Consider the following 45,360-nt stretch of genomic DNA (forward strand, 5'->3'; position numbering starts at 1 on the left):
GACAACGACCCTCACCAAGAAAACGACATCCCCACAAACCCACCCACCCCAACTACCAGCAAAAACGCCTCACACACCCAGTGCAAACAACTGACGCCACCCACTGAAAACCACACGACGCCCATCAGTCACATCGATGGCCAAATGTCAGCCAGGCCGACAGTTCTAGGCGCGAAACGTCAGCCACGCCGACATTCGCGACGGTGTCCCGTTGAGCAGCCCGCAGGAGCACCCAGGGGGAGATCTGTCCCCCCTGGGGGGACACAACACGCCGGAATGTCAGCCACGCCGACATATCTGTCGGCGTGGCTGACATACTTCCCCCGTCGAAGATCAGCGAAGTGGAGAGCAGCCTCGTGCCTTCCGAGCCACAGCGCCGCCGTCCCTCACCGAAGCGCGCGCCGCGCCGGCCGCCGGAGCTGCCCCTTGTTGATGACGAGATCCAGGCATGGTCCAAGCCGGTCCGGTCGGTTGGGGACGACCTAGACGCCGTCGCCAACCGCTACCCCGACCGGCATCTGTCGCTCAGCAGCAAGCGCAAGCCAATGGAGTTCTACGACACTCCGGAGCGGCCCAAGGCGTTCTCCATGGACTCCCTGGAGTTCTTCTTCCTGATCGCGCAGTACTTCCGTGAGCCCCTGCCGCTGCGGCTCATCCTGCTGATGATCGCCTGCCAGAAGGCCGGCGGACAGATCCGTCTGACCCAGGACGAGATGGCGACGGTCCTGGACGTGCACCGCAGCAAGATCAACGACGCCCTCGGGGAAGTCATGTCGCACGGCATCGTTTTCAAGGTGCGCCGGGGCGTCTACCAGTTCAACCCGCCCTACTCGTACCGTGTAGCTGAGTTCATCCCGGGCACCGAGCTGGTCGAAGCCGAGTACATCCAGGTCGACCAGGACAAGACGATCGCGAAGATCCGTAAGGATGAGAGCCTGCCGAAGCTGGTGCGGTTCCCGTCGCTGGAGCACATGCGCGAGGCGATCGAGGAACTGCGCAAGCAGCGGGCCGAAGAACGCGCTGCACGCCGGTTGGCCCGTGCCCAGCGCCAGGAGGAGGGAACAGCCCAGTGAGCACCTTGAAGTGGGCGGCGACGAACGCCGACAGCCTTCTCGCCGACCTGGACCTGCCGCCCGCTGCCTACCGTGCGCTGCTGAAGCTCCGGGCACGCAGCGAGCCCGGGGGCCGTATCGCGATGGACCAGGCCACCCTCGGTGAACTGATCGGTCTCAGCCGCCCCAGCGTGAACGCCGCGCTGAGGGAGCTGGAGCTGGCGAGGCTTGTCAAGAAGGTCCGCAACGGCGTCTACCAGATCAATCCGATGCTGGCTGGCTACACCTCCCCCGAGGACGCCCTGTCCGCCGTCAAGGCGATGCCCAAGGCCGACCGGCTGGACAGCAAGAGCTACGTGGCGAACTACCACAAGGCCGTGGCCGCCTACCAGGACCAGCTTGCCGAGCAGCGCAAAAAGCGAGCAGCGGCCGCGGCCGCCAAGAAGGTCGCGGCCGCCAAGAGGCGCGGCTCGCTGCACGCCGTCGGCTGACCCGGCCGCCCGCCCGGCCGGGTGACACGACACCACGGCGCTGCACCTGCGGGTGTAGTGCCGTTCGCGTGCCTGGTGTCGACGTCGAGACACTAGAGATCCCTTTCAGCGTATGTTTACCGTCGCCGAACTGATGCCGCACCTGACCGAACGCGGCATCACGCTGTCCTCCTCCCAGGTCCACCGCCTGGTCTCTGGCACGCCGGAACGGCTGTCCCTGCCGGTGCTGGCCACCCTCTGCGACATCCTCGACTGCACGCCCACCGACCTGATCACGACCTCGGCCCAGAACCTCCCGGCCATCCGGGCGGCCGGAGAGGAAGCGCCGATCAACCTGGCCGCCCGGCGACCCACGCGGGTCCGGCTGACGCCGGAGGGGTGAGCCGTGACACCGGACGAGTACGAGCCGTGGATGATCCGCCACTGCTCGTCCTCCAAGCCCCGGCTCCCGTCATCGCGAAGGCGCTGGGTTACCACGACAAGACAACCACCGGCCTGGTCACCGAAGCTGGAGGAACCTGGAGTCGATACCCTCCCGGCGACCACACACAGTGATTGCGCCTGAGTTCGGTTCGCCGCTCCATACGCTCGCGAGCTTAGTCGTCTGGCGGAAACTCCCGGTCCAGAAGCTGTAGTACCTCCTGCTGCCGCCGATGAAATCCTGGCAGCAGGGGCTGCACGAAGGCGAGATGCTCCGTAATCGACAAGCCCCGGTGAGCGGGCGGCTGCGCCGGGTGATTCCGATCAAGGGCCTTATTCATCGAAGCACAGAACAGGTACGCCGTTCCCATAGCCTCCGAGTCGAAAACGATCTGCCCGGCCGCCACCGTCCGGGTCCCACCGAGCATGTCTGAGCGCAGCGCGCATGCCCTCAGCCAACTCCGAAGCTGACGGCTCCGCCAGATCGCTCGCCATACCCGCATCGTCCCAGCCTGGCTCGCGGAAAACCACCCTAAAACAGCTACTCGCCGTGACCGAAGTCGTGGATGCCCAGCGAATACACGACACCTCAACATGCGATCCCACCAGTCCCGAGGCCGTGATCGTGGTCGAGGTGCCGCTGTACCTGGTGTGGCTAGTGCGGGTCGGCTACCTCATCGGACAGCGCCTGGACTTCCCCCAGCTTCGCCCGGGGAGACATATAACACCACGTAGCGAAGCACTACTAGGCGGGCCGAGATTGGCCGAAGTGACATGTGTTGTCAGGGCATTAGCTGTCTTGCGGGTCCGGGCTTGCGGGCGCATGTCCGCCTCGCCGTCGACCTTGAACCCGCGTACAGCACGCAGGTGGGTCGGACGCAAGGGTGCGCACCCGACCCACCTGTGGCAACCCCAGGGAGGGTCGGGCACAGAGACCGGCTGGCTGCTACCGGCTCCAGGAGCTCACCAGGTGGCGACGACACCGACCGCCGCGATCAATACGGGCAGCTCAGGGGGTGTGTGAATTCAGCAGGACATGGGGTTGGTGAACTGCCGACTCTCGGCCCCCCTGCTGGTGCAGGTCGACTGCCGACCGCTGGTGAGGTCTCCGATCGAGGTCTGGTCGCGGAAGCCTATGACCCAGGCCTCGCCGAGTGGCGCCCCCTGTACAACGTGGGGGTAGCGGAGGAACTCCCACGCGGGGAACTTGTCGGCGGATAGGGACGCAGTGACGGTGTCCTTGTCCGGTGACAGGGTCAGCCTGGCGTTGATCCGTCCCAGACCGGGGCCCGCGCACACCGTGCCGACACAGATGTGGTCCCAGGAGTTCATGGCGGAGACGCCCACGGTCAGGCCGCCGGAAGCGGTGCGCGAGACGCTGATCAGATTGCGCGGGTCCTTGGACTTGTCGCCCACGGAGGCGGCATCGCCGCTGGAAGTACGGTTGCCCGAAGGTGCGGCCCTAGCAAGAGTCCCCATCACCGGATTGTCGCGCGGGAAGGCAGGGCGCCGCCGTGACGTGGACGCTGCCAGACCCGACCGCCGCGGTGGGTCGCGCAAGCCTGGAGCGTCAGGCGTACGCAGGCGCAGCGCTGCCACAAGGTCCAGCGTGCACGACCGTGGTACGCATCGCCGACCACCAGCACAATCAGATTCGCCCCAGGTTCTCCCCACCCGTTCCAGCACGCTGCCACACAGCAACCGGACCCACACGGAAGCAGGCACACATGCGCAAGACACGCGGCGCCCTCGCCGTCCTCGCCCTCTCGGCCGCTGCGCTGACAGGCACGACCACCAGCGCCGCCGCCACCGGCAGCTTCTCAAGCAGCCGTGCGGCCGCGGCTCCATGCAGCGTGCCCGACGCGTTCTGCGCCACCAACGGCAGCGGCGACCAACTCGTCCTGCACTGCGGCGAATCCGCACGGGCGCCTTGGAGCGGTGTCGGATACTGGGACAACCGCCTTCCCGGAGGCGGCATAGTCAAGATGTTCGACTACTACGGCTCCGTGAACCACGTCGCGCCCGCCGACTCCGGTCCCACCGAGATCAACTGGAGTCCCGTCTGGAGCCTGCGCGCCTACTGCTGACACCGCTCGACGCGCAGCAAGGGCGGTCTCCCACAGCTCCACCTGGTTGCCGAGCATCACCAGGCTCCTGTCCACCGCCGCGAGGCCGTGGGAGACGGGCAGCGCCGCCCGCACTCAACCCAGGTTGACGACGCTCGCGTGGTACTGCGCCGCGATCCGCTCACAGGTCGCCACCATCAAGGGCGGCCGGGCCTGGACGTACCGGCCGGAGCCGATCGGACGGTGGCACTCCTTCTGCAGATCCTGCAGGAAGATCGCGTCCACCTGCGTCTTGGGGCTGTGCGGGCCGACTCCGGTCATCCCCGCGACCCCGTTGCGGAAGCCGTCCTCGCCCAGCAGGTCGCGGTAGTTTCGGTAGCCGAAGTCATGCCGGATGCACGCAGCCTTGAAGTCGAACCCGGCGGGCTCATCCGGGCTCGTGCTGCATCCATCGTGGTTCCAGCGCAGTTCGTACGGATCGGGCTGCTTGTCCACGAGGTGCGCACCCCTCGCTTTGGCCCACGCGTTGAACGACTCCTGCCCCGGCTGGAAGAAGCTGTTCAGGCGGGCGATCTTCTCCTCGGAGGGGACCGGAACGGCCGGCGCTCGCAGGTCGAGCCACTCGTCGGTCTTTCCGTTGCCGTTGTACTTCTGGACGGAGCGCCGGTCGAGGGCGAGCCGGTAGAGGTAGTGGCCGCCGGTGGCGAAGGCGGCGGCGGGTCCGCTGACGGAGTCCCACTGGTGGGGCTTGCCGGCGTACTTGTAGAGGCCGCGGGTGTCCCGGTTGACGGCGTAGAGGGCGTTGCTGCCGAAGATGTGCTCGGCCCGGTCGCCGACGGGATTCCACTCGCCCTTCTTCAGGTCGCGCTCCATGACGGAGCCGTCGGGGCTCAGCCCGTAGACGTTCTCGTCGGTCGCGGCGAACGTGACACCAGGGCCGCCGGCCTTGTCCCACTTCTCGGGCTCGCCGCTGTACTGGTAGAGGTCGCTGGCGTCCCCGTTGGTGGCGTACAGGGCGGTGCGGCCACGGACGTCGTAGAAGGACTTCCTGTCGGCGGCGGGGCCGACGTAGAGGTTCTTGGCGGGGCCGCCGATCTTGTTCCAGACGTCTCCCTTCCCGCTGTACTCCCAGACTCCGCTGCCGTCGGGGCTGATGCCGTACAGCTTGTCGTCGGCGGCGGCGAAGGTGAGGCCGGGGTTGCCGATGCGGTCCCATCCGTCGCCGTTGTACTTCCAGATGCTGCCGGTGGACGGATCGGTGCCGTAGACGTTGTCACCGCCCGCGTACAGCTTCGTGGCACCTCCCCACACCCTCTTCCAGCCGTCCTGGCGGGGGGACCATTCGTAGACGCCGCGGTGGTCGGCGGACAGGCCGTAGACGCCCTTGCCCGTGGCGACGATCTGTTCCAGCTCGACCGGCGCCGCCGGGTTGCCGTTTCCGTCCGGCTGGTTCGAGGGAGCAGCGTTCGCGGCGATGCCCAAGGCCAGGACTCCGACGGCCAGCAGGCACACCATGCGCAGCGCGCCGTGGAACCTACGCCACAGGCCGACGGACCGCTGGGGTTCCTGTGGGTCGTGCAGGGGCTCGATGGTGTTCATCTGTTTCCTTTCCAGGACGTTGTGCGGAAGGGCTGGAAGGCAACCGGATCAGGGCGCGAGCGGGCCGCCGACACGGAGCCAGACGTCGGGCGTGCCGGTGTAGGCGTAGACCCCGCTGTGGTCGGGACTGGCGCCGTAGAGCCGGTCGCGGGTGGCGGCGAAGTCGGCCCCTGGACCGCCGATGCGGGTCCACTTGCTGTGGGCGCGGTCGTACTGGTGGATGTCGCCGCCTCGGAGGTCCGTGGCGTAGAGGGTGCCGGCGCTGGTGTAGATGCGGCTGGTGCGGCCGCGGACCTTCACCCACCGGTCGCCCCTGCCCGTGTACTCGTAGACAGCGGAGTGGTCGGGGCTGATCCCGTACAGGCGCTTCGCCGTCGCGGCGAACTCCGCCCCTGGACCCCCGACGCGCTTCCACGTCCCGCGGGCGCGGTCGTACCGGTGGATGTCGCCGCCTCGGAGGTCCGTGGCGTAGAGGGTGCCGGCGCTGGTGTAGATGCGGCTGGTGCGGCCGCGGACCTTCACCCACCGGTCGCCCCTGCCCGTGTACTCGTAGACAGCGGAGTGGTCGGGGCTGATCCCGTACAGGCGCTTCGCCGTCGCGGCGAACTCCGCCCCCGGGCCCCCGACGCGCTTCCACGTCCCGCGGGCGCGGTCGTACCGGTGGATGTCGCCGCCGGGGCCGGTGGCGTACAACGTGCTCCCGCTCGTGTAGATCCGCTTGGTGCGGCCGCGGACCTTTACCCACCGGTCGCCCTTGCCCGTGTACTCGTAGACGCCGGAGTGGTCGGGGGAGATGGCGTACAGGCGGTGGGCGGTGGCGGCGAAGCTGGTTCCGGTGCCGTCGGCGAAGGATGTGGTGGCGGGAGCCGGCGGCGTGGCAGAAGCAGAGGTGGACGACCGGGCGGGGCGCTTGGTGGGTGTCGGTGTGGGTGCCTGCTTCGCAGGGGCCGGTGCGGCGGACGCGGAGGGGGATGTCCGGGCTGGGCGTTTGGTGGGCTGGGGTGCGGGCCTCGGCTTGGCTGATGGGGGCGTGGTGACGAGCTTCTTGTACCGCAGAGGGACGTACACCGTGCGGGGGTGGCCGGCGATGCGGCTGTCGTGGATGTTGGCGCTCTCCTTGCGGGCGGGCCGGCCGCTTCGGCTCTCGCTGTAGTAGACGAAGTCACCCTTGGCCCGGTCGGTCCAGCCGCCGAAGAGGAGGGCGTGGGCCGCCGGGTAGTTGAGAGCGTCACCCGCCTCCAGCTGGGAGAAGCCGGAAAGCCTGTTCGCGACGTCGGGCAGTGACCGGGTCGTGAGGCTGCTCTTGAGCTGCCAGGCCATGGAGACGAAGCCGGAGCAGTCCTGCCGGTAGTGCCCGCCGGTCACGTCGTCCTTCCAGGCGTGCGACTGGCTGTAGGGGACGTCCTGCTCGACCCAGTGCTGGGCTCGGGCGATGACCTGCTGCGGGGTGACCGGGCCGCCCGGGGCGGCGCCCCGGCCGAGTGTTCCTGTCGAGGACGGTCGGTGGGTGCTGGGCTTGCTGTCGGCTTGAGCAGGTACGACGGCCAGGCCGACAGCCAGGGCCAGCCCCGTTGCTGCTGCGAGGCGTTTGGGCCGGCGGATAAACGCTCGGTGCACGGTGGTCCCTTCGCTGTGGTGATCCCGCTGTGCCGGTTGGCGGAAGCGGTGGAACACCACGCTGGAACCTGATCTGATTATCCGTCGGAAGGTCGCGGTATCCGTCCAGGTCAGCGGGGTGGGGGACACCGGACAATCGCGAACCTGTGCGAAGTTTCGCGAACACGCACGCCAAGGACTGAAGGGGGAGTTATGGGCAGATCAGGGCGTCTTCCTGGACCTTTGAAGGGCCGCACCGCAGCAGCGAACGCCCTCGCGCAGTTCCTGCGGGACCTGACCGCGGAGTACACGGTGAGCCAGCTGGCGGAGCGCTACCAGCTGAGCAGGAGTGTGTGGAGCGAGTACCGATCCGGCTTGAAGATCATTCCGCTGCACCGCCTCAACCGGATCATCGAGGACCGCTTTTCCCGCGACGCCCGCACCAGAGGCGCCAAACTTCAGGAGGCACGTCGCCTCCACTCTGCCGCCATGGCAGCGGTCCCCGCCACCGCACCGGCACCAAGTGCCGCGCCGCCGTCGGGTTCCGCCCAAGTCAGCCCCGCTGCCGATCCTGACCAGACGCCAACGCCAACGCCAACGCCGGCTCCGGCTCCGGCTCCGGCTCCGGCTCCGGCTCCGGCTCCGGCTCCGGCTCCGGCGAACGGTAGCGGTGAAGAAGCAGGCTTGTTCGCGGACAACCGGCCGACCTCGAACGATTCCACTCCGGACAACGCGAGCGAATCCCCGCAGTCCGCTCCGGAGCAAGCACCGGCGATCCCGTCGAAAACGCGGTCTCACGACGACACCGGGAAAAGGACCCCGCCGGCCGGCCACGTCCCGCGGGCGGACCGGTGGAGGCGCTGGAGGGCGCCTGCGCAGTGGGCGGCACTCGCGGCCCTGGTCGCCGTCCTCGTCATCGCCAACCAGCTCCAGAACTCGGACGACCAGCCCGAGACTGCGACCCCGCTGGAGGTTCCCGAGCAGGTCGAGCAGAGCACCGCACCCGCGGGACCGAGTGCCTTGCCCACCGGTCCCATGGCTCCAGTGGAAGTCCGTCCCACGCCGGGGACATCTTCCGCCCCGGCCGCGTCCGCGCCGGCGTCCTCCAAGCCGGAGGAAGCACAGACTCGGAGCGGTGGAGCCGGCATCGTGGTCGCGACTTCCAGCCACCTCTACCGCATCACCGCCGACGGGCAGGCACAGGAGTACACCGGCAAGGCCGGTGTCTGGACCGTCCTGCGCAAAGGAACCGAGCGGATCTTCACCAGTCCCACGACGCTCTACGCCACCGACGGCAAAACCGGCAACATCGAACAGTACGACCGCTCCAAGAAGACCTGGACCGTCATCGGCGGCCCGGGCAGCCACTTCGCAGCCACCGGCACCCACCTCTACGGCGTCGGCACCCTGGGCACCATGGAGTACAGCGGCACACCAGGCGTCTGGCACCAGGTCCGCGGCACCACCGAGCGGATCTTCACCAGTCCCACGACGCTCTACGCCACCGACGGCAAGACCGGCAACATCGAACAGTACGACCGCTCCAAGAAGACCTGGACCGTCATCGGCGGCCCGGGCAGCCACTTCGCAGCCACCGGCACCCACCTCTACGGCGTCGGCCCCGACCACAAGGCCACCTTCGAGTACAGCGGCACACCAGGCGTCTGGCACCAGGTCCGCGGCACCACCGAGCGGATCTTCACCAGCCCCACCACCCTCTACGCCACCGACACCACGAGCGGGAGGCTCCAGGAATACAACCGGTCCAAAAGGACCTGGACCGACATCGGTGATTCCGTCGATTCCTTCGTCTCCACGAAGGAACGCCTCTACGCCGTCAACGCCGACCGCTCCGACGTCTACGAATACTCCGCCGCCTCGGGTGGCTGGTCCCCCATCGGCAATCCTGGGCACTGAACCCCTGAAGCGCCGTCGCACAGCTGCCGACCGAGTCCACGAGTCCAGCCGAAAGAACGCCAGTGATCCCGAGTACGGCGATGGGAAGCCGGAGCAGGCCGAGGAGGTCCTCGACGGCTCCTACACGGTGAGGGGCGGGTTGATCGACAACGGCGGGCAGGAAGAGGGCTAGGGCGGGAACCAGGAGTCCCCGCCCTAGCTGTGGGCCCTGTACCAGTGACAGCTTGGGTTGCTGTAAGGGCCGGAACTCCGTGTCTCCTGCCTAAAGGAAGGAGGCCCCGCTCGTTGTCTGTCATTCGAGCCGGGAGCGGCGCATTTCGATGAGGGACCGTGCCAGGGTGTCGAATCGGGCGGCGTCTCGGTCCAGTGCCTTCATGCTCAGGAGTCGGAGCAGGTCGAAGAAGTGGTCGTCGCTGGGCACCTTGTGGTCAAGGAGCATCGCGAGGGCGCCCGGCTGGTCGTAGGGCATCTTCCGGACTCGCTGGTCGCTGGACTCCTCATGAGTCGGCCCTTGCGAGGCCGCGTCGCCTCGCGGCTCGGGGATCACGTCTCCGGGTGCGGGCGTAGCTGTGCTGTTGGCTAGTGGCGCCGGGTTGGTGATTACGCCGTAATCATCGGCTCGACCGCCTTCTGAGCCCGTTGTAGGGGTCTCCGCCAGCTGGACCTTCCTGGGTGGTTGGTCTGCTCGTGCTTTTCTCAGTTCTTCCAGGGCAGCCACTTGCTGGTCAGCTGGCTTGTTCCCCACCGCGCGCAACAGGTCGATGGGTTCATCGCCGATTCGCGCCTGCAGTTCGGGGGTCAGGTTGAGCAGGGCCAGACGCTGAGAGACCCAGCCTTGTGAGCGGTGCAGGCGCTTGGCCAGCGCTCTCTGGCTCCCGTGAATGGCCAGAAGGCGTTGCAGAGCGCGGGCTTCGTCGAGTTCTTCGAGGTCCTGTCGGTGGATGTTGGCGACGAGGGCGGACTCGAGGAGCTCTTCTGAGGTGGTGCCTTGGTCGTCGCTGACCATGACCTTGATCGTGGTGAGGCCGGCGTCGCGGGCAGCGGCTAGGCGGCTGCTGCCGTCGATGACGACGTGCGTGGTGTCTCGCTCAAGGTCTGTTTCACGGTCGGGGTTGGCCTTGAGGTAGGCGTCGCGGTTCATGACCGTGATGGCCTGCTTCTGGCCGTGGGTCTTGAGGCTGCCTGCGAGGTCGGTGAGATCACCGAGTGTGGAGCGGGGGTTGTCGGGGTTGAGGCTGATGCGGGCCACCGGAAGTTCAGGTGGAGGGGCAATACCTTCGGTGGGTACTCCGGTGGCGGCAGCGACGGCTTGGCGGCGTGCGCTGATGGGCCGCGCTCCCCCGCCGAATCGGCCTGAGCCGAGCTGATCGGCCTTGCTCACAGCACCTCCCTTGCCAGAGCCCGCATGCCGACTGCTTGCTGTGACTTGGGAGCGTAGGCCAGGAGTGGCCGCTTCACCCGGACCGCTTCCTTCTGTTCTTTGAGGTCCCCGATGAGGCCTACGACTCGCGGGTCCTTTATGTCCACCCATCCCTGCAGGGAGGAGGTGGCGATGTAACCACGGCGGGAGTCGTACAGGTTCACGACGATGCCGAGGTAGTCGATGTCGACTTGGAGGTCGCTGCGGAGGTCTTCGATCTGTGTGCTGAGCAGTTCGAATGCGTCGGCGGAGCTGTCTTCTGCCTGGACGACGATGAGGGCACCGGATTGTCCGGGCTTCTCTCCGTCGCGTCGGCGGCCGTAGTAGGCGGCGGCGTCCATGCTGAGACCGAGGCTTGGAGGACAGTCGACGATGATTACGTCGTAATCAGCCTCGAGCGGGGCGAGGGCTCGCTCGAGCGCAGCTTCCCTGGCACGCACGGCGGACAGGCGCACGTCGAGCAGGAATGCGTCGTTGCAGGCCGGCAGCAGGTGGAGTCGACCGTCGAAGGCCTCGTCGTCGATGGAGACGATGAGGTCCCGGAGGTCTCCCTTCGGGTCGCCGGCCATGTGATTGGTGAGGCTGTCGCCGTTCATCGGCAAGGGCGCGGCGCCGAGCTGGTTGGTGAGGTGGCACTGCGGGTCGAAGTCGACGAGCAGGACGCGCTGTCCGGGGCCGGGCAGGTTCTCGATGTCGAGTGGGTCGTCGTCCGATGCGGTTGGCGTGGTCTGTGTCTCGCTCGCTCGAAGGGCCTTGGTGAGTGCCTTGGCAACTCGGACGGGATGGAGGGTGTTGGCGTCTTCGGCCAGTGCCTCGCCGAGCCCTGCGGTGATGGCGGTCTTGCCGACACCGCCTTTCTGGTTGCAGACGATGATCCGTCGAGTGATGGCCGGTCGGTGGACATCTGGGGCCGGGTTGGTGTCGAGCCAGAGTTGGACGGACTGGGCCAGGCCCTGGATGAGGGAGACGCGCCGGTCTGCAGTGGTCTGCCGGAACTCTTCCCACTGGCCCGGGGGCAGGAAGGTGGCGAAGGAGTCGGCACCGGCAGTGTCGATGGTGGCCGAGGCCGAAGCGGAGGCCAGGTTGCACCAGTCGTTGATGCCCTGTTCGACAGCGGCCTGGATCTCGACGCCGTGCTGGGCAGCTCTGACTTTGAGGTTCTGCCGGAGCCATCCCGGCAGTTTGGAGACGACCTTCTCGCGGTCGCTGGAAGTGGCTGGAGAACTCATGAGGACACCATACTAACGTTCATGATCCAGTACATCATCGACGCGTTAGTTAGACCAAGTTGGTGCATGCCCTGTGGTCCGCCGGGTGATTACGACGTAATCACCCGGCGGACCACAGGGGCGGGTCGGCCACAAGTGATTACGGCGTAATCACCCACCGGGCGACCTGAGGGGCGAAACCCCCGGCCGGGGTGCCGACGGTGGCGTGGTGTTCGCCCTTGCCGACGTCCAGGGCAAGGAAGGCGGCCGGCACGACACCCAGCGACTGGAGCGACCCAAGCGACCCGGAAGCGGAAAGGTGTTCACGCTCGAGGGATCCTCAATGCCTGCTGGGAAGAGAGTCGCTTCGGTCGCTCCGGCGCTCCCCTCAGGAAGCGACCGAAGCTCAGCGACCGGGGGATCCTTTGGTCGCTGTGGCCTAAGAACATAAAACCGCAGGTCAAAGCTGGTAGGGGAAGATTGGAGCGACTGAAGCGACTCAAGCTCGACATATATGAAGGCATTAGCGTGCGCGCGTGTGCGTCATATATAGACGCCTTCAGTCGCTTCAGTCGCTGTTGGTCTCCCGGTACCCCCTCTGACCTGCGCATTCAGGTCTGTCGGTGGGTCAGCGACCGAAGGACTTCCGGTCGCTGACCCACCGGATCGGTCGCTGCGCCGCCCTGCAGGCCGTCCTCTCATCGACACGGCCCCACGCTCAACACCAGCCCCGCCGTGTTCGCTAAGGTATTCCCATCGATGAGTCGCTTCAGTCGCTACTTGGGGGTGTACGTGCCTGCTGACCTGCAGTTTTCTCCTAGCGACTCACCGGCTCCGGCCCCTGGAACCTCAGTCGCTGCACCATCTCTGGCCACTGCCAGGTGGTGCGCCCGTAGAGGCTGGCCCGTTCTTCCCCTTGCCGTCGGGCGCAAGACCCCGGCCGCGAACTGTGCTGCTTGCCGTCGAGACAGGCACAGTCCTGCTCAGTGCGTCTGTATCCCGGAAGGTCGCTGGTGCCACGGCTTCCATGCCGCCACGATCGACCAGCGTCGGATCAACCAATGGTGGGGGAGCCACCCCGACTTCGGGGTCGGCGTCGCCTGCGGTCCCGCCGGCCTGGTCGTCATCGACATCGATGCGCACGACGCCCAGCCGCCCAGCCGCGGCAGGCTCCTCCCGGGGATCCCCATCGGCGACCACGTCGATCTGACAGGGCTGTCCACCGGCTTCCACTCCCTCGCGGTCCTGGCCGCTCTGCGCAACATGCCCAGCCCGGCCGAGGACACCGCGACGCTGCGTGTACGCACCCCTTCCGGTGGCCTCCACGTCTGGTACCGGGCAGGAGACAACCGCCGCTGGCAGTGTTCCTCCGGTTCCAGCCAGGGTCGTGCCCTGGCCTGGCAGGTCGACATCCGTGGTCACGGCGGCTACATCATCGCGCCCGGCACCACCACGGACGCCGGAACCTACACCCCCGTCGGTGAGGTCCGGCAGCCCGCGGTGCTGCCGCCCTGGCTGGCGCAGGAACTCGAGCGCACCGGTCACCTGCCCGAGCCCAACATTCCGGCTCCGCGTCCGGTCCCTCCCAGGGCTCAGCAAGCCGTGCTCGCCGCAGGAGGCGGCCACCACCGCACGGCCCGCCTGCTCGCCGCCGTACTGGCCCCAGTCGCCGCTTGCGGGCAAGTCACCGAGGGCGCAGGCTTCTCCGACACCCTCAACCGAGCTGCCTACACTCTCGGAGGACTCGTCGCCGCCGGCCGCCTCACCCAGGACACCGCAGAGCGCGCTCTTGCCGAAACCGCGGCCACCGCCCGCCCCGGGCAGGAACGCCGCGCCGAACAGATCATCCGCAGCGGCCTGGCCGCCGGCCTCAAGCGCCCCCTCGCGCACGGGAGCCGCGCATGACTTCCCCAGGCAACGACCGTACGCTGTTCGACTTCGATGCCCAGGCAGTCGCCGAACAGATCCGCAGCCAGCAGCCACTGCCCCTGCCCGCGCAGCAACAGGCCCCCGCTCCGGCCAGCTCACAGGCCACCTCGGACGGGCTGCTTCCGGACACCCTGACCGACCGCGGTAACGCCAAGCTGTTCGTCAAGCTCTACGCCCAGGACTTCCGGCACGTTCCAGGCATCGGCTGGTACCGCTGGGACACCACCCGTTGGCAGATTGACGAGGACGACACCATCTTGTGGGCGGCCGGCGATCTCGCCGAGAACATCGCCCACCAGGACCAGTACGGCCGCTTCACCGCGCAGGCCCTCAGCCGACACCGCCGCCGAGCCCTGTCCACCGCGGGTATCAACGCCATGCTCACCCAGGCCCGTTCAGCGCCGGGCATGGTCCTCAACGCCACGCGACTGGACGCCGACCCTTACGCCCTGTGCACCCCTGAAGGGATTGTCGACCTGCGCACCGGGCTGGTCAGGACCCCCGACCCGAACAAGGACTTCCACTCCCGCTCCACCACCGTCGGCCCCCACCCCTCCCCGACCCCGCGCTGGAACCGGTTCCTGACCGACACCTTCGGCACCGACGCCGAAGGCACCGAAATGATCGGCTACCTGCAGTTGCTGCTGGGGTACGCCGTCACCGGCGACGTCGGCGGACAGGTTCTGCCCTTCCTGTTCGGCGCCGGCAAGAACGGCAAGTCCGTCTTGCTGGACGTTCTGATGAAACTCCTGGGTGACTACGCCGACGCCGCCCCTCCGGGCTTCCTCATGGCCCGTCCCTACGAAGGACACCCCACCGACCTCGCCGAACTCCACGGTCGCCGGGTCATCGTGTGCAGCGAGGTCAACCCGGGCGACAAGTTCGACGAAGCCCGCGTCAAACTCCTCACAGGCGGCGACCGGATCAAAGCCCGCCGCATGCGGCAGGACTTCTTCAGTTTCACCCCCACCCACAAGCTGCTCCTGGTCGGCAATCACCGACCCGAAGTCGGCACCGGCGGCTTCGCGTTCTGGCGGCGCATGCGCCTGATCCCGTTCGAGAACACCGTCCCGGACCACCGCAAGATCGACAACCTTGCTGACATCCTCGTCACCGAGGAAGGTCCCGGCATCCTGGCCTGGCTCATCGACGGCGCCCGTAAATACCTCGCTGGCCACCGCGACCTCACCGGGCCCGAACGGGTTCGCATCGCCACAACGGCCTACGCCGAAACCGAGGACCACACCGGCCGCTTCTACGAAGAATGCTGTGCCCTCGGCCCAGGCCTCCGCGCCGAGCAAGCCGGCCTCTACAGCGCGTACAAAGCGTGGTGCCAGAATGAAGGGGCACCCGCCCTGTCCTCACGTGCGTTCGCAGCCCGAACGCGCGAGCTGGTAGGGCTGGCCTCACCGAAACAGATGATGACGTCCAACCAGCGCAAGTACTACCCGGGCATCGGACAGCTCGCCGACCAGGAGAGGGAGGCCACCGCATGAGCTCCCTGATCACCGAGGACGAGATCGTGCACGAGACCGATCTGGTCTGGTTGGAGGACCCCGCCGACCTGGACTACGTCCGCCAGAGCCTGGACCGGCTCCCCAACCGCAAGGGCAAGCCCGCCTACCACCGCGACGGACGCATGGTCGGCTACGCCGTCCTGGGCACCACGGCCAAGCCCTCTCGGGCATCGGGTACCTTCCGCCGTCGCGTGTTCTGGCTGCTACCGCACGACCGGGACAGCGAACCCGACGGCCTGTACACCACGGGCGCCCCGGCTGAAGCCGTGGACCCACGCACCCTTGAACCCCGCGTCAAGGGCTACAAGACGGAACGGTCCGAAGGCGGTCCGCCCTCAGACGCCATGCAGGAACTCGGCATAACGCTGCCGTTGTAAGACGCCGGACCGAAGTCGCCGAGCGGGTAACGCAGTTGTGTGAACCTGCGGTCACCGTCAGTCATATGATCGGCCCATGATTTGGTTCGACTTCGGTGGGGTGCTCTCACCGCCGCTGGCGGAGTTGTACGCCTCCTACGAGCTCAAGACCGGTATCACGCCGGAGCAGCTCGCCGGAGCGATGAAGACGGTGTCGGATGAGATGGGGATGCCCCCCCTGGCGCCCGTCGAATTGGCGAGTATCAGCGAAGCCGAGTGGGGCCGCGGGCTCGCCCGGGCGCTGGTGACCGACCATCCGGGGATCGACCTCTCCAGGGCGAGGCTGGAGACCTTCGGTGAGCAGTGGTTCGAGGGCATCAAGGCGAACCCGGTGATGATGGACGCGGTTCGGTGCCTGCGGGAGAGCGGGATCACGGTGGGGATCCTGTCGAACAACGTCGTCGAGTGGGAGGCGTACTGGCGCCTCATGGTGGAACCTGCCGGAGAGATCGACTTCCTGATCGATTCCTGCAAGGTCGGGTTCCGCAAGCCCGATCCGCAGATCTTCCGACTGGCAGCGAGGACCGCGGACATCGCCCCGGGGCAGTGCGTGCTCGTCGACGACCTCGCCGTCAACTGCGAGGCGGCCGAGGCCGAGGGCTGGCGCGCCGTGCACTTCCGTGACGACCGGCAGGCGCTGCGCGATCTCGGTCGGCTCACCGGCCTTTCGGCGGCCTTCGAAAACCTTCCGTCGCTCTCACGTGCCTGAGATCACAAGTACCTTCAGCCCTCGTGGTACACAGCGTGCGTTGAGCGTCGCCTACCGGTGAACCGGCTGGGATGCGCTGTGGTGGACCACAGTGACGGCAGACGACGAACGAGGGAGCTCATGGACACCAGCATCACCTCCGCCATCAGCGTCAAGGACATTCCACGCCTCGACCCGCCGCCTGCCTGCACGCCGTTGGCGGGGCTCTCCGACGGTGGGTTGCCGAGAGTCGTCCTGCCCAGTGGTCACACCGCCGTGCACCTCACCCGTTACGGCGATGTCCACCGGGTGCTCAAGGACCCCACGTTCAGCCGGGCCCGGGCCAACACCGACGACGGCCCCAGTTTCCTGCCGACGGCGATGCCGCCCGAACTTCTCATCAATCTCGACGCGGCGCACCACGCGCGGATGCGGCGCGTCGTCGCCAACGAGTACGGGGCGGCTGCCGTCGAACGCCTCAGACCGGCTCTCGAAGAGATCATCGAGGTGTGTTTCGCCGATCTGAGGTCGGAAGAGCACCCGGACGTGTTCCGCACGGTCCTGGACCGGATCCCCGCCGAGGTCAACGCCCGCTTTCTCGGCTTACCGGCTCAGGACTTCGAACGCGTGCGTCTCCACGGCCGTACCGCGCAGATGGCGCCTGCCGACGACTTCGACACCCTGGTCGAGCACTTCACCGCAGTGTGCGCGTACGTCACCGATCTGGTGACCGGGGTGCGTCCCAGTGCCCGGGGCGGCCTCGTGGAGCGGCTCGTCGCCGGCCGTGACCGGGCGGAACCTCCGCTCACGGACGCGGAGCTGACCGGGCTGCTGCTCCCGGCGGTGGTGGCCGGTGACCACAACTCCCTGTCGGTGCTCGCCAAGGCCGTGTACGCCTTGCTGTGCTCTCCAGGGCTTTGGCAACGGCTCGTGGCCGATCCGGCGGTCGCCCCGCGCCTCACGGAGGAGTTGATACGGCTCATACCGCTCGGGGGTCCGTCCGCCTTTCCCCGTATTGCCACGCGGGACGTGGAGACGGCCGAGGCCGTGATCCACGAGGGGGACGTCGTGTATGCCGACGTCTTCGCCGCCAACCGCGACCCCGAGGTCTTTCCGGCCCCGGAGACCATCGACCCCGACCGTGAGGGTGCCAAGCACCTGCAGTTCGGCTACGGGATGCACCACTGCATGGGTGCGGCTCTCGCCCGCCTGGAGATCACGACGGTGCTGGTCCGACTGGCCCAGGAGTTCCCGCGACTTGCCCTGGACGCGGACCCGGAGACCCTGCCGTGGGACCACGGGGTGCTGCTCCGGCGGCCGACGGCGCTTCCGGTGCGCTGGTAGTAGCTGTAGTAGCTGAGAGGACGCCGGTGTGTCCCGGATGGGGGAGTGGGGGGCCGGGACACACCGGCGGGTCGGGTTGTCAGTCCGTCACGAGACCGGCGGTCGCACGAGAGCGGTCACCACGCTGGAGAAGGTGACTTCTCCGTTCTGCGTCGCGAGCACCTGCGTGCATTGACCGGTCCCTCCGATCGTGGGGAACTCCTCGACCGAGATGCGGCACGGCGCGTCGAACTCGTTGAACTGGAAGAACGTCGACTCGACCTTGACGGGGTACGCGTGCTCGGCGTGCGCGTAGGCATGTGCGGCTTGGCGTGACGCTTCCAGGAACAGCATTCCCGGCGAGTGGTCCACGGGGTGGTCGAAGAGGACGGGGTGGGACGTGTTGTTGCGGAGGAGCCAGGTGCGCCGATGCCCGGTCGGCGAGAGCACGACGTCATCGTCCCGGTCCCTCGCCACCAGGTGTGCGGCCTCCGCCGGCGGCAACGTACCCGGTGCGCCGGTCACTCCGGCGTACCGGCCGCGCAACCGGCGGTAGACGGACGGCGCGTGGCAGGAGAAGCGAGCCTGCGCCCTGCCCAGGTGCTTGCCGTCGCGCAATGCGGTGACGTGCAGGGTCACTGCCGCCAGTTCGCCGTTGTGGCGGCGTCGGATGCCCGAGCAGGTGATGTGGAGGTCGAGGTCGGTGGGGCCCGTTCCTATGCGCATGGCCGAGGGCGTGACCTCGTAGCTCAGGTACTGCCAGATCAAGTGGTGCCCGAACGGCAGGTCGTAGCCCGCGTGCGACAGAAGAGGGAAGCACTGACGCACGCTCTCGACGAAGAGCAGGGGATCGTGCAGGCCGTTCTGCGACAGGTAGAAGCGGTGGCGGGACGGCCATCGAGCGGAGACGACGAACGAGTCAGGGCGGTAGTTGTCCCAGGATGTCAGGAAGACCTCTGAGATGTTCCTCTTGTGTACGTAATGGGGCGGAACGGTTGGACCTGTGACCCTGGACGGAAGCGTATGGACAAGCATGAGTCCCCCGGGTAACGCGGACGCGGATAAACACTTCGCCGTGCTCAGTCGGCGCTGTCGCGCTGCTCGTGTAACATAACGAGTGTTCTTTTTGTTGTCGAGGGCTGGCTCGAACTCAATGGTCGCTAGAGGGCTCGTCCAGGAGGGCCTCAGGCGGGGTGCGGCGTTTCTCCGGGCTCGCTGAGGGGCGCCGAGCGCCTGCGCGGGGCGGCGAGTGGCCTGCTCCCCCCGTGTTCCGTTCACCCCCTCCTTGACTCGAATCGTGCAGGCACTGACAGTGGCAGACCTGCCCTTGGGCACGATCCTTTGGTGTTTCTTGAATCCCGCGAATGTGATGTGGTCCGGCTGGGCGCCGTAAAATAACGGCCGTTCGTTTTGATGTCCGGGGAAGGCGAGACGCTCCATGGCAGCGCAACCCAAGCAGGCACGTGCTCTGAAGACCCGCGACGACATCCTGCGTGCCGCTGCCACCACCTTCGACGAGCTCGGCTACAAGGGCGCCAGCATGCGGGAGATCATGAGACGGGCGGGCGTGACGCTCGGGGCGCTGTACTTCCACTTCGAGAACAAGGAGGCTCTGGCCCAGGCCGTCATGCTGGCCCAGACGGGGGAGCTGACCGCGAACCTGGACTCCGAAGGAGTGCAGCGGATCGTGGACTTCTCGATGACGTGGGCCCATCAGCTGAACGTCAGTCCGCTGATCCGGGCCGCGGTGCGACTCGCTGTGGAACAGCAGTCGCTCGGGATCGGGGACGACATTTCCTACGGAGACTTCGAGGCGATCTTCGTGGGATGGCTGGAGACGGCCAAGGAGAACGGGGAGCTGGCTCCGGGAGTTGTCCCTGGCCACGTGGCGCAGTTCCTGGTGGGAGCGTTCACGGGGATCCAGCACTATGCGCAGCTGGCCGGCAGTCTGCCCGATCTGCCCACTCGGGTGGAGCGCATGTGGCAACTGCTGTTGCCCGGGATCGCCACGAGTGAAGTCGTCGAACGGATCGTCGTGGATCCGAGTCGGGGGTGCGCCAACAACCATCCCGGCAGGGGCACGACCTCCACCGAGCCGCGAGCGTGATGCGTTACAGATCGAACCCGGCAAGGGGGATCACCCCGTCGTGACCGGTCGGGGTGCGTGGCTGCGGTCTGGCCGGCAGCAGAAGGGATGTGCGGCGCATGCGAGGTCCGGGCGGCGGTACTGGCCTGCTGGACGGAGCGACGATCATGGTCACCGGAGCGTCGAGCGGCATCGGTGCGGCAGCCGCCCGGCTGTTCGCCGCCGAGGGCGCCGCGGTCGTGCTGATGGCTCGGCGGGAGGACCGGCTGCGGGAGCTGGCGGAGGAGATCACGGCATCCGGAGGCAAGGCGCTGGCGTCGCCGGGTGACGTCACCGACCCGGACCACGTGAACCGTGTGGTCACGGAGACGGTCCGCACGTACGGAGCCCTCGACGGCGCGTTCAACAACGCGGGGTGGGCCACGGCGGGGAAGCCGCTGCACGAGACGGACGACTCGGTGTTCACCCAGGCCCTCGACGTCAATCTGCGCGGAGTGTGGAACTGCCTCAAGGCTCAGATATCCGCCATGCTCGAGTCCGGTACGGGCGGCTCGATCGTCAACACCGCCAGCATCGCGGGCGTTCTCGCCACGGGGGCGACCGCGCCCTACATCGCGGCCAAGCACGCGGTGATCGGCCTGACCAGGGCCGCCGCCGAGGAGTACGGCCAACGGGGCATCCGGGTCAACGCGTTGGTCGTGGGCAGCACGCGTACCGAACTCATCGAGGACGTACTGAAGTCCGCACCGCATCTGGAAGAGGCCTACACCACGCGGTCCGTGCAGCGGCGCATGGCGGAACCCGTCGAGGTGGCGCAGGCGGCGGCGTGGTTGTGCAGCAGCCGGGCCTCGTTCGTCACGGGTGCCGCCGTTCCGGTCGACGGGGGCTGGACCGCGGCCTGAGCGCACCCGTGCCCCGCGGCACTCACCGCCAGTGGCGCGCGGTCGACACCGCCCACCCGGTGAGCAGCGCGCACAGCACCGCGCCCGCGGCGAACACCGGGGCGTGGTGACCGCTCTGGAGCGCGGAGGTGCTCGCCGCCACCACGACGGAGTTCGCCAGCATCGCCGCGGCCGCGAACGACGAGGCCGCGCGTGCCCGCTCGGCGGCGGGGACCAGGTGGGGCAGCCAGGTCTGCAGGGTGGTGTGCAGATAGCCCCAGGCGACGCCGAGTACGGCCGCGCAGAGCAGGACGACGGCCACGCTCGGCGTCACCGCGACGAGTACGGCGCCCGCGCACCCCAGCGAACCACCCGCCGTGAGGAGCTTCACGGGGCCCCACCGGCGCGCGTGCCGACGCAGGACGAGCGTGCTGCCGAGCACGCCGGCCGCGTAGACGACCAGAGCCGCCGAAGCCGCCTGCTGCGCACCGGCGGCGGCGAGGACGGGCGCCAGCAGCGCGGGCAGGGCCAGCATGACCGCGCCCTCGGCGACGCCCATCCCGATGACCGTGAGGTACGCGGTGCCCGTCCGCCCGGATCGCCCGGCGGGGCGGTGAGTGGGTTCGGGGGCGGAGCGGGTTCCTCTGCCGTACACGGTCGTCGGTACTTCCACACGGACCCGCGCCGCGGTCGCGGCGGTGCAGAGCGCCAGCACGGCGAACACGGAGCGCCAGGTCCCCAGGTGTGCGGCCACCCCCGTCACGACGGGTGCGGCGATGGCGCTCGCCGCGGTGACGGTGGTGAGCCCGGCAAAGGCGCGTTGACGGTCCCGGGACGTCGGCAAGCGGTCGTAGGACAGGGCCACGGAGGGGGCGACGGCGGCGAATCCCACGCCGGCGGCGGCACGCAGCGCCACCCAGGACTCGACACCGGAGCAGAGCGCGCACGCCGCGTTCGCGGCTGCCGCCAGCAACAGCCCGGCGCGCAGGCTGCGCGCCGGGCCGAACCGGTCGGCGCTCCACCCCCACAGGGGCAGTGCGAGGCCCTGTCCGAGGGAGTGGGCCGCGACGCCCGTCGCGATGGACGCGATGTCGGTGTGCCAGGTGGCTGCGAGCGCGGCAAGCAGCGGGGCGGCGATGTGCCAGTCGGCGTTGCACAGGGCCGCGGCCGGATGCAGTCCGGACGAACGGCGGCGGGCCGGGGGACGCCGCCGGGGGAGGGGGTCGGGCGGTTGCCCGGGCTGGATGGGCCGCGTCGGCTGGAGCGAGGGGAGCAACGCTACGGCCTCGTGGGTGGGGTGACGCCGTGGGTGCCCAGCCGGCCGGACAGGTGCGCCACGGCCCCCCTGGGCACCCGTCCCCGGCGATCGTCGAAGCGGACGGGTACGCGTGAGCCGTCATCAGAGGCCATCGAACGGCATCCCCTCAGCAGGAGTGTCATGCGGGTGTTCCGGTCCGGCCGGCCGGCTGCCCACCCGCGGTGAACGTCGCGGTCCTGCAGAGCGCTGGGCGTGAGGTGATCCGCTGACGCCACTGCGCGGCCCGGGCCGCCGCCACGGTGGGTACTTCGACACGGCCGGCGGCGTACGTGCCATGGCCCAGAGCCGGGGGAACTCCACCCAGGACAGGTGGAGTCCGGGCGCGATGCCGGTCAGAACGTCCGGATCACCGATGTCCTGGTCCTCGTGGAGGAAGCGCCCGCAGAACGCGCGGCGCCGGATCCGGATACGGGCGCGGCTCGCAGGGCATCCACTCGCTCTCCGCGTCCACATCCAGGGTCCGCGCCGTCGGTCGCGTGGGCTGTCCGCCGGGGCCGTTCAGACGGAGATGCCCGAAGCCGCGGGCTCCTTGTCCGCCGTGCCGCACGCGGGCTGCGAGGACGCGCTCTGCTTCTGCAACGCCGCGCAGCTGTCCGCAGGTCCGCAGGCCGGAGCGGGGAGCTGTGCGGGCAGTTCCTCGCCCTGCTGCGGTGCGTCCTTCTTCAGGGCCAGGGCGAGGAAGCCGCCCAGGATGAGGAGGCCCGCGCCGATGACCCCGGCCAGCCGCAGCCCGGAGACGATGTCGGACTTCGCGGCGTCGGCGTAGGTGCCGGTGAACGTGGAGTTGGCGACGGCCACCAGGACGGCGAGACCGACGGCACCACCGACCTGCTGGGCGGTGGAGGCCATGGCGCTGGCCACACCCTGCTCCTCGTCGCTCACACCCGAGCCCGCGGAGGCGAAGACCGACACGAAGACGAGTCCGCCGCCGATGCCCCAGATCACGGACCCGGGCAGGAGGGCGTAGAAGGATCCGCCCGTGGTCATGACGATGGCGGTGAGGGCGATGCCGACGCCGTTGACGATCATGCCCGAGGACAGGGTGACGCGCATGCCGAAGCGTTCCATGAACTTCGGTGCCAGCTTTCCGGAGCCGATCATCGAAGCGAGGGTCAGGGGCAGGAACGCGAGTCCGGCCTCGATGGCGCTGTAGCCGAGGACGGGCTGTACGTAGGTGGTGAAGACGTAGTAGCCGGCCGCGAGTGCGGTCTGGAAGACCAGGAGGACGGCCACCGACACGACCAGTGGCCGGTTCTTCAGCAGCCGCAACGGCATGAGGGGTTCGCGGGTCCTGGCCTCCGTCACGAAGAACGCCGCGAGCAGCACCGCGCCCAGGATCAGCGCTCCCAATGGAAGCGTGTGCGTCCAGCCTTCCTCGGGCCCGGTCACCAGGCCGGTGACGATCGAGGAGACGCCGACCGTGGCCAGGAGCGCGGCGGGCAGGTCGAAGCCGCCCACGGAGAGGTTCATGCGGCCGTCGGGCCGGATCGTGGCCGGAGCCGGGATCAGGACGATCAGGGCGAGCGGGATGTTGATGAAGAACACCCACCGCCACGAGGCGAGGTCGGTGAGGACGCCACCGAGCAGGGCGCCGGCGGCGAGACCGAGCGAGCCGGCCGCGCCCCACACCGCGAACGCCTTGGTGCGCAGCGAGCCCTCGAAGGACGTGGCGATCAGTGCCATCACGGCGGGGAAGAGCAGCGCACCGCCGACGCCCTGCACCAGACGGGCGGCGATGAGAACGCTCTGGCCGGTGGCGAGACCACCCGCGAGCGAGGAGACCGCGTAGAACACCAGACCTGTGAGGAAGAGACGGCGCGCGCCGATCCGGTCCACCGCACGGCCGCCGAACAGAAGCAGGCCGCCGAAGGAGACCGCGTACGCGGAGACGACCCACTGGAGGGATTGGGCGGAGAAGCCCAGGGACTCACCGATGTCGGGCAGGGCGACGTACACGATGTTGTAGTCGACGCTGATGATGAACTGCGAGAAGGCCAGCAGGAACAGGACGAGTCCTGTCCGCTTTGCTGGAGCCTTGGTCATGAGACCTCCTCAGGCCTGACGGTCAATCAACTTGCTGGCAGCGAGCGGGGCCGACGGCGCGTCGGCCGGGTGCCAAGGGAACCCAACTGACAGGGGCGTGTCTCAGGTCCCTCCGCCTCGGTGATGTGGGCCACATGTCTCGAACTGGTCGAGTGCCGACTTGAAGTCGTCCACGGCCTTGCCCCAGGGGACCGGCCGAGCGACCACGGCCCGCAACGCGCGTACGGTGCGCGGCGGCAGGTTCGCCGCGACGACCCCGGTGGCCAGGCCGTCCGCGCCGTGGAGCGTCGCGGCGCCGAGCCGGTCGCCGCGGAAGACCTCGGTGTGGAGGTGCCCGGCGGGGGAGAGCAGCCCGTACGCCTGGACCCTGACGTCGTACTGGTCCGTCCAGAAGTACGGGACCGGTGCGAACTCGGCAGCGGTCGGCCCCGGTCGGGGAAGCAGGGTGGCCAGAAGGTTGCGGGCGGCGGCGATGCCCTGCTCGGTGGCGTTCATCCGGTGCTCGACCCGCAGGTCACGGCCGTAGACGGGGTGATGCCAGCGGGCGACGTCGCCGGCCGCGTACAGATTCGGCGCGGCTGCGCAGTACGCGTCGCAGCCCAGGCCGTCCGTGAGGTCGATGCCGTCGGTGCCGGCGAGCCAGTCCGTCGCGGGAGTCGAGCCGGTGGCGGTCAGGACGAGGTCGGCCGGCAGCTCCGTACCGTCGTCGAGGTGCACCGAGCGCACGACGTCGGCCGCCGTGCCCAGATGTTCGACCCGGCGTCCGCCGTACAGGACCACGCCCTTGGCGGTGTGCACTTGGGCGAGCAGCGCGCCGACGCACGGCCCGAGCGAATGCTCCATCGGCGTGCGTGCGGGCCCGACCAGTGCCACCTCATGCCCCAGCTCCCTGATGACCGCGGCGATCTCACTTCCGAGGACGCCGTTCCCGATGACGACCACACGCCGTCGCGGGGTGCGGAGCTCCTCCCTCAGGGTCAGTGCGTCATCCAGACCGCGCAGGCTCCGCACCCCGGTCACCCCGGCGCTGCCGGGGAGGACACGGGCGACCAGACCGGTCGCGGCGATCACCCCGGAGCACTCCAGTTCCGTGCCGTCGGACAGCGTCAGGCGTCCCGCCCGTGCGTCCAGGGAGACCGCCGTCGTACCCAGGCGTAGGTCCAGGCCGAGCTCCGCCAGCTGCTCGGGACCGCGCAGCCGGGTGCGCTCGGGACCCCATGCTCCGGAGAGGAGCTGCTTCGACAGGGGCGGCCGGTCGTACGGCAGATGCGGCTCGGCCCCGATCAGGCTCACCTCGCCCCGCCAGCCGTGCCGGCGCAGCGCCTCGGCCGCCGCGAGTCCCGCGGCACAGGCGCCGACGACGGCGACGCGGTCGCCCGTCACTCCTCGACCAGGATGGCCGTGGTCGGGCAGTAGGCCGCGGCTTCCCGCGCCGCGTCGTGCAGGCCTGGGTCCGGCTCGGCGAGGAGCACCACGGCCAGGCCGTCCTCCTCGCGCTGCTCGAACACATCGGGAGCCAGCATCGCGCACTGGCCCGAGGCACAGCACTTCTCGTGATCCACGGTGATCTTCATGGGAACTCCTGCGTGGAGGGGGGCCGTGTCAGCCGAAGCGGAGCGGCAGCTCGTTGGGACCGGTGATGCCCACCGCGGGCCTCCAGGTGACCTCGCCCGCGTAGGAGGGCGGGGGGAGCTTGGTGGCCAGGGCGGGCAGTGCCTCCGCCAGCTCCATCCGGGCCAGTGGAGCGCCCAGGCAGTAGTGCGGCCCACCGCCGAACTGCAGCACTCCGGCCTGGCGGGGAAACGTGATGTCGAAGGTGTCGCCACCCGGGTAGGCCCGAGGATCACGCTGCGCGGCCTGCACACCGACGAGGAACATGGTGCCCGCGGGGAAGGTCTCGCCCCGGAACTCGAAGTCGTCGACGGCGTTGCGGAAGACGGCGTTGGAGGACGGACGCCAGCGCATGACCTCTTCGACCGCCTGTACGGCGAGATCGGGGCGCTCGCCGAGCGTCCGCCACTGGTCCGGGTGCTCCACGAACGTGGCCATGGCGTTGGCGAGCTGGAGCCGGGTCGTGTCGTGGGCGGCGAACACCATGGTGACCACGAGGTTGCGCAGCTCGTCCTCGGTGACGTCGCCCTCGGTGTTGCGCGCCGCGACCAGTGCCGAGACGAGGTCGTCGCCCGGGTGCGCCGCCTTGTCGGCCATGAGCTGGTCGACGTAGCCGTAGAGCCCGGTCACGGCCGCCTCGACTCGGGCCGGAATGTCACCCCCGGCGGCCAGGCTGAACACCAGGCCGATGTCGGAGCTCCAGGTGCCGAAGGTGGGAAAGTCCTTGGCCGGCACGCCGAGCAGTTCCGTCATCACCGTCAGCGGCAGCCGGTCGGCGAAGTCCGCGTAGAAGTCGCACGTGCCGGTGGCGGCGAGGTGGCCGGCGAGGCGGTCGGCGGTCTCGCGGATGACCGGACGCAGATTGTTCACCATGCGCGGGGTGAAGGCCTTGTTCACCAGCGACTTCAACCGGCGGTGGTGGGATCCGTCCTGGTTGACGAGAGCGCCCACGAACCAGTCGTAGACCGGACCCCCGGTGACGCCGTTCTGCTTCATGAAGCCCGGGCCGTCGTGGGTGAGGCGGTTGTCCCGCACGATGTCGTTGGCCTCCGCGTGGCGCAGCACGAGCTGCCCGAGAGGGGTGTTCGCGTACCAGTGCCGCTCCTGGGCCTCGGCCACTTCCGGGTTCTCGAAGCGGAACGCGGGATCGAGGACGTCCAGGTACGGGACGTCGGTGGTGACGGGACCGGGTGCGTGGGCCGCTGACATCTTCGACCTTCCTTAGGGAGTGCGGGCGGGCGCGGGCGACGCGCCGGCGTGGGGAACACGGGAACTGGCGGGCGGGCCGGAGGGGGGCCCGGCCTGGGGAGACGGGGTCACGCGGAGCGGGCGCGGCGGTCGGTCTTCCGGGATTTCGACCAGCGTCGGGTCAGCGGCCGCTCCACCCGGGCATAGAGCGCCCAGGCGAGCAGCAGTGACACCGCGGCCTCCGCGATCAGCACCGCCACGCCCATGGGGGTGGAGAGCATCCGGTCGCCGAGCGACTCCCGGACGAAGGTCAGGACGGTGTAGTGCACCAGGTAGAAGGCGAAGGAGACCTCGCCCAGCCAGGTGGCCGCACGGTGGCTGAACAACGTCTTCCTTCCCTCCGTGTCCGCCAGGGCCCCGGCCGCGATGAGCAGTGCCGCGGGTACGACGCACATCACGCGGAGCCCGTAGAGGAGGGGAGTGAAGGAGGCGGCGACGTACGACGCGACGAGGAGGGCACTGGACCAGGCCATGCCGATGTCGCGCCAACGGCCCGCGAGGACGGCACGTGCCACGAGGATGCCGAGCACGAAGTCGAGCAGGCGTGCCGGCGGGAAGATGTAGGCGAACCAGAAGTAGTTGGCGGAGTCCGTGGGCTCGTTGGGAACGACCTCGGTGCCGACCGGTATCAGCGCGTACGTGATCAGCGGGGTGGCGGCGATGGCGGCGACGGTGCCGGCGATCCAGTACTTCAGGCGGTGCTCGGAGATGCGCTTGACCGCCGGGTAGAAGGCGGGGAAGCACAGGTAGAAGAAGGCTTCGGTGGACAGTGACCAGCCCGGGTTGTTCACCGCGAAGTTGGTGCTCAGGTCGGGGACCCACGACTGCACCATGAAGAGCGTGACCACCGCCTGCCACACCTCGGTCGCCGACAGGTCGACGAGCAGCAGGGCGAGGAACCACGAGACCAGGTAGACCGGCACGATCTTGGCGTAGCGGCGCCGCCAGAAGGCCCGCGCGGGATCGCCGTCGCGGGCCGACCAGGTCAGGATGAAACCGCTCAGTACGAAGAAGAAGGTGACGCCCAGGCCGCCCGACTGCGCGGCGAAGGCGTAGAACCAGTCCGCCGTACCGTCGTCGGCGAGGATCCGCATGTCCGAGAGCGGCAGTGCCGCGTGGAACAGGAACACCAGGAGGGCAGCGGGGAACCGCAGCCCGGTGAGGGTCGGGAGCCTGCCACCGCCCCGTGCCGTACCGGGCGGCCGGCCGGCCCCTCCGTGTGCCGTGGCACCGGCGCCGGCCGGCCCGGCCGTTGCTCTGTCGGACGGTCTGGTGAGGTCTTCGGTGCTCATGGAACGGCGACTCCTCGGGTCGGTGCACCCCGCCGGGGCGCCGTGAGTTACTCCGAGCCTGGCGTTCCACCGAAGCGGACGGGGTTCGACAGGGTGACGTCGTGGCTCTTCACGTCGATCGTGATCCGGTCGCCGTGGGCGATGCGGAAGCCGTCGTGGAAACTGGCCTCGTCGGCACCGAGCAGGATGTAGTTGACCAGCCCGGGCCGGCGCAGGGCCGGGTACTCGAAGAGGTTGTCCACCATGTCCTGGACCTTGAAGTAGAGGGCGTCGGCACCACAGTCGAAGGGCCCTTCCCAGGCGGTGACGCCGTCGCGTTCGATGACGGTCGTGCCGGTCACCGTCTGCGGCGGCTCGTCGAGGAAGAGCCAGGGCGCGATCGAGGTGTCGCACAACTTGCAGTACGGGTTCCAGCCCGGGTTCTGCCGGTGCAGGCCGATGTCGCACAGGTCGTTGCCGAAGGTGTAGCCCGCGTAGTGCGCGGTGCCCTCCTCGTCATTGACATAGACGAGCGCGACCTCGGGTTCCTCGATCAGGGCGACCGCCTTCGTCGGTACCGTCAGGGTCTCGCCCGGCATCCGCAGCCAGTCGCCGAAGCCCTTGAAGAACCAGTTGGGCGCCACGAACTCGGTCTCGTCGGTGGGTTCGTCCTCGTACTTGGACTTGTGCGTCCGCATGAAGCCGCTCACCAGGGCGTTCATGCTGCCGTCGGTGGGCAGCAGGGGCGGCAGCGGGCGCAGCCGCGCGCCGCCGTCGACGGTCACCGGAGTGATGTCCCGGGTGAGGGCCCGGGCGGCCGCCCGGGCGCTGCCCTCGGTGATGACGGCCGCCCGAACCTGGCCGTCGGAGACCGGGTAGAGGCTCATCTCCCGGCCCGGGACCGGACGCGTGAAGGCCACATGACGGGCGCCCTCGTACTCGCATTCGAAGAGAATCGACATGGTGAACGGCCCTCCAACGGCCGTGGGAGAAACAGGGCGGGTGACGGGGCAGGGGAACCGCATGCCGAGGCCGGGGGAGGTACCTCGGCATGCGGTGGTCGATGGCCGGTCAGGCGGCGGCCGGTCGGGCGGCCTCGAGGCCGGCCAGATCGGCGAGTACCTCCTCGACCCGGTCGAGCGAGGCACGTATCCACGGCAGCCCGGCGGGGTCGGGCGCCGCGAGTGCGAGGGTCCGCTCCTCGTCGGTGTCGCCGTACAGCCGGCTGGTGGCCGCCCGTACGCGCAGAGCCGCCACCGGCTCGCCGAAGGAACTCGCCGCGAGCACGCCGACGCCGTACCGCTCGACCAGCAACCGGGCCAGCTCGGGACCGGTGTGCACTCCGTGTGCCCTGGCCAGTCGGGTGCGCAGCGGGCCGAAGTCCGGGTACAGGTAGCAGGTCGCCCGCACCGGCGAGAGGATCGCTCCCGCCGCGGTGAACCGCTCGGCCATCGCCTGCGCCACCGCTGCGTGCAGCCGTCGGCCGGCGGCCACCCGCTCGACGATCTCCGGCGGTTCACCGAAGGCGTACGAGGCCGCCTCCTGCACCGGCGCCACGGCACTGGACCAGATCTGGCTGGCGATCCCCAGCAGACGGGTACGCAGTGCGTGCCCCGCCTCCCCCTCGGGAAGACGGGCGACACCCAGGCGCCACCCGCCGACGGCCAGGTTCTTCGTCAGGCCCGTGGTCACGACGGTGCGTTCGGGAGCGAAGCGGGCCGGGGAGACGGCCTCGACCGTCGGGTCGAAGACCAGGTCGCAGTAGATCTCGTCCGAGATGATGACGAGGTCGAGGTCCCGGGCCACCTCGCCGAGACGCCGCACCGTCTCGGGCGAGGCGACCGTGCCGGTCGGATTGTCCGGCAGGGTGACCACCACGGACCGCGGGTCGTGACCGGCGGACCGCGCGGCCGTGACCGCCTCGCGCAGCAGGTCGGGGTCGGGTACGCCTCCCTGGCCCGGCAGGATCGGCACCGAGAGGGGCCGGACCCCGGCGAGCCGGGCGTGTGCCGCGTAACTGACCCAGCTCGGCGCGGGGATGACCACGTCCCCGCCGACGGCGAGCACCAGTGCGAACAGCAACGGCTTGCTGCCCGGCCCGCACACGACACGCTCCGGGTCCGTGGGAAGGTCCCGTCGGGTCCAGTAGCCGGCGGCGGCCGTGCGCAGGGCGGTGCTTCCGGCCACGGGACCGTAGGAGGCCCGGTCCGCCGCTGCGGCGAGCCGCGCGCGCAGCTCGGGATGGACCGGCAGACCGATCTCGCCGCTCGTCATCGCGATCACCGGCCGACCGGACCGGCGAAGGTGTGCCATGGCCTCGTCGGCCGCGAGCGTCGCGGACATGGAAACCGGTGCGGGCACCGACCTCACCCCTCGCCGAACAGTTGTCGCAGGGTGGCCTTGCGGACCTTGCCCGTCAGGGTCTTGGGCAGCTCGTCCATCACCTCGAGGCGGTCGGGCAGGAACCGCTCGTCCGTGTCCGCCTCGCGCAGGTGCTCGCGGATCTCCTCCAGGGAGGGGTGCACGTCACCGCGGGGCACGACGACTGCGAGGATCGGGTCCTCGACCCGGCCCGAAGGGCCGACCAGGGTGGCCTCGGCGACCTTGTCGTGCCGGTTGATGACCGACTCGATCTCCGCCATGGGCACGACCATGCCGTCCCGCTTGATGGCGTCGCTGGCGCGGCACAGGATGCGGATACCACCGCGACCGTCGTCGCGGGCCACGTCACCGGTGTCGAACCACTGGTCGTCGAGCATCTTCTCCTGGTACTCGGCGTCGCGCTTGAAGTAGCCGAGTGCCTGCGAGGCGCCGCGCACCCGGAGCCGGCCGACGGGGGCCCGCTCCGTGGGATTGAGGCACTTGTCGATCCGGATCTCCATGGCGTCGATCGGGCGGCCGTTGCTGTGCGCGGCCCAGTCCTGGTTGTAGTCGAGCCTGGTGATGGTCACCGGGCCGTTCTCGGACATGCCCCACAGCGAGTACGTACGGGCCCCGAGGGTCTCCCGCAGGTCGTCCACCAGCGGCTGCAGCACCTGCGCCGAGCCGGTGACCACGTGGCGCAGGGTGGACACGTCGCGGGGCTCGGCCCGCTGGGACTGGGCGATGTCGGTGAGGGTCGGAGGGGGGCCGTACAGCAGCGTGGCACCGTACTTCTGCACCAGGTCGAGCAGGGCCTCGTTCTTCCTGTGGTCCTGGAAGGCGATGGTGCCGCCCAGCATGACACTGGCGAGGACACCCTGGGCGAAGCCCGAGTAGTGGACCAGCGGGGTGGTCACCGCGGCGACCAGGTGCTCGTCGAGCAGGAAGGTGTCGACGTATCCGCGGATGGCCGAGTGGATCGTGTTCTGGCTGTGCAGCACCCCCTTCGACTCGCCCGTGGTGCCCGAGGTGAACAGCACCACGAACGGGTCGTCGGGCTTCAGCTCCCGGCTGTCCAGCTCCTCGTTGTGCACGCCCTCCCACAGCCGGTCCACGAAGTGGTCGCGGAAGTCGATGGCGCCCTCCGGGGCACGGCCGTCGATGACCGCCACGTGATGGAGGGAGTCGAGCTCCTCGCGCAGCTTCACCGCGCTCTTGGCCAGCGGCGCCTCCTCCCACTCCGAGATGGTGATCAGCACCCGTGCCTCGGTGAGCGTGAGCCGGTGCCGCAGAGCGTCCTCGGGGGTGGTCGGGCCGATCGGGCAGATCACCGCACCGACGCGGATGCAGGCGTACAGCAGGGGCACCATTTCCCAGCGGTTGGGAAGCTGCACCGCGACGAAGTCGCCCGGCTGGACGCCCAGTTCCACCAGGCCGCCGGCGAACCGGTCGGTCAGCCGGTGCAGTTCGACGTAGTCGAGGGTGTCGGTGCGGGCCTCCCGCAGCCGCCGGGCCGCCACGGCCGGCTTGTGCGGGCGCATGCGGGACTGGCGTCGCAGGTCGTCGAGGAACGTCTCCTCACGCCACCAGCCGCGCTGGTAGTACAGGGCTTCCCGCGCCCTGCGGTCGTCGGGCAGAGGGTCGGTGATCGTGACGGTCGGCATGTTCTGCCGGATCATCGGCACCCCGTCGACCACGGGTGCGTCCTCGACCTGGAGTGTTCCGTTCACCACGGGTGACTTGGCGAAGTTCGTCGCCTCAACGGCGGACACTGTCATCGTCGGTCCTTCCTGCGGGCGGTGAGCAGGGTCGCGAGCGGGTCCTCGTTCGTGGCCGCGGCGATCTCGAGCAGATCCAGGGTGTTCTGGCGCACACGGGTGCCGACCCAGTCGAAGACCCAGTTCTTGCGCTGCTCGGAGGGGAGCTCGAAGGGCACGATGCGGGCCAGGGCCAGGCCTGCCGCGGCGGCTCCGCCGACGTTGGCGACCACATCGGGCACCAGGGTCGACCCGGAGACGGCCAGCTTCGTGCGCGCCTCGGGGCTGACGGTGATGTTGCCGCCCTCGACGACCAGGCCGGCCCGAAGACGGTGCACGTTGTCCGAATGGAGAGCGTTGTGGTTGGCGGCGAGCACCAGCACGTCGGCGTCGACGTCCAGCCAGGCGTCCGGTGCGTCGGAAACCTCCACATGGCCGGGCAGTCGCGTGCGGTCGATCCGTCCGAAGCCGTCGGTCAGCGCGAGCAGGTCGGCGACGGGCAGCCGCTCCGCGCTGATGGTGCCCTCGATGTCGGCGACCCCGACGATCGTGTGACCGCGGTCCTCGAGGAACCGCGCCACCGAGCGGCCCACGGTGCCGAAGCCCTGGACGACGACCCGGCGTGAGCCGCCCTGCCGGTGCAGTTGCTCCAGCGCGGTGACCGCGGCCACGCCCACGCCGTGGCCGGTGCAGTCCACCAGCGGCTCGTAGTAGGCGCGCCAGTCGTACGGCATGTCCACGGCGCGGTTCTTCCGCCGCGGGTCGTAGCCCGCCTCGCCGAAGAACACGGCCCGGTCGGCGGGGGTCACGCCGAGGTCGCAGCCCAGGTGCAGGCCACCGTGGAGCAGCGGGGCGACGGTCCGCCCGAAGGTGCGCAGGGTCTCCTCGCGGCGGGTGCCGTCGGAGACGATGCCGGCCTTGGCACCCCCGATGGGCAGGCCGACCAGAGTGAGCTTGTGGGTCATGCCGCGGGCCAGCCCGCGTACTTCTTCCTCGGTGACGTCCCCGGTCATCCGGGTGCCGCCCATGGCGAGCGAGTCGACGAGGGTGTCGACCACCACCCAGCCCTTGAGAGGTCCGCCGCTGCCGTTCAGCGACACCGTGAACGCCGGCTCTCGGCTCTCTTGGTCCGCCTCGGGACGGACAGTCCGCACCTCGGCAGGGTTTTCAGTCAGAACGCTCATTGCCAGGGGCCCTCTTGATCCATGTCGATACGGTGTTGATCCATGACGATGCGGCGGTGCGGTACGGCGGCTCGGGGGCAACCCCGGGGCGGTCCCGGAGCCCGCTCACCGGTAGAGGTCCGCGAAGCCACGGAGAATCTCCGCGCCGTCCTTGCGGAACTCCAGGTGGGCCTGCGCGCCGTAGATGCGGCCGTCGTCCGAGCGCAGGAACTCCACCGGCGCGAGCTCGGACCGCCCGATCGTGCGGAAGCCCTCGGGAGCCTCCCGCAGATAGAGGGTGTGCCGGTGGAAGACGGTCACGGTGGGTTTGACGTGGGAGAACAGCGGGTCGTCCGTGTCCACCTGCGCCTCGTGCCCACCGACCCGCTGCGGGCCCTCCTCCAGCCGGCCGCCGTGTGCGACGGCGATGATCTGCATGCCGCCGCAGATTCCGAGGACCGGCACGTCAGCCGTGGTGACCAGGTCGACGAGCGGCTTGTAGAAGTCGCTGTCGTACGCGCGCACCTTCGTGCCGCTCAGCACGATCGCCTGGTAGCGGGAGCCGGTGCTCGCGGGTACCGAGGCCGCGTCGACCGTGTCGGTCTCGGAACCCAGGTCCTCGAAGCGCGCGCGCAGCTGCTTCAGGGACAGCGTCCCGTTGTTGACCACCAGAACCCTGGACGTCGCCACGATTACTGCTCCTCTCGCTGGTCTCGGTTCACGTCCGGGCGGTGATGGTGTCGGCGGGCTCGCGGGTGATGACCGTGCCGGTGCGCGCGGCGAGCATCTGCGAGACGGGCGCGCTGCCGATGTGCACCCGCCGGACACCGCGGTCCAGTGCCTCGCCGGCGGCCCGCAGCTTCTTGCGCATGCCGCCGGTGGCGCCGCGGTCACGGAACTTCGCGGCCTCGGCGGCACAGATCTGACGCACGGGTGAGCCGTTGATCAGCAGGTGCGGTACGTCGGTGACGAGCGTCAGCGCGGGGGCCGCGGTGGCCGCGGCGACCGCGGCGGCGGCCCGGTCGGCGTCGGTGTTCACTTCCTGGCCCGCCGCGTTGCGGGCCAGCGGGGTGACGATGTAGCAGTGGCCGGGCCGCAGGTCCGCCAGCCGCTCCGGGTTCACGCCGGTGATGGGGCCGACCAGGTTGTCCAGCTCGACCAGTTCCTTGCCGCGCCACCACCAGCGCTCGCCCTCGCCCGCCTGCACCAGGCCGTCGCTGCCGAGCACGCGTTCGGCCGGCATGCCGCGGTCCCGCAGTCGGCGGACCACGTCCTCGCCGAGCTCGGCGCTCACCGTCTTGATGTCGGCGATCACCTCCGGCGTGGTCCAGCGGCTCTGGTTGCCGTAGCGGTCACGGAGGATCGCCGAGGGCTCGGTGTAGCGCGGGTTGAGCCGCTTGAGCGGCTTCGACCAGCCGTGGACCAGGACCAGGGCGTGCTCCTGGCCCTGGGCGACGAGGTCGTCCCACCAGGAGTCCGCCATGTCGTCCAGGCAGCTTCCGCCCAGCTTGACCACGATCGGGACGTGCGTCGTGATGTCCTTGGTGCCTTCGGTCCCGAGGGGCCTCTCGATGAGCGTGGTCATGCCGGCATCACCGGCTGCATGCCGAGACCGGTCTCCTCCGGCAGGCCGAAGCGCAGGTTGAGCGCCTGGACGGCCTGGCCTGCCGATCCCTTCACGAGGTTGTCGAGGGCGGCGAGCACGACGATGCGGTTCCCTTCGCTGTCCGGAAGTACTGTCACGTCGCAGAAGTTGGAGCCGAGCACCGCCTGCGGGTCGGGGACGGGGATCAGGGTCTCGTTGTGCCGCCGGACCCGGACGAACGGGTGCTTCTTGTAGAACCGCAGGTAAGCGCGCTGAAGGTCGCGGGGCTCCACGGAGTCGTCCGTGAAGACGTATGTGCTGGCAAGGAGCCCACGGACGTGTGAGACGCCGTACGCGGACATGGTGAGCGAGCCGATCCTCCCCGGCTTGGCCCGCTCCAGGAAGTCGGAGACCTCCGCGGCGTGCCGGTGCCCGGTGGGCGCGTACGGAGCGATCGCTCCGTTGCGCAGGGGGTGCAGGTCGGCGGTGCGGAGCTGCAGGCCGCCGCCGCTCGATCCGCTCTTGCCGTCCACGAGCACGGTCTTCAGGTCGAGGCCGAGCGAGAGCACCAGCGGGGCGAGGCCCAGGGTGATGGCCGTCGCGTAGCAGCCGGGCAGCGAGATCAGCGCGGCGTCGGCCAGCTCGTCGCCGATCAGCTCCGGCACTCCGTACACGAAGCGGTCGGCCAGCTCGGTGGAGCGCGCCACCTGTGGGTACCAGCGGTCGTGCAGCTCGGGCGTGCGGATACGGAAGGCGCCGCTCAGGTCGATGACGCAGCCGGCCCGGTCGGCGAGCCGCGCGGCCAGCTCGGCGGAGACGGGGGCGGGGGTGGCGAGCAGCACCACGTCGCAGCGGTCCGCCACGTCCTCGGTGACGGCCTCCACGGTGAGTCCCAGGTCGAGGCGGAGGCCGGGGTGGAGTTCGGCCGGGCGGCGGCCGATGTTCGACGACCCGCCCAGGAAGGTCAGTTCGAGCTCGGGATGCTGGGTGACGAGCCTGATCAGTTCGCCGCCGGCCAGCCCGGAGGCGCCGACTATTCCCACACGGATCATGCGAGGGTCTCCTGCACGTAGCGGACTATGGCGGCCGGGATGTCCGCGCCGGTCGCCGAGGCGATCGTCCTGAACGCCGGCGCGTGATTGACCTCGTTGACGACGGGGCCGTCCGGCGTGCGGAACAGATCGATTCCGTAGATGCCTTCGCCGAGCCGGTCCACCACGCTGTCGACGACCTTCACCACCGCGGCGTCGTGGGTGAGGGCGCGGCTCTGGTTACCGAGCGCGGCGTTGCTGCGCCAGTCGCCACCGGCGCTCTCGAACTCCGCGGCGGCGACCAGCTCACGGCCGACGACGAAGCAGCGCACCGACGTGCCGCCGTCGAGGTACGGCTCCACCAGGCAGGCCTGTTCGAAGCCGTGCCCGAGGTCCTCGACGTAGTCGTACACGGAGTGGGCCACATCGGCCTCGCGGACCAGCGTCACTCGCTTCCCCATGCCGCCGAAGACGGGCTTGAGCACGACCGGTGCCGGCAGTTCGTCCAGGGCCTTCTCGAAGTCCCGGCGGGAGAGCACGAGGCGGAAGTCGGCCACCGGGACACCCGCGTCGCGCAGCACGGTGCGCAGCTGGAGCTTGTTCTCACAAGCGTGGATCGCGCTCGCCGAGTTCAGCGTGGGAATCCCCGCGGACTCGGCCAGGGTGGCGAGCAGTCCGCCGCGGGTGTAACTGCGGCTGCGTATCAGGACGGCGTCGTACGTGCTGAGCGAGGGAGCGCTCACGTGCCCGAGACACAGCGATTCGTCGTTGGCCCACTCGACCTGAAGGCCCAGTTCCGGCGCGGTCTTGATCAGCAGGCGCTCCTCCCAGCCGATCCGGTCCGCGACGATGGCAACTCTTCCGCCCATGGATGTGGTCCCCTCCTGCGCGTCCGTGCTCACTGGCCCCAGTCGCGCAGCTGTACCTCGACCATCTCCAGCGAGAGCGTGCCGTCGGTCACGCCCTCGACGCGAAGCGTGAGCATGCACTCCGGGCAGGACAGGGTTTCGCCGTCGACCATCGGAGGGGTGGTGAGATCGGTCTCGCACTCGGGGCAGATGCCGGTGAGGGTGGCAGCGGTGGTCATGGTCTCTCCGTGGATGTGGTTCGGACGTGGTGAGGCGGGCGAGCGGCTCGGCTCAGCGGGATGCGAACTCGACGGCGAGCTTGCGGATGGCGCTCCGGTCGAGCAGGGGCCGCCCGGCCTCTTCCTGCTGGGCACCGAGCCATGCGGTGAAGCCCTCGACGTCGATGTCCAGGCCCGGGTCGTCGGTGAGCGCCCACTCGACCAGCGCGGAGGTGATACGGGTGCGTACGCGCAGCTCGCGGGAGTTGCCGACGACCTCCGGCGGCAGCGTCTCGTAGGCCTCCGGGTTGCTGAGCTGACCCGGCAGCTCGTAGGCGAAGGCGTGCTCGGTGGTCGGTCCCGACTGGAAGGCCCTGCCGAGCCCCGACCCGGCGAGCGCGGCCCGCGACAGCTCGGTCAGGTGGGACAGGTCGAAGCGGTTGTCGCCGTGGATGACCCGCAGCGACGTGAGCAGCTCGGCCAGGGGAGCGTTGCCGCCGCGCTCACCGATGCCCGCCACGGTGCAGGAGATCCAGTCGGCGCCCGCCCGGTAGGCGGCCAGGGAGTTGGCCACCGCCATGCCCAGCATGTTGTGCGAGTGGATCTCGATCTCGGCGCCGTCGATCGCGGTCAGGTGCCCGATCTGCTCCTCCATCTGCCAGGGCGACAGGAAGGCGACCGTCTCCGCGAGCCGGAACCGGTCGGCGCCGGCTGCGAACCCGGCCTCCACGTACGGGACCAGGCGCTCCTTGGGCGTACGGGCCCCGTCCTCACCGCTGAACGTGACGTGCAGTCCACGCTCCTTGGCCAGTTCGATCGCGGCGCGCGCGACCACGGTCAGGTACCTGGCGCTCGGCGAGCCCAGCTTCAGCTCCGCGTGCGCCTGGGATGTGGGAATGGAGAACATCACAGACCTGACGCCCAGGCGGACGGCTTCGTCGAGGGCCCTCTCCACCTGTTGGCGGTTGCGCACCACGACCAGGCTCAGGCTGCGCTCGGGGCCCACCGTCTCGTGCACGGCCTCGATGAGCGCGGTGTCCTTGCCGGCCGGGCCGGAGATCATGCCCACCTCGACCAGCTCGACGCCGGACTTGACCAGGAGATCGGCGATCTTCGCGGCGTCCTTGGCTCCGAACTCGACTCCGGCCATGTGCGCGGAGTCCCGGAGGGTCGCGTCGGAGATATGGGGAAGGGGCCGTGCGGATCGGTCGTCTGCTTTCTCGGGCACCGCCATTACTTCGATCTCCTTCTGCCGGATCCGAATAGCCGGTGGATGGCGCGACGGGGTCACTGAATCGCTATCCAGAGTTGCCCGTTCACAAAGCCTGGTCAAGGCGCTGCTGTCTGCTTCGTGTCAAGTTTTGTGAAGTCGATGTGAAGTAGTAAAGCGTGAAGAGCGGCAGGTCAGGAAGGTGGGTATTCCAGTGAACAGCCTTCCGTGACCGGGGTGTCCTGCCCTAGGGTGGCGATCGATTTCTATATCTGATAGAACTCGGAATTAGGGGACGATGGCATGGATCTGGTCGAGGTGCCGAGGCTCGGAGTGATAGTTCCCCCGGAGAATCCCACTGCCGAGCCGGAGTTCCATCGGCTGGTCGGGTCCCGTATGAACGTCTATACGTCTCGCTTTCCCGGCGCACAGGGCAGGGGACTCAGAGAAACCCTGGAATCCTGGAACGACGCACTTCCCGACGCCCTGGGCGGGTTCTGCGGAATGCGTCTGGAGGCGGCCATCGTCGCCTGCAGCGCATCGCACTACCTCCTCGAGCCCGAGGGGGACCGCGCGTTCTGTGAGGAACTCAGCGCGAAGACGGGGTACCCGGTCATCTCCTCCACCCAGGCCATCCTCGCCGCCTGCGAGACCCTGGGCGTCGACCGGCTCACGCTCGTCTCCCCGTACGAGCCCTGGCTGACCGAGACCTCACGCGCCTTCTGGGAGGCTGCCGGGCTGCAGGTGGACGAGGTGGTGGTCGTCCCGGCCGGCGACGACCTCTTCGATCCGTACCGGGTCACGACCTCCGCCCTCCTCGACTCGCTGCGCGCACGCGACTTCCCCGAGGGAACCGCCCTGCTGTTCACAGGCACGGGTATGGCGACCCTGGAGGCCCTGGACGAGCTGGCTCGTGGCACCGACCGCGTGCTGCTCACGTCCAATCTGGCCGGTGCCTGGTGGGCGTTGCGCAGGGTCGGAGTGCGATGCGACGGCTTCGAGGCGCACCCGCTGCTGCGCCGACTGGAGCGCGCGGCCGCGGCGGCCCAGACGGAGACGCAGAGCTCGTCCGGGCACCGGCAGGTGCTCACGGAGAGCGCGGTGCGCCAGCTGGTGGAGTCCTGGTACGAATCCCTGGACCGGCACGAACCGGTGGAGGACCTCCAGTCCTTCCTGTGCTCCGACGGCCTGACGCTGCGCCAGTACGAGGGAGACTTCGCCGGACCGGACGGATTCCGCACCTGGTACGAACTGGTCACCCACCGCTTCTTCGACGAGCGCCGTGAACTGTCCGCCGTGGAGGTGCGACTGCGCGACGAATCCAGCGCGGAGGTCTCCGTGCGGCTCACCTGGCAGGCCACGGAGTGGAATCCCCCCGCCCCGGAAAGCCGGCGCCTCGGGTGTGACGTCGCCCAGTCCCTCGTGGTGGTACTGGAGGACGGGGTGCCACTGATCCGCACGCTCCGACTCGACTCACTCAGCCCGATGCCGGGCTCGGCATCCCTCTGAGCCGGACCCCAGGCCCCTAGGGCCTCGCATGGCCATGGCGCGGCGGGAGCGCCACGGCCATGCGTCTTCGCCGACGGCTCGCGGAGCCGATGCGCTCAGAGCAGTGCGTCGGGGTCGCGTGAGATCCCCGCCAGGACCAACTGCCATATGCGGCACAGCTGTTCCTGTGCGCTCTCCCGCTCTCCGGGCACGAGGGCGCATCTTCGGATGTGGCTCTCGGTGCCGGTGACGAGATGAGTGGTCAGGGTGAGGAGCGCCTCGGCGTCGGCGTGAGGCCGCAGTTCCTCCTTGGCCGCATGTTCGAGCAAGGTCTTGGCGGTGGGCAGCCACTCGTCCGTCCAGGGGGCGGCGGAGCGCGGACACTCGCGGGTCAGCCGGGCCGCCGCCCGCACCGCCACGTCCTCGTCGAGCAGCCGGGCCAGTTCCAGGGTCAGGTCGATCAAGGTGCGCAGTGGCCGTTCCGTCCTGTCGCGCAGGTGCTCGGTGGCGGCACGGGTGGTGGACGCGCCACGGACCTGAACAGCCGTCGCGAGTGTCTCCTTCGTGGGGAAGTGGAAGGTCAGCGCCCCCATGGAGATGCCGGCCGACTTGCTGACATGGGCGAGAGAGGCTGCCTCGTAGCCGACGAGGTCGAAGGCCGCGGCTGCCGCTTGAACCAGAGCTTCCCTAGTGCGGGCGGCTCGCTGCTGTTTCACCATGTGCTGTCTCCGGGGGATCCGACCGCCCTGCGGTGAGGCCGGTTCACCAAGGACGGGGCGGGGTTGCTGGGGGTGGCGCCGACGCGCGCCACGAGAGCGATGCACGGCCTCGCGTGCGCGGGCGCCGTGCCGACCGGAACCGATTGTTCCTCTAAGTCATTGTGCCGACCATTCATGTTGCTGAAGTGAATTCCCGCCAGGTTCTCCGAGGGGTCTGTGCGCATTCGGGCTGCGGTGGTCTGTCGCGGTCCGCCCCGTCCACCACGGTCGCCGCAGCGGCCGTCGCTGGGGCGGAGTCTGCGTGCGCCGCCCCCGAGTGTGCAACGCCGACTTGCGGAAGTGTGAGGCCGTTCGATGATCATGGCTGAAAACAGTCGAAAATTTGCCCTGCTTCGTTGTTCCTTGGCTGGTATCCAAGGGTGAAATCAAGACAAACGAGTGCCTCGGTCAAAAACATAGCGGACGTTCGTTATTATTTTTGGGGCTTGCTCAGCCGGAGACGGTGAGCCGTCACGACAAGGGGAGGGAGTGGAAGGCCGTGGCAGATCTCCACGAGTCCGCCGCGCTGGAGTCGGCTCTGGACGCGCCGATGTCGGCCTTCGCACAGGTGATCTTCGGCCATATGGCCAGGGCGGACCAGCGCCGATGGGCCGAGGTGTACCTGAGGGGGTTGCTCACCACGCGCGGCCGGAAGTCGGTGCGTCGGATCGCCGCGACGGTGTCCCGGTCGCCCACGGCCGCCATGTCCCTGCAGCAGTTCGTCAACGCGAGCCCGTGGGAGTGGGCGCCGACTCGACGCGAACTGACACGCTTGGCCGAAAGGGGCATGAATCCGCGAGCCTGGACGATCGGCAACGCCATTCTGCCCAAGCGGGGCGACTACTCCTGTGGGGTGCACCGGCGTTTCGTGCCGGCCATGGGGCGGAGCATCAACTGCCAGGTCGGCACGGGGATCTTCGTAGCGTCCGACGACATGGCGATTCCCGTGGACTGGCGGCTGCTGCTGCCCGAGGAGTGGACCGAAGACCCGGGGAAGCGGCTGCGTGCGCGCATACCCGAGGCCCTCGGGTGCCGCCCCATGTGGGCCCAGGTCCTCAACCTGGTGGACACCCTGGCGTCACGCACCACGAGGCCCCGTGTGCCCGTCGTCGCGGACATGAGCGAGTGCCCCGAGGCCGAGGCGTTCCTGCACGGTCTGAGCAGGCGAGGGCACCAGTTCGTCGTCGCGGTACGTCCTGCCCTCCAGGTGGTCGGGAGGGCGGCGGAGTCCCATCGCGTGGTGCGCGGTGCCTCCCTGGGTCGCGTGCAGCGCATGGCCACCGCCCGTGACGTCGTGCGCCGTCCCGGGGCGCGTCAGTGGCTCGCCGCCGGGGAAGGGCGGCATCCGCAGGTGCAGTTCCTGTCCCGGCCGGTGGGGCTGCCCGGAGTGGGGCACACCTACCGGATCTTCTCCGAGTGGTACTCCGAGGACGCTCCCTCGCCTCGGGTGTGGATCACCAACCTGGTCGACCACCACATCGACCACCTGATGGCCCTGACCCGCCTGCATGCGGGAACCCTGGCCGCACTCGTCTCCCTGGAACGGGATTTCGGGCTCGTCGACTTCGAGGGGCGTTCGTTTCCCGGCTGGCACCACCACATGACGTTGACCTCTGCCGCGTACGCGTACAGCAGGCTCAGCCGCAGCGCCGGTGCCGGCGGTGAATGGCTCGACCTGAGCACCTGCGTCAGCGTCTGAGCGAACCCTGGCCCTGCTCGGCAGCCTCCTTGCGGTGGCCGGGGGAAGAGCCCGCAAGGCGATTTCCGGTGCCGCAGACGACGGCACGGCGCGAGCGAGGGAAGCGATGTTGAAGATACTTGTGGTTGAGGCGTCCGTCACGCGGGCCGAGTCCACCGCGCGGGTCCTGCGACGGCAGGGGTACCAGGCGCGAAGCGTGGATTCGGGTGCGGAGGCGCTGCGCCTGCACAAGGACGCTGATCTGGTCCTGCTCGACCTGGACGTCCCCGACGTGGACGGACTGCAGATCTGTCAGGCGATCAGGGACGACAGTGGCACCCCCATCATCGCGTTCACCGAACGGGACACGGAGCTCGACCGGGTGCTGGCCCTGCAGGCCGGTGCCGACGACTGCGTGGTCAAGTCCTGCGGCTCGCGCGAGGTGCTGGCTCGTATAGAGGCTCTCGTCCGTCGTGTGTATCCCTGGCAGGAGGGGCCCTGCTCCATCTCGCTGCATCCGCTCCACATCGATGGCAGGTCCCGGGAGATACGCGTGGACGGACGTCTGGTGGACGTCACGGCCAAGGAGTTCGACCTGCTCTACGCCCTGGCCACCCACCCCGAGAAGGTCATTTCGCGCAAGGAGCTCATGGTGAAGATCTGGGAGCGTGATGCGGCGGAGTCGAGCCGCACCATCGACACCCATGTGAGCAGCCTGCGCGCCAAGCTCGGCGACAGCGAGTGGATCGTCACGGTGAGGGGTGTCGGCTACCGCATCGGCCGAGGACGTGATCACGCCCGCCCGACGGAGCACCGTCAGGCGCGCGAGGGCATCGTCCGGCCCGGTCGGCCGGAACGTCCTCAGCTGGGACTGACCGCGCGCGGTTCCTGAACTCCGGTCGTGTTCCCGGGACTTGCCATTGTCGTGTCAGAGATTCCACACGACCGTAGTAACCGAACAGTTGCTATGTAATGTCGATGGTGCGACGCAATCACGCGCTCGGCCGTAGTCACCTTTCCGCGGGGCCGGCAGCGAGGTCGCGAGGTGCGTTCTCCGCCTCCTTCTGCCGCAGTCGGCCTGACCACCGGAGTCGAACCTGATGACGGACACACCCCAAGCCCCTGCGAACGAGACGGACGAGCAGCGCTCAGCCCGCTTCGTGCGGGACGCTCTCGTCTTCCAGCCTCAACTCCACGCTCAGGCCATGAGACTGACCCGCCATCCTGCCGACGCGGAGGACCTCGTCCAGGAGGCCTACACCCGGGCCTTCCGGAGCTTCCACCAGTTCCGCCCCGGGACCAACCTCAAGGCCTGGCTCGCCAGGATCCTGCTGAACGTCTACCTGACGTCGTACCGCACGAAGCAGGTGGAACCACACTGTGCGCCGACCTCCGAGATCGCCGACTGGCAACTCGTGAGTGCCGCCTCCCACACGTCCGGTGGTCTGCCCTCGGCCGAGGCACAGGTCCTCAAGTGGATCCCCGACCCTGCCGTCTGTCAGGCGATGCGGTCGATTCCCGACGACTTCCGGACGGTGGTCTATCTCGCGGACGTCGAGGGCCTGCCGTACGAGGAGATCGCGCATCTCGTCGGCATCCCGCACGGGACGGTCAACTCCCGGTTGTACCGCGGCCGTCGGCGACTGCGTCGCCTCCTGCAAGGGCACCACGGGCGTCCCGGCACGGCCCACACACACGAAGGTTGAGTGAAACCCGGTCATGACCACCGACACCACCGTACGCACCGAACCCGGGGGTGGGACCAACTCCGGGCGGCTGCCCCTCTCGGCTCTGCTCGCCCTCGCCACGGCGGTATTCATCACCAGTCTCACCGAGACCCTGCCTGCCGGCGTGCTTCCCGCCATGAGCTCCGGCCTCGGCGTCAGCGAGTCGGCGGCCGGGCAGACGGTCACCATCTACGCTCTCGGCACCGCCCTCACGGCCATCCCGCTGACCGCGGCGACGGAGACGTGGCGACGTAAGAAGCTGCTGCTCACGGCCATGGCCGGGTTCGCCGTCGCCAATACCGTCACCGCGGTGTCCACCAGTTTCCCGTTGACCATGGTCGCGCGCTTCGTCGCCGGTGTCGCCGCCGGTGTCGCCTGGGCGTTGCTGGCCGGATACGCACGTCGCATGGCCCCCGCTCATCTGCAGGGCAAGGCCATCGCCATCGCCATGGCGGGTATTCCCGTCGCTCTCTCTCTCGGCGTGCCCGCGGGAAGCTTCATCGGCAAGGTGCTGAGCTGGCAGATCGCCTTCTGGACGATGACGGCGCTCACCGTGGTGCTCCTGGTCTGGATCGTGGCCGTCGTCCCCGACTATCCGGGACGACGCGCCGCGGCCGGGACGCGGATGACGGCCGCCCTGTCGGTCCCGGGCGTGCGGCCCGTCCTCGTGGTCACCTTCATCTACGTCCTTGCCCACACCATCCTCTACACCTACGTGGCGACCTTCCTCGAACACGTCGGCATGGGACGCTCCACGGACATCGTCCTCCTGGTCTTCGGCGGTGCCTCACTCGCCAGCATCTGGGCCGTCGGTGCCTTGATCAACCGTCGACTGCGTGCACTGACCGTGGTGAGCACCCTTCTCGTGGGTGTCGCCGGTGCGGTACTGGCAGTCTGGTCGGACAGTCCGCTGCTGGTGTACGCGGCTGTGGTCCTCTGGGGTCTCGGTTGGGGGGGAGTGCCGACCCTTCTCCAGACCGCTGCGGGTGACGCCGGCGGCGAGACCGCGGCCGATGCGGCCCAGGCCATGCTCGTCACCTTGTGGAATCTCGCCATGGCCGGGGGCGGTGTCGCCGGTGGCGTGCTCCTCGGAATCTTCGGCACCACCGCCTTCCCGTGGAGCGTGCTGCTCCTGATGGTTCCCGTGCTGCTCGTCGTGCTCGTTGCCCGTACCCACGGCTTCCCCACCGAGCGGTCGTCCTGACCGCGCGCAGACGATCGGAGAGCGATGTCCACCGCCCAACTCCCAGATGCTGATTCCGGTGCCCCGGTCTGCCGTCTGGATCGAGCAGTCATTCGTTTCGCGGGTGATTCGGGTGACGGTATGCAGCTCACCGGTGACCGTTTCACCTCGGAGACCGCGTCCTTCGGGAACGACCTGTCGACGCTGCCGAACTTCCCGGCCGAGATCCGGGCGCCCGCCGGGACGCTGCCGG

40 protein-coding genes and 1 pseudogene are annotated in these 45,360 nt (G+C 69.0%); 18 read left to right on the plus strand and 23 right to left on the minus strand.

Features of this window, described 5'->3' with window-relative positions; translation table 11 throughout:
• Positions 1–356: 356 nt before the first annotated feature.
• From RM812_RS34920 to RM812_RS34930, 3 genes are all read left to right on the plus strand, one after another.
• Positions 357–1,073, plus strand: a complete 717-nt coding sequence (locus tag RM812_RS34920) for a hypothetical protein (RefSeq protein ID WP_311582432.1) — start codon at positions 357–359, stop codon at positions 1,071–1,073.
• Complete coding sequence (locus RM812_RS34925; RefSeq protein WP_311582435.1) at positions 1,070–1,543, plus strand: helix-turn-helix domain-containing protein; 474 nt, start codon at positions 1,070–1,072, stop codon at positions 1,541–1,543. Before RM812_RS34920 ends, RM812_RS34925 begins: the two co-directional genes overlap by 4 nt.
• Before the next feature lie 112 nt (positions 1,544–1,655).
• Positions 1,656–1,925: a helix-turn-helix domain-containing protein gene (locus RM812_RS34930; RefSeq protein ID WP_311582438.1), complete on the plus strand. Its 270-nt coding sequence runs from the start codon at positions 1,656–1,658 to the stop codon at positions 1,923–1,925.
• A 1,064-nt stretch (positions 1,926–2,989) separates the two neighbouring features.
• Here RM812_RS34930 and RM812_RS34935 read toward each other — a convergent pair.
• The gene (locus RM812_RS34935) at positions 2,990–3,442 is read right to left on the minus strand and encodes a hypothetical protein (RefSeq protein ID WP_311582441.1); all 453 of its coding nucleotides are present in this window, start codon (positions 3,440–3,442) and stop codon (positions 2,990–2,992) included.
• Positions 3,443–3,690: 248 nt separating this feature from the next.
• Here RM812_RS34935 and RM812_RS34940 point away from each other — a divergent pair, with 248 nt between their 5' ends.
• Positions 3,691–4,050 carry a hypothetical protein gene (locus tag RM812_RS34940; RefSeq protein ID WP_311582550.1) on the plus strand — a complete coding sequence of 120 codons (360 nt, stop codon included), beginning with the start codon at positions 3,691–3,693 and terminating at the stop codon, positions 4,048–4,050.
• A gap of 114 nt (positions 4,051–4,164) precedes the next feature.
• On the opposite strand, the gene RM812_RS34945 is transcribed toward RM812_RS34940, so the two are convergent.
• Positions 4,165–5,628: a phospholipase A2 gene (locus RM812_RS34945; protein WP_311582444.1), complete on the minus strand. Its 1,464-nt coding sequence runs from the start codon at positions 5,626–5,628 to the stop codon at positions 4,165–4,167.
• Positions 5,629–5,676: 48 nt separating this feature from the next.
• Positions 5,677–7,245, minus strand: coding sequence for a hypothetical protein (locus RM812_RS34950; RefSeq protein WP_311582447.1), 1,569 nt, complete (start codon positions 7,243–7,245; stop codon positions 5,677–5,679).
• A gap of 1,128 nt (positions 7,246–8,373) precedes the next feature.
• Here RM812_RS34950 and RM812_RS34955 point away from each other — a divergent pair.
• Positions 8,374–9,141, plus strand: a complete 768-nt coding sequence (locus RM812_RS34955; RefSeq protein WP_311582450.1) for a hypothetical protein — start codon at positions 8,374–8,376, stop codon at positions 9,139–9,141.
• 292 nt (positions 9,142–9,433) lie between these two features.
• On the opposite strand, the gene RM812_RS34960 is transcribed toward RM812_RS34955, so the two are convergent.
• Positions 9,434–10,522, minus strand: a complete 1,089-nt coding sequence (locus tag RM812_RS34960) for a ParB/RepB/Spo0J family partition protein (protein ID WP_311582453.1) — start codon at positions 10,520–10,522, stop codon at positions 9,434–9,436.
• Positions 10,519–11,790, minus strand: a complete 1,272-nt coding sequence (locus tag RM812_RS34965) for a ParA family protein (RefSeq protein WP_311582456.1) — start codon at positions 11,788–11,790, stop codon at positions 10,519–10,521. The genes RM812_RS34960 and RM812_RS34965 overlap by 4 nt, the downstream gene beginning before the upstream one ends.
• A 771-nt stretch (positions 11,791–12,561) precedes the next feature.
• Here RM812_RS34965 and RM812_RS34970 point away from each other — a divergent pair.
• From RM812_RS34970 to RM812_RS34990, 5 genes are all read left to right on the plus strand, one after another.
• Entirely contained in the window at positions 12,562–13,674 is a 1,113-nt protein-coding gene (locus RM812_RS34970; RefSeq protein ID WP_311582544.1) for a bifunctional DNA primase/polymerase, read from the plus strand.
• Positions 13,671–15,194 (plus strand): DNA primase family protein, encoded by a 1,524-nt coding sequence (locus RM812_RS34975; protein ID WP_311582459.1) that lies wholly within the window; start codon positions 13,671–13,673, stop codon positions 15,192–15,194. The genes RM812_RS34970 and RM812_RS34975 overlap by 4 nt, the downstream gene beginning before the upstream one ends.
• Positions 15,191–15,592: a DUF6009 family protein gene (locus RM812_RS34980; protein WP_311582462.1), complete on the plus strand. Its 402-nt coding sequence runs from the start codon at positions 15,191–15,193 to the stop codon at positions 15,590–15,592. Before RM812_RS34975 ends, RM812_RS34980 begins: the two co-directional genes overlap by 4 nt.
• A gap of 76 nt (positions 15,593–15,668) precedes the next feature.
• Positions 15,669–16,340, plus strand: a complete 672-nt coding sequence (locus RM812_RS34985) for an HAD family hydrolase (protein WP_311582465.1) — start codon at positions 15,669–15,671, stop codon at positions 16,338–16,340.
• 120 nt (positions 16,341–16,460) lie between these two features.
• Positions 16,461–17,663 carry a cytochrome P450 gene (locus RM812_RS34990; protein ID WP_311582468.1) on the plus strand — a complete coding sequence of 401 codons (1,203 nt, stop codon included), beginning with the start codon at positions 16,461–16,463 and terminating at the stop codon, positions 17,661–17,663.
• An 87-nt stretch (positions 17,664–17,750) separates the two neighbouring features.
• On the opposite strand, the gene RM812_RS34995 is transcribed toward RM812_RS34990, so the two are convergent.
• Complete coding sequence (locus RM812_RS34995; protein WP_311582472.1) at positions 17,751–18,677, minus strand: ScbA/BarX family gamma-butyrolactone biosynthesis protein; 927 nt, start codon at positions 18,675–18,677, stop codon at positions 17,751–17,753.
• A gap of 403 nt (positions 18,678–19,080) precedes the next feature.
• Here RM812_RS34995 and RM812_RS35000 point away from each other — a divergent pair, with 403 nt between their 5' ends.
• Both RM812_RS35000 and RM812_RS35005 read left to right on the plus strand, forming a co-directional pair.
• A complete protein-coding gene (locus RM812_RS35000) occupies positions 19,081–19,749 on the plus strand; it encodes a ScbR family autoregulator-binding transcription factor (RefSeq protein ID WP_311582476.1) in 669 nt (222 codons plus the stop codon).
• A 98-nt stretch (positions 19,750–19,847) separates the two neighbouring features.
• On the plus strand, positions 19,848–20,630 hold the full coding sequence (locus tag RM812_RS35005) for an SDR family NAD(P)-dependent oxidoreductase (protein WP_311582480.1): 783 nt from the start codon (positions 19,848–19,850) through the stop codon (positions 20,628–20,630).
• Positions 20,631–20,652: 22 nt separating this feature from the next.
• Here the strand turns inward: RM812_RS35005 and RM812_RS35010 are convergent, their stop codons facing one another.
• From RM812_RS35010 to RM812_RS35085, 16 genes are all read right to left on the minus strand, one after another.
• On the minus strand, positions 20,653–21,885 hold the full coding sequence (locus RM812_RS35010; RefSeq protein WP_311582484.1) for an MFS transporter: 1,233 nt from the start codon (positions 21,883–21,885) through the stop codon (positions 20,653–20,655).
• Positions 21,886–22,425: 540 nt separating this feature from the next.
• Complete coding sequence (locus tag RM812_RS35015; protein WP_311582487.1) at positions 22,426–23,970, minus strand: MFS transporter; 1,545 nt, start codon at positions 23,968–23,970, stop codon at positions 22,426–22,428.
• Between the two features lie 102 nt (positions 23,971–24,072).
• Positions 24,073–25,353 carry an NAD(P)/FAD-dependent oxidoreductase gene (locus RM812_RS35020; RefSeq protein WP_311582491.1) on the minus strand — a complete coding sequence of 427 codons (1,281 nt, stop codon included), beginning with the start codon at positions 25,351–25,353 and terminating at the stop codon, positions 24,073–24,075.
• On the minus strand, positions 25,350–25,544 hold the full coding sequence (locus RM812_RS35025; protein WP_311582494.1) for a ferredoxin: 195 nt from the start codon (positions 25,542–25,544) through the stop codon (positions 25,350–25,352). Before RM812_RS35025 ends, RM812_RS35020 begins: the two co-directional genes overlap by 4 nt.
• Before the next feature lie 28 nt (positions 25,545–25,572).
• A complete protein-coding gene (locus RM812_RS35030) occupies positions 25,573–26,790 on the minus strand; it encodes a cytochrome P450 (protein WP_311582497.1) in 1,218 nt (405 codons plus the stop codon).
• A 107-nt stretch (positions 26,791–26,897) separates the two neighbouring features.
• Positions 26,898–28,121 (minus strand): acyltransferase family protein, encoded by a 1,224-nt coding sequence (locus RM812_RS35035; RefSeq protein ID WP_311582500.1) that lies wholly within the window; start codon positions 28,119–28,121, stop codon positions 26,898–26,900.
• Positions 28,122–28,168: 47 nt separating this feature from the next.
• Entirely contained in the window at positions 28,169–29,062 is an 894-nt protein-coding gene (locus tag RM812_RS35040; RefSeq protein ID WP_311582503.1) for a fumarylacetoacetate (FAA) hydrolase, read from the minus strand.
• 109 nt (positions 29,063–29,171) lie between these two features.
• A complete protein-coding gene (locus RM812_RS35045; RefSeq protein ID WP_311582547.1) occupies positions 29,172–30,443 on the minus strand; it encodes a pyridoxal phosphate-dependent aminotransferase in 1,272 nt (423 codons plus the stop codon).
• 23 nt (positions 30,444–30,466) lie between these two features.
• Complete coding sequence (locus RM812_RS35050) at positions 30,467–32,239, minus strand: AMP-binding protein (RefSeq protein WP_311582505.1); 1,773 nt, start codon at positions 32,237–32,239, stop codon at positions 30,467–30,469.
• The gene (locus RM812_RS35055) at positions 32,236–33,372 is read right to left on the minus strand and encodes a Glu/Leu/Phe/Val dehydrogenase dimerization domain-containing protein (RefSeq protein ID WP_311582507.1); all 1,137 of its coding nucleotides are present in this window, start codon (positions 33,370–33,372) and stop codon (positions 32,236–32,238) included. Before RM812_RS35055 ends, RM812_RS35050 begins: the two co-directional genes overlap by 4 nt.
• A gap of 135 nt (positions 33,373–33,507) precedes the next feature.
• Positions 33,508–34,071 carry a type 1 glutamine amidotransferase gene (locus RM812_RS35060; RefSeq protein ID WP_311582509.1) on the minus strand — a complete coding sequence of 188 codons (564 nt, stop codon included), beginning with the start codon at positions 34,069–34,071 and terminating at the stop codon, positions 33,508–33,510.
• A 28-nt stretch (positions 34,072–34,099) separates the two neighbouring features.
• Positions 34,100–34,966, minus strand: coding sequence for an amino acid kinase family protein (locus tag RM812_RS35065; RefSeq protein ID WP_311582512.1), 867 nt, complete (start codon positions 34,964–34,966; stop codon positions 34,100–34,102).
• Complete coding sequence (gene argC, locus RM812_RS35070) at positions 34,963–36,018, minus strand: N-acetyl-gamma-glutamyl-phosphate reductase (RefSeq protein ID WP_311582515.1); 1,056 nt, start codon at positions 36,016–36,018, stop codon at positions 34,963–34,965. Before argC ends, RM812_RS35065 begins: the two co-directional genes overlap by 4 nt.
• Positions 36,015–36,866, minus strand: coding sequence for an ATP-grasp domain-containing protein (locus RM812_RS35075; protein WP_311582518.1), 852 nt, complete (start codon positions 36,864–36,866; stop codon positions 36,015–36,017). The genes argC and RM812_RS35075 overlap by 4 nt, the downstream gene beginning before the upstream one ends.
• Before the next feature lie 29 nt (positions 36,867–36,895).
• Positions 36,896–37,084 carry a lysine biosynthesis protein LysW gene (locus RM812_RS35080; protein ID WP_311582521.1) on the minus strand — a complete coding sequence of 63 codons (189 nt, stop codon included), beginning with the start codon at positions 37,082–37,084 and terminating at the stop codon, positions 36,896–36,898.
• 52 nt (positions 37,085–37,136) lie between these two features.
• Positions 37,137–38,297 carry a LeuA family protein gene (locus RM812_RS35085; RefSeq protein ID WP_311582524.1) on the minus strand — a complete coding sequence of 387 codons (1,161 nt, stop codon included), beginning with the start codon at positions 38,295–38,297 and terminating at the stop codon, positions 37,137–37,139.
• Between the two features lie 279 nt (positions 38,298–38,576).
• Between RM812_RS35085 and RM812_RS35090 the strand changes: the two genes are divergently transcribed.
• Positions 38,577–39,782, plus strand: coding sequence for a maleate cis-trans isomerase family protein (locus tag RM812_RS35090; protein ID WP_311582527.1), 1,206 nt, complete (start codon positions 38,577–38,579; stop codon positions 39,780–39,782).
• 95 nt (positions 39,783–39,877) lie between these two features.
• Here RM812_RS35090 and RM812_RS35095 read toward each other — a convergent pair whose 3' ends face one another.
• Complete coding sequence (locus RM812_RS35095; RefSeq protein ID WP_311582530.1) at positions 39,878–40,480, minus strand: TetR/AcrR family transcriptional regulator; 603 nt, start codon at positions 40,478–40,480, stop codon at positions 39,878–39,880.
• A 589-nt stretch (positions 40,481–41,069) separates the two neighbouring features.
• Here RM812_RS35095 and RM812_RS35100 point away from each other — a divergent pair.
• The 5 genes and pseudogenes from RM812_RS35100 to RM812_RS35120 form a co-directional block, all read left to right on the plus strand.
• Complete coding sequence (locus tag RM812_RS35100; RefSeq protein WP_449657855.1) at positions 41,070–42,218, plus strand: IS701 family transposase; 1,149 nt, start codon at positions 41,070–41,072, stop codon at positions 42,216–42,218.
• 106 nt (positions 42,219–42,324) lie between these two features.
• On the plus strand, positions 42,325–43,089 hold the full coding sequence (locus RM812_RS35105) for a response regulator transcription factor (RefSeq protein ID WP_311582535.1): 765 nt from the start codon (positions 42,325–42,327) through the stop codon (positions 43,087–43,089).
• Positions 43,090–43,297: 208 nt separating this feature from the next.
• A complete protein-coding gene (locus RM812_RS35110) occupies positions 43,298–43,903 on the plus strand; it encodes a sigma-70 family RNA polymerase sigma factor (RefSeq protein ID WP_311582538.1) in 606 nt (201 codons plus the stop codon).
• A gap of 13 nt (positions 43,904–43,916) precedes the next feature.
• The gene (locus RM812_RS35115; RefSeq protein ID WP_311582541.1) at positions 43,917–45,128 is read left to right on the plus strand and encodes an MFS transporter; all 1,212 of its coding nucleotides are present in this window, start codon (positions 43,917–43,919) and stop codon (positions 45,126–45,128) included.
• 24 nt (positions 45,129–45,152) lie between these two features.
• Positions 45,153–45,360 (plus strand): annotated as a pseudogene (locus tag RM812_RS35120) (2-oxoacid:acceptor oxidoreductase subunit alpha); the annotation flags it as partial.

Source organism: Streptomyces lancefieldiae (assembly GCF_031845825.1).
Classification (GTDB): Bacteria; Actinomycetota; Actinomycetes; order Streptomycetales; family Streptomycetaceae; genus Streptomyces; species Streptomyces lancefieldiae.

What these genes read in the sequence shown, in the direction of transcription:
- RM812_RS35025 (WP_311582494.1), bottom strand. Translation starts at nt 25,544, where the DNA reads ATGAAGATCACCGTGGATCACGAGAAGTGCTGTGCCTCGGGCCAGTGC.
- RM812_RS35115 (WP_311582541.1), top strand. Translation starts at nt 43,917, where the DNA reads ATGACCACCGACACCACCGTACGCACCGAACCCGGGGGTGGGACCAAC.
- RM812_RS35100 (WP_449657855.1), top strand. Translation starts at nt 41,070, where the DNA reads ATGTCGGCCTTCGCACAGGTGATCTTCGGCCATATGGCCAGGGCGGAC.
- RM812_RS35045 (WP_311582547.1), bottom strand. Translation starts at nt 30,443, where the DNA reads ATGTCCGCGACGCTCGCGGCCGACGAGGCCATGGCACACCTTCGCCGG.
- RM812_RS35080 (WP_311582521.1), bottom strand. Translation starts at nt 37,084, where the DNA reads ATGACCACCGCTGCCACCCTCACCGGCATCTGCCCCGAGTGCGAGACC.
- RM812_RS34965 (WP_311582456.1), bottom strand. Translation starts at nt 11,790, where the DNA reads ATGAGTTCTCCAGCCACTTCCAGCGACCGCGAGAAGGTCGTCTCCAAA.
- RM812_RS35015 (WP_311582487.1), bottom strand. Translation starts at nt 23,970, where the DNA reads ATGACCAAGGCTCCAGCAAAGCGGACAGGACTCGTCCTGTTCCTGCTG.
- RM812_RS35065 (WP_311582512.1), bottom strand. Translation starts at nt 34,966, where the DNA reads ATGACCACGCTCATCGAGAGGCCCCTCGGGACCGAAGGCACCAAGGAC.
- RM812_RS34985 (WP_311582465.1), top strand. Translation starts at nt 15,669, where the DNA reads ATGATTTGGTTCGACTTCGGTGGGGTGCTCTCACCGCCGCTGGCGGAG.
- RM812_RS34980 (WP_311582462.1), top strand. Translation starts at nt 15,191, where the DNA reads ATGAGCTCCCTGATCACCGAGGACGAGATCGTGCACGAGACCGATCTG.
- RM812_RS35005 (WP_311582480.1), top strand. Translation starts at nt 19,848, where the DNA reads ATGCGAGGTCCGGGCGGCGGTACTGGCCTGCTGGACGGAGCGACGATC.
- RM812_RS35085 (WP_311582524.1), bottom strand. Translation starts at nt 38,297, where the DNA reads ATGGCGGTGCCCGAGAAAGCAGACGACCGATCCGCACGGCCCCTTCCC.
- RM812_RS34940 (WP_311582550.1), top strand. Translation starts at nt 3,691, where the DNA reads ATGCGCAAGACACGCGGCGCCCTCGCCGTCCTCGCCCTCTCGGCCGCT.
- RM812_RS35030 (WP_311582497.1), bottom strand. Translation starts at nt 26,790, where the DNA reads ATGTCAGCGGCCCACGCACCCGGTCCCGTCACCACCGACGTCCCGTAC.
- RM812_RS34930 (WP_311582438.1), top strand. Translation starts at nt 1,656, where the DNA reads ATGTTTACCGTCGCCGAACTGATGCCGCACCTGACCGAACGCGGCATC.
- RM812_RS34945 (WP_311582444.1), bottom strand. Translation starts at nt 5,628, where the DNA reads ATGAACACCATCGAGCCCCTGCACGACCCACAGGAACCCCAGCGGTCC.
- RM812_RS34935 (WP_311582441.1), bottom strand. Translation starts at nt 3,442, where the DNA reads ATGGGGACTCTTGCTAGGGCCGCACCTTCGGGCAACCGTACTTCCAGC.
- RM812_RS34995 (WP_311582472.1), bottom strand. Translation starts at nt 18,677, where the DNA reads ATGCTTGTCCATACGCTTCCGTCCAGGGTCACAGGTCCAACCGTTCCG.
- argC (WP_311582515.1), bottom strand. Translation starts at nt 36,018, where the DNA reads ATGATCCGTGTGGGAATAGTCGGCGCCTCCGGGCTGGCCGGCGGCGAA.
- RM812_RS35095 (WP_311582530.1), bottom strand. Translation starts at nt 40,480, where the DNA reads ATGGTGAAACAGCAGCGAGCCGCCCGCACTAGGGAAGCTCTGGTTCAA.
- RM812_RS35035 (WP_311582500.1), bottom strand. Translation starts at nt 28,121, where the DNA reads ATGAGCACCGAAGACCTCACCAGACCGTCCGACAGAGCAACGGCCGGG.
- RM812_RS35050 (WP_311582505.1), bottom strand. Translation starts at nt 32,239, where the DNA reads ATGACAGTGTCCGCCGTTGAGGCGACGAACTTCGCCAAGTCACCCGTG.
- RM812_RS34975 (WP_311582459.1), top strand. Translation starts at nt 13,671, where the DNA reads ATGACTTCCCCAGGCAACGACCGTACGCTGTTCGACTTCGATGCCCAG.
- RM812_RS34990 (WP_311582468.1), top strand. Translation starts at nt 16,461, where the DNA reads ATGGACACCAGCATCACCTCCGCCATCAGCGTCAAGGACATTCCACGC.
- RM812_RS35105 (WP_311582535.1), top strand. Translation starts at nt 42,325, where the DNA reads ATGTTGAAGATACTTGTGGTTGAGGCGTCCGTCACGCGGGCCGAGTCC.
- RM812_RS35075 (WP_311582518.1), bottom strand. Translation starts at nt 36,866, where the DNA reads ATGGGCGGAAGAGTTGCCATCGTCGCGGACCGGATCGGCTGGGAGGAG.
- RM812_RS35110 (WP_311582538.1), top strand. Translation starts at nt 43,298, where the DNA reads ATGACGGACACACCCCAAGCCCCTGCGAACGAGACGGACGAGCAGCGC.
- RM812_RS35090 (WP_311582527.1), top strand. Translation starts at nt 38,577, where the DNA reads ATGGATCTGGTCGAGGTGCCGAGGCTCGGAGTGATAGTTCCCCCGGAG.
- RM812_RS35000 (WP_311582476.1), top strand. Translation starts at nt 19,081, where the DNA reads ATGGCAGCGCAACCCAAGCAGGCACGTGCTCTGAAGACCCGCGACGAC.
- RM812_RS35040 (WP_311582503.1), bottom strand. Translation starts at nt 29,062, where the DNA reads ATGTCGATTCTCTTCGAATGCGAGTACGAGGGCGCCCGTCATGTGGCC.